59 protein-coding genes and 7 tRNA genes (2 of these 66 running past the window's edge) are annotated in these 57,671 nt (G+C 33.6%); 28 read left to right on the top strand and 38 right to left on the bottom strand.

Annotation, left to right across the window (positions count from 1 at the left end):
- The 3 genes from NQ499_RS05495 to NQ499_RS05485 all read left to right on the top strand — a co-directional run.
- Nucleotides 1-974 carry the 3' portion of an MATE family efflux transporter gene (locus tag NQ499_RS05495; protein WP_040389589.1) on the top strand. The gene continues 361 nt to the left of window position 1, outside the view, so only the last 974 of its 1,335 coding nucleotides appear in the window; its start codon lies off the left edge, out of view; it ends in the stop codon at nt 972-974.
- Complete coding sequence (locus NQ499_RS05490) at nt 971-1,411, top strand: TetR/AcrR family transcriptional regulator C-terminal domain-containing protein (RefSeq protein WP_006504603.1); 441 nt, start codon at nt 971-973, stop codon at nt 1,409-1,411. The genes NQ499_RS05495 and NQ499_RS05490 overlap by 4 nt, the downstream gene beginning before the upstream one ends.
- Nucleotides 1,412-1,646: 235 nt before the next feature.
- A complete protein-coding gene (locus tag NQ499_RS05485; protein WP_006504604.1) occupies nt 1,647-3,440 on the top strand; it encodes an oleate hydratase in 1,794 nt (597 codons plus the stop codon).
- 77 nt (nt 3,441-3,517) lie between these two features.
- On the opposite strand, the gene NQ499_RS05480 is transcribed toward NQ499_RS05485, so the two are convergent.
- The 5 genes from NQ499_RS05480 to pckA form a co-directional block, all read right to left on the bottom strand.
- Nucleotides 3,518-3,721: a hypothetical protein gene (locus NQ499_RS05480; protein ID WP_006504605.1), complete on the bottom strand. Its 204-nt coding sequence runs from the start codon at nt 3,719-3,721 to the stop codon at nt 3,518-3,520.
- 206 nt (nt 3,722-3,927) lie between these two features.
- Nucleotides 3,928-4,650, bottom strand: coding sequence for a Type 1 glutamine amidotransferase-like domain-containing protein (locus NQ499_RS05475; RefSeq protein WP_006504606.1), 723 nt, complete (start codon nt 4,648-4,650; stop codon nt 3,928-3,930).
- Between the two features lie 86 nt (nt 4,651-4,736).
- Complete coding sequence (locus NQ499_RS05470; RefSeq protein ID WP_006504607.1) at nt 4,737-5,216, bottom strand: S-ribosylhomocysteine lyase; 480 nt, start codon at nt 5,214-5,216, stop codon at nt 4,737-4,739.
- Nucleotides 5,217-5,366: 150 nt separating this feature from the next.
- A complete protein-coding gene (locus NQ499_RS05465; protein ID WP_006504608.1) occupies nt 5,367-6,005 on the bottom strand; it encodes a 3'-5' exonuclease in 639 nt (212 codons plus the stop codon).
- Nucleotides 6,006-6,037: 32 nt separating this feature from the next.
- Nucleotides 6,038-7,630, bottom strand: coding sequence for a phosphoenolpyruvate carboxykinase (ATP) (gene pckA, locus NQ499_RS05460; RefSeq protein ID WP_040389590.1), 1,593 nt, complete (start codon nt 7,628-7,630; stop codon nt 6,038-6,040).
- Nucleotides 7,631-7,880: 250 nt separating this feature from the next.
- Between pckA and NQ499_RS05455 the strand changes: the two genes are divergently transcribed.
- Together NQ499_RS05455 and NQ499_RS05450 are read left to right on the top strand one after the other, a co-directional pair.
- Nucleotides 7,881-8,663 (top strand): zinc dependent phospholipase C family protein, encoded by a 783-nt coding sequence (locus tag NQ499_RS05455; protein WP_006504610.1) that lies wholly within the window; start codon nt 7,881-7,883, stop codon nt 8,661-8,663.
- The gene (locus NQ499_RS05450; protein ID WP_006504611.1) at nt 8,635-9,882 is read left to right on the top strand and encodes an MFS transporter; all 1,248 of its coding nucleotides are present in this window, start codon (nt 8,635-8,637) and stop codon (nt 9,880-9,882) included. The genes NQ499_RS05455 and NQ499_RS05450 overlap by 29 nt, the downstream gene beginning before the upstream one ends.
- A gap of 16 nt (nt 9,883-9,898) precedes the next feature.
- Here the strand turns inward: NQ499_RS05450 and NQ499_RS05445 are convergent, their stop codons facing one another.
- A complete protein-coding gene (locus NQ499_RS05445) occupies nt 9,899-10,948 on the bottom strand; it encodes an AraC family transcriptional regulator (protein WP_006504612.1) in 1,050 nt (349 codons plus the stop codon).
- 138 nt (nt 10,949-11,086) lie between these two features.
- Between NQ499_RS05445 and NQ499_RS05440 the strand changes: the two genes are divergently transcribed.
- A complete protein-coding gene (locus NQ499_RS05440; RefSeq protein ID WP_006504613.1) occupies nt 11,087-12,940 on the top strand; it encodes a beta-glucoside-specific PTS transporter subunit IIABC in 1,854 nt (617 codons plus the stop codon).
- 2 nt (nt 12,941-12,942) lie between these two features.
- Nucleotides 12,943-14,355, top strand: coding sequence for a DUF1593 domain-containing protein (locus NQ499_RS05435; RefSeq protein ID WP_006504614.1), 1,413 nt, complete (start codon nt 12,943-12,945; stop codon nt 14,353-14,355).
- Between the two features lie 36 nt (nt 14,356-14,391).
- Here NQ499_RS05435 and NQ499_RS05430 read toward each other — a convergent pair whose 3' ends face one another.
- From NQ499_RS05430 to NQ499_RS05420, 3 genes are all read right to left on the bottom strand, one after another.
- On the bottom strand, nt 14,392-14,646 hold the full coding sequence (locus NQ499_RS05430; protein ID WP_006504615.1) for a DUF4177 domain-containing protein: 255 nt from the start codon (nt 14,644-14,646) through the stop codon (nt 14,392-14,394).
- A 76-nt stretch (nt 14,647-14,722) separates the two neighbouring features.
- Nucleotides 14,723-15,247, bottom strand: coding sequence for a hypothetical protein (locus NQ499_RS05425; protein WP_006504616.1), 525 nt, complete (start codon nt 15,245-15,247; stop codon nt 14,723-14,725).
- Nucleotides 15,248-15,339: 92 nt separating this feature from the next.
- Complete coding sequence (locus NQ499_RS05420) at nt 15,340-16,443, bottom strand: 5-methyltetrahydropteroyltriglutamate--homocysteine S-methyltransferase (RefSeq protein WP_040389591.1); 1,104 nt, start codon at nt 16,441-16,443, stop codon at nt 15,340-15,342.
- 565 nt (nt 16,444-17,008) lie between these two features.
- Between NQ499_RS05420 and NQ499_RS05415 the strand changes: the two genes are divergently transcribed.
- From NQ499_RS05415 to NQ499_RS05385, 7 genes are all read left to right on the top strand, one after another.
- Nucleotides 17,009-17,083 (top strand) — tRNA-Cys (locus NQ499_RS05415).
- A gap of 7 nt (nt 17,084-17,090) precedes the next feature.
- A tRNA-Leu gene (locus NQ499_RS05410) sits at nt 17,091-17,179 on the top strand.
- 10 nt (nt 17,180-17,189) lie between these two features.
- Nucleotides 17,190-17,266, top strand: a tRNA-Pro gene (locus NQ499_RS05405).
- A gap of 6 nt (nt 17,267-17,272) precedes the next feature.
- Nucleotides 17,273-17,348, top strand: a tRNA-Ala gene (locus NQ499_RS05400).
- Between the two features lie 8 nt (nt 17,349-17,356).
- Nucleotides 17,357-17,434: transfer RNA gene (locus tag NQ499_RS05395), tRNA-Asp, on the top strand.
- Between the two features lie 3 nt (nt 17,435-17,437).
- A tRNA-Phe gene (locus NQ499_RS05390) sits at nt 17,438-17,513 on the top strand.
- Between the two features lie 13 nt (nt 17,514-17,526).
- Nucleotides 17,527-17,619 (top strand) — tRNA-Ser (locus tag NQ499_RS05385).
- A 177-nt stretch (nt 17,620-17,796) separates the two neighbouring features.
- On the opposite strand, the gene NQ499_RS05380 is transcribed toward NQ499_RS05385, so the two are convergent.
- On the bottom strand, nt 17,797-18,528 hold the full coding sequence (locus tag NQ499_RS05380) for an MIP/aquaporin family protein (protein ID WP_006504618.1): 732 nt from the start codon (nt 18,526-18,528) through the stop codon (nt 17,797-17,799).
- A 168-nt stretch (nt 18,529-18,696) separates the two neighbouring features.
- Between NQ499_RS05380 and NQ499_RS05375 the strand changes: the two genes are divergently transcribed.
- The 8 genes from NQ499_RS05375 to NQ499_RS05340 all read left to right on the top strand — a co-directional run bounded on the left by NQ499_RS05375 (nt 18,697) and on the right by NQ499_RS05340 (nt 25,084).
- A complete protein-coding gene (locus NQ499_RS05375; RefSeq protein WP_040389593.1) occupies nt 18,697-19,152 on the top strand; it encodes a peroxiredoxin in 456 nt (151 codons plus the stop codon).
- Nucleotides 19,149-19,883 (top strand): peroxide stress protein YaaA, encoded by a 735-nt coding sequence (yaaA, locus tag NQ499_RS05370; protein WP_006504620.1) that lies wholly within the window; start codon nt 19,149-19,151, stop codon nt 19,881-19,883. Before NQ499_RS05375 ends, yaaA begins: the two co-directional genes overlap by 4 nt.
- Nucleotides 19,876-20,889, top strand: a complete 1,014-nt coding sequence (locus NQ499_RS05365) for a CapA family protein (RefSeq protein ID WP_040389594.1) — start codon at nt 19,876-19,878, stop codon at nt 20,887-20,889. The genes yaaA and NQ499_RS05365 overlap by 8 nt, the downstream gene beginning before the upstream one ends.
- 18 nt (nt 20,890-20,907) lie before the next feature.
- Nucleotides 20,908-21,780: a MurR/RpiR family transcriptional regulator gene (locus tag NQ499_RS05360; protein WP_006504622.1), complete on the top strand. Its 873-nt coding sequence runs from the start codon at nt 20,908-20,910 to the stop codon at nt 21,778-21,780.
- Between the two features lie 123 nt (nt 21,781-21,903).
- Nucleotides 21,904-23,310 carry a glycoside hydrolase family 1 protein gene (locus NQ499_RS05355; protein ID WP_006504623.1) on the top strand — a complete coding sequence of 469 codons (1,407 nt, stop codon included), beginning with the start codon at nt 21,904-21,906 and terminating at the stop codon, nt 23,308-23,310.
- A 4-nt stretch (nt 23,311-23,314) separates the two neighbouring features.
- Nucleotides 23,315-23,959, top strand: a complete 645-nt coding sequence (locus tag NQ499_RS05350; protein ID WP_006504624.1) for a cytidylate kinase-like family protein — start codon at nt 23,315-23,317, stop codon at nt 23,957-23,959.
- A gap of 13 nt (nt 23,960-23,972) precedes the next feature.
- Complete coding sequence (locus tag NQ499_RS05345; protein ID WP_006504625.1) at nt 23,973-24,527, top strand: chromate transporter; 555 nt, start codon at nt 23,973-23,975, stop codon at nt 24,525-24,527.
- Nucleotides 24,524-25,084, top strand: a complete 561-nt coding sequence (locus NQ499_RS05340; protein ID WP_006504626.1) for a chromate transporter — start codon at nt 24,524-24,526, stop codon at nt 25,082-25,084. The genes NQ499_RS05345 and NQ499_RS05340 overlap by 4 nt, the downstream gene beginning before the upstream one ends.
- A 24-nt stretch (nt 25,085-25,108) precedes the next feature.
- Here the strand turns inward: NQ499_RS05340 and NQ499_RS05335 are convergent, their stop codons facing one another.
- Complete coding sequence (locus NQ499_RS05335) at nt 25,109-25,975, bottom strand: SPL family radical SAM protein (protein ID WP_040389595.1); 867 nt, start codon at nt 25,973-25,975, stop codon at nt 25,109-25,111.
- Between the two features lie 257 nt (nt 25,976-26,232).
- Nucleotides 26,233-27,168 (bottom strand): CobW family GTP-binding protein, encoded by a 936-nt coding sequence (locus NQ499_RS05330; RefSeq protein ID WP_006504628.1) that lies wholly within the window; start codon nt 27,166-27,168, stop codon nt 26,233-26,235.
- A gap of 176 nt (nt 27,169-27,344) precedes the next feature.
- Between NQ499_RS05330 and bsh the strand changes: the two genes are divergently transcribed.
- Nucleotides 27,345-28,319 carry a choloylglycine hydrolase gene (bsh, locus tag NQ499_RS05325; protein ID WP_006504629.1) on the top strand — a complete coding sequence of 325 codons (975 nt, stop codon included), beginning with the start codon at nt 27,345-27,347 and terminating at the stop codon, nt 28,317-28,319.
- An 18-nt stretch (nt 28,320-28,337) separates the two neighbouring features.
- Here bsh and NQ499_RS05320 read toward each other — a convergent pair whose 3' ends face one another.
- A complete protein-coding gene (locus NQ499_RS05320) occupies nt 28,338-29,183 on the bottom strand; it encodes a helix-turn-helix domain-containing protein (protein ID WP_006504630.1) in 846 nt (281 codons plus the stop codon).
- A gap of 173 nt (nt 29,184-29,356) precedes the next feature.
- Between NQ499_RS05320 and NQ499_RS05315 the strand changes: the two genes are divergently transcribed.
- Nucleotides 29,357-29,569 (top strand): TetR/AcrR family transcriptional regulator, encoded by a 213-nt coding sequence (locus NQ499_RS05315; protein WP_006504631.1) that lies wholly within the window; start codon nt 29,357-29,359, stop codon nt 29,567-29,569.
- An 81-nt stretch (nt 29,570-29,650) separates the two neighbouring features.
- Nucleotides 29,651-30,244, top strand: coding sequence for a TetR/AcrR family transcriptional regulator (locus NQ499_RS05310; RefSeq protein ID WP_006504632.1), 594 nt, complete (start codon nt 29,651-29,653; stop codon nt 30,242-30,244).
- Nucleotides 30,245-30,372: 128 nt separating this feature from the next.
- On the opposite strand, the gene NQ499_RS05305 is transcribed toward NQ499_RS05310, so the two are convergent.
- From NQ499_RS05305 to NQ499_RS05220, 18 genes are all read right to left on the bottom strand, one after another.
- The gene (locus NQ499_RS05305) at nt 30,373-31,743 is read right to left on the bottom strand and encodes a sodium-dependent transporter (RefSeq protein WP_006504633.1); all 1,371 of its coding nucleotides are present in this window, start codon (nt 31,741-31,743) and stop codon (nt 30,373-30,375) included.
- A 126-nt stretch (nt 31,744-31,869) separates the two neighbouring features.
- Entirely contained in the window at nt 31,870-33,087 is a 1,218-nt protein-coding gene (locus tag NQ499_RS05300; RefSeq protein ID WP_006504634.1) for an ElyC/SanA/YdcF family protein, read from the bottom strand.
- Between the two features lie 177 nt (nt 33,088-33,264).
- Nucleotides 33,265-33,510 carry a hypothetical protein gene (locus NQ499_RS05295; RefSeq protein ID WP_040389596.1) on the bottom strand — a complete coding sequence of 82 codons (246 nt, stop codon included), beginning with the start codon at nt 33,508-33,510 and terminating at the stop codon, nt 33,265-33,267.
- Nucleotides 33,511-33,896: 386 nt separating this feature from the next.
- Entirely contained in the window at nt 33,897-34,046 is a 150-nt protein-coding gene (locus NQ499_RS05290; protein ID WP_259848670.1) for a hypothetical protein, read from the bottom strand.
- A gap of 149 nt (nt 34,047-34,195) precedes the next feature.
- Nucleotides 34,196-35,026, bottom strand: a complete 831-nt coding sequence (locus tag NQ499_RS05285) for an ADP-ribosylglycohydrolase family protein (protein ID WP_055235031.1) — start codon at nt 35,024-35,026, stop codon at nt 34,196-34,198.
- A gap of 200 nt (nt 35,027-35,226) precedes the next feature.
- Nucleotides 35,227-35,433, bottom strand: a complete 207-nt coding sequence (locus NQ499_RS05280; protein WP_006506307.1) for a hypothetical protein — start codon at nt 35,431-35,433, stop codon at nt 35,227-35,229.
- A gap of 45 nt (nt 35,434-35,478) precedes the next feature.
- On the bottom strand, nt 35,479-35,976 hold the full coding sequence (gene bilS / locus NQ499_RS05275) for a flavodoxin family protein BilS (protein ID WP_006506308.1): 498 nt from the start codon (nt 35,974-35,976) through the stop codon (nt 35,479-35,481).
- Nucleotides 35,977-36,027: 51 nt separating this feature from the next.
- The gene (locus tag NQ499_RS05270) at nt 36,028-36,708 is read right to left on the bottom strand and encodes a hypothetical protein (protein WP_040390050.1); all 681 of its coding nucleotides are present in this window, start codon (nt 36,706-36,708) and stop codon (nt 36,028-36,030) included.
- A gap of 5 nt (nt 36,709-36,713) precedes the next feature.
- Nucleotides 36,714-37,145: a MarR family winged helix-turn-helix transcriptional regulator gene (locus NQ499_RS05265; protein ID WP_006506310.1), complete on the bottom strand. Its 432-nt coding sequence runs from the start codon at nt 37,143-37,145 to the stop codon at nt 36,714-36,716.
- A 366-nt stretch (nt 37,146-37,511) separates the two neighbouring features.
- Nucleotides 37,512-37,679 carry a DUF6219 family protein gene (locus NQ499_RS05260; RefSeq protein ID WP_006506311.1) on the bottom strand — a complete coding sequence of 56 codons (168 nt, stop codon included), beginning with the start codon at nt 37,677-37,679 and terminating at the stop codon, nt 37,512-37,514.
- Nucleotides 37,680-37,743: 64 nt separating this feature from the next.
- Nucleotides 37,744-38,727: a galactose ABC transporter substrate-binding protein gene (locus NQ499_RS05255; RefSeq protein WP_006506312.1), complete on the bottom strand. Its 984-nt coding sequence runs from the start codon at nt 38,725-38,727 to the stop codon at nt 37,744-37,746.
- A gap of 9 nt (nt 38,728-38,736) precedes the next feature.
- A complete protein-coding gene (locus NQ499_RS05250) occupies nt 38,737-39,372 on the bottom strand; it encodes a hypothetical protein (protein ID WP_006506313.1) in 636 nt (211 codons plus the stop codon).
- A complete protein-coding gene (locus NQ499_RS05245) occupies nt 39,359-41,077 on the bottom strand; it encodes a sensor histidine kinase (RefSeq protein ID WP_006506314.1) in 1,719 nt (572 codons plus the stop codon). Before NQ499_RS05245 ends, NQ499_RS05250 begins: the two co-directional genes overlap by 14 nt.
- Nucleotides 41,067-42,656 carry a response regulator gene (locus NQ499_RS05240; RefSeq protein ID WP_006506315.1) on the bottom strand — a complete coding sequence of 530 codons (1,590 nt, stop codon included), beginning with the start codon at nt 42,654-42,656 and terminating at the stop codon, nt 41,067-41,069. The genes NQ499_RS05245 and NQ499_RS05240 overlap by 11 nt, the downstream gene beginning before the upstream one ends.
- A 102-nt stretch (nt 42,657-42,758) precedes the next feature.
- Nucleotides 42,759-44,129 carry a melibiose:sodium transporter MelB gene (gene melB, locus NQ499_RS05235; protein WP_006506316.1) on the bottom strand — a complete coding sequence of 457 codons (1,371 nt, stop codon included), beginning with the start codon at nt 44,127-44,129 and terminating at the stop codon, nt 42,759-42,761.
- 299 nt (nt 44,130-44,428) lie between these two features.
- The gene (locus tag NQ499_RS05230) at nt 44,429-44,827 is read right to left on the bottom strand and encodes a hypothetical protein (RefSeq protein WP_238319883.1); all 399 of its coding nucleotides are present in this window, start codon (nt 44,825-44,827) and stop codon (nt 44,429-44,431) included.
- Between the two features lie 66 nt (nt 44,828-44,893).
- Nucleotides 44,894-45,472: an RQC-minor-1 family DNA-binding protein gene (locus tag NQ499_RS05225; RefSeq protein ID WP_006506318.1), complete on the bottom strand. Its 579-nt coding sequence runs from the start codon at nt 45,470-45,472 to the stop codon at nt 44,894-44,896.
- A 198-nt stretch (nt 45,473-45,670) separates the two neighbouring features.
- Nucleotides 45,671-48,679 (bottom strand): DUF4268 domain-containing protein, encoded by a 3,009-nt coding sequence (locus tag NQ499_RS05220; RefSeq protein ID WP_006506319.1) that lies wholly within the window; start codon nt 48,677-48,679, stop codon nt 45,671-45,673.
- A 415-nt stretch (nt 48,680-49,094) separates the two neighbouring features.
- Between NQ499_RS05220 and NQ499_RS05215 the strand changes: the two genes are divergently transcribed.
- The 3 genes from NQ499_RS05215 (at nt 49,095) to NQ499_RS05205 (ending at nt 51,662) form a co-directional block, all read left to right on the top strand.
- Complete coding sequence (locus NQ499_RS05215; protein ID WP_259848576.1) at nt 49,095-50,369, top strand: IS30 family transposase; 1,275 nt, start codon at nt 49,095-49,097, stop codon at nt 50,367-50,369.
- Between the two features lie 506 nt (nt 50,370-50,875).
- Entirely contained in the window at nt 50,876-51,061 is a 186-nt protein-coding gene (locus NQ499_RS05210) for a cupredoxin domain-containing protein (RefSeq protein WP_006506598.1), read from the top strand.
- The gene (locus NQ499_RS05205; RefSeq protein WP_006506599.1) at nt 51,054-51,662 is read left to right on the top strand and encodes a hypothetical protein; all 609 of its coding nucleotides are present in this window, start codon (nt 51,054-51,056) and stop codon (nt 51,660-51,662) included. The genes NQ499_RS05210 and NQ499_RS05205 overlap by 8 nt, the downstream gene beginning before the upstream one ends.
- Before the next feature lie 183 nt (nt 51,663-51,845).
- Here the strand turns inward: NQ499_RS05205 and NQ499_RS05200 are convergent, their stop codons facing one another.
- The 7 genes in view from NQ499_RS05200 to NQ499_RS05170 are tightly spaced (at most 54 nt apart) and all read right to left on the bottom strand, a layout consistent with a single transcriptional unit that may run on beyond the window.
- The gene (locus tag NQ499_RS05200) at nt 51,846-52,088 is read right to left on the bottom strand and encodes a hypothetical protein (RefSeq protein ID WP_215656724.1); all 243 of its coding nucleotides are present in this window, start codon (nt 52,086-52,088) and stop codon (nt 51,846-51,848) included.
- A 1-nt stretch (nt 52,089) separates the two neighbouring features.
- Nucleotides 52,090-53,436 carry a 23S rRNA (uracil(1939)-C(5))-methyltransferase RlmD gene (gene rlmD / locus NQ499_RS05195; RefSeq protein ID WP_006506601.1) on the bottom strand — a complete coding sequence of 449 codons (1,347 nt, stop codon included), beginning with the start codon at nt 53,434-53,436 and terminating at the stop codon, nt 52,090-52,092.
- Between the two features lie 47 nt (nt 53,437-53,483).
- The gene (locus NQ499_RS05190; protein ID WP_050772187.1) at nt 53,484-54,140 is read right to left on the bottom strand and encodes a hypothetical protein; all 657 of its coding nucleotides are present in this window, start codon (nt 54,138-54,140) and stop codon (nt 53,484-53,486) included.
- Between the two features lie 54 nt (nt 54,141-54,194).
- On the bottom strand, nt 54,195-55,628 hold the full coding sequence (gene gatB, locus NQ499_RS05185) for an Asp-tRNA(Asn)/Glu-tRNA(Gln) amidotransferase subunit GatB (RefSeq protein ID WP_006506603.1): 1,434 nt from the start codon (nt 55,626-55,628) through the stop codon (nt 54,195-54,197).
- A 2-nt stretch (nt 55,629-55,630) separates the two neighbouring features.
- Nucleotides 55,631-57,073: an Asp-tRNA(Asn)/Glu-tRNA(Gln) amidotransferase subunit GatA gene (gatA, locus tag NQ499_RS05180; protein ID WP_006506604.1), complete on the bottom strand. Its 1,443-nt coding sequence runs from the start codon at nt 57,071-57,073 to the stop codon at nt 55,631-55,633.
- On the bottom strand, nt 57,073-57,363 hold the full coding sequence (gene gatC / locus NQ499_RS05175) for an Asp-tRNA(Asn)/Glu-tRNA(Gln) amidotransferase subunit GatC (RefSeq protein WP_006506605.1): 291 nt from the start codon (nt 57,361-57,363) through the stop codon (nt 57,073-57,075). The genes gatA and gatC overlap by 1 nt, the downstream gene beginning before the upstream one ends.
- A gap of 10 nt (nt 57,364-57,373) precedes the next feature.
- Nucleotides 57,374-57,671, bottom strand: the final stretch of a protein-coding gene (locus NQ499_RS05170; protein ID WP_006506606.1) for a CamS family sex pheromone protein. The gene runs 812 nt beyond the window's last position; only the last 298 of its 1,110 coding nucleotides appear in the window; the start codon falls outside the window, past its right edge — the gene reads right to left on this strand; the stop codon is at nt 57,374-57,376.

Below are 57,671 nucleotides of genomic sequence, written 5' to 3'. Positions count from 1 at the left end.
TTACAAATGATCCTGTTGTATTAAAGGATGGGATATTATATGGACGTATTGCCTTCTCATTCTCTTTTGTGATTCAGGTAGGTATTGCCTTTGAAAAGATTTATCAGTCTTTAGGACGTATGGCTCTCACTATGAAGATTATGATTATAGGATGCGTAACAAATATTATTCTTGATCCTATTTTAATATTTGGTTTAGGCCCTATTCCTGCAATGGGTATTGCGGGAGCTGCGATTGCGACTGGTATTGGTCAGACAGTTCCTTTTATTCTATATCTATATTATTATAAGGTTGATTTACCACTACGTATTCATAAGGAAGCTTTAGAAAGTACTCAATATTATAAGAAGTTATATGGTATTGGTATTCCTGCCACTCTTAATATTGCCTTACCTTCTGTTCTTATTTCTGTCTTAAATGCGATTCTAGTAAGCTATTCAGCTATCTATGTCGTAGTACTAGGTATCTATTATAAGCTTCAGACATTTGTCTTTATGCCATCTAATGGAATCATCCAGGGTATTAGACCACTTGTTGGATATAACTATGGGGCTAAAGAATATAATCGTGTCAATAAGATCTATAAGCTCACTCTTGGTTTAAGTTTAATTATTATGATTGCAGGAACTCTTCTTTGTTTTGTATTCCCAAAAGAAATCATGGGACTCTTTACTACAAATGAAGAAACACTTAACGCAGGTGTGACCGCCTTACGTATTATTAGTATTTCCTTTGTCTTCTCTTCACTCTCGCTTACTTCAGGAGGAGTACTCGAAGGACTTGGTATGGGTATTCCATCTTTAATTATCTCTTTATGTCGTTATGTAGTCATTATTCTTCCATGCGCTTATATTCTTTCTTCACTACTTGGACCAACTGGCGTATGGCATGCTTTCTGGATTACAGAAGTGTTCACTGCAGTTATTTCTCTACTTATATATAAGAAGAAAAAGAAGGATTCATTTAACTTATGAGTGAAATCACAAAACATGCATTAGAGGATTCATTGAAGGTATTACTCTTAAGAAAACCTTTTAATAAGATTACGATTGGTGATCTCACAAAGGAATGTGGTATTAACCGTATGACATTCTATTATCACTTTACTGATATGCATCATCTTCTTTCATGGATCATCTTAGATGAAATACATCAATTACTCTTAAATACAAATATCTACCCTGAAGGATGTATTCGTCTTCTCTATAAGATGAAAGAAGACCAGATCTATATTATGAATGTATATCATTCCTTACATCAAGAAGAGTTTCAAAGCTATTTATCTCCAATGATTCAAGGAATACTTAAAATCAAGATAGAGGAAGAAGGCAGTATGATTATTCAAGAATCAGATAAAGAATTTATTGCCCACTTCTATTCTTATTGTATTGTAGGATTGTTGATAGATTGATTGAATGATGATATGAGAGAAAATCCTGAAAGATTATTTGATAAGATGGATGAGATTATGCATGGATGTATTACAAGGGCGTTGAAAAGATTTGAAATTCATCAAAACTAGTATTTTGATTAAAATTTTTACACTCATTAAGTCATGATAAGACATTTATCATGATTTTTTGTTTGTCTAAACAAATGTCTTCAAACTTGATTTATACTAGAGTCATATCAAGGAGGTAACTATTATGTATTATTCATCAGGAACTTATGAAGCATTTGCACACCCAGAAAAACCAGAGGGTGTAGAAAAGAAATCAGCTTATATTATTGGAACAGGCTTAGCAGGTTTAACTGCTGCCTTCTATCTTGTAAGAGATGGGCAGATGCCTGGAAATCATATTCATTTATTAGAAAAGCTAGAACTTGCAGGTGGAAGCTGTGATGGTTATAAAGATGTTCATAAAGGCTTCTATATGCGTGGAGGACGTGAAATGGATAACCACTTTGAAATCATGTGGGATGTATTCCGTGATGTGCCTTCTATTGAAACACCTAACGTATCTGTATTAGATGAATACTATTGGCTCAATAAGCATGACCCTAACTATTCTTTATGTCGTGCAACAGTGAATAAAGCGGAAGATGCGCATACTGATAAGCTATTTAAATTAGATAAAGATAGCGCAATGGCATTGTCCCAGCTCTTTATTACACCTGAAGTTAATCTAGAAGATAAGAAGATTTCAGATGTATTACCAGAATCATTCTGGGAGACTAATTTCTGGCTATATTGGCAGACTATGTTCGCCTTCCAGAAATGGTCTAGTGCATTAGAAATGAAGCGTTATTTATGTCGTTATGTGCATCATATTGATGGTTTACCAGACTTCAGTGCTTTAAGATTTACTAAGTATAATCAGTATGAAAGTATGATCTTACCTTTAATTGAATATCTAAAGAAGCATGATGTAGATGTTCAGTTTGGTATGGATGTTAAGAATGTGGTTATTGAAGAAGTTGATGGCAAGAAGACAGCTAAACAACTTATTTATATAAAAGATAATGAAGAACATTCTATTCCTTTAACTGCAGATGATTTAGTCTTTATTACTAATGGATGTTGTACTGATACATCAAGTTACGGTGATCAGACTCATGCCCCTGATTTATCTCATATTGTGAATGGTCAGGGTGAATCATGGGATTTATGGAAGAATATTGCGAAACAGGCAAATCATGATGAATATGGACATCCTGATGTGTTCTGCAGTGATACAGAAGCGACTAACTGGATGAGTGCCACTGTAGAAACATCTAATGAAGATATTATTCAGCATATTATGAATATCTGTAAACGTGATCCTCGTGCTGGTAAAGTGACTACTGGTGGTATTGTGACTGTTAAGGATAGTGTAAACAATTGGTTCTTATCATGGACTATTAACCGTCAGCCACAGTTTAGATCTCAGAATAAAGATACAGTACTTGTATGGCTCTATGCTCTTCATACTGATACAGAAGGTAACTATATTAAGAAAGCTATGAGAGATTGTACAGGTGAAGAAATCTGTCAGGAATGGCTTTACCATATTGGTATGGATGAAAGCAAGATCAAAGACTATTCAGAAAATGCATGTAATACAACAACATGCTTTATGCCTTATATCAATGCCTTCTTCCAGCCTAGAAAGAACGTAGACCGTCCTAAAGTTGTACCAGAAGGTGCAGTGAACTTCGCATTTATTGGACAGTTCGCAGAAACACCAAGAGATACTATCTTTACGACTGAATATTCTATGCGTACAGGTATGGAAAGTGTCTATACATTACTGAATGTCGATCGTGGTGTACCTGAAGTATGGGGTTCTCAATATGATATCAGAGAATTATTACGAGCAGCTTATTATGCAGTAGATAAAAAGAAGATTAATGAGTTGCCATTAAACTTCAAGGAAAAGATGCTTTTAAAGACTGTATTGAAGAATGTAAAAGGTACAGATCTAGAACTCTTATTAAGAGATACAGGATTAATAGATTAACGAGCAAGCTGGTTATCCAGCTTGTTTTCTTTTACAAAAAAACAGTCAATCATAAACGAAAGACTGATTACTATTTTTTATGTGTTCAACTGATAATCCTTACGAATATTGTCGAAAGCTGTTTTTGCATCTTTTGTACGTCCAGCCTGTACATCAGCATATCCATTTTCTAATTCTTCATTCAACTCTTCTTCTAAGAATACACTCATATCAACTATTCTCTTAGAAGACTTTACTTTAGATTCAATTCTTGCATATAGATGAGTGGACATTGCAGTCATATAGAACACCCTCTTTTATATTTTCATCACTTATATTATATACATTCAATCGCAAATATATGCAAAAAAGACGCTTCGCATTGAAACGTCCTTCTTGTTTACAATTATGTTTTAAGGGGAGAGTTAAAAACAATTTTCTTTTGCTCTTGTGTATTAAGATATTTTTTTAAGGGAGTTTCTTAATACATTTATAATATAGCCCCTCTTTATGAATCCAATGTGAACATACAATCTTTTTCTTGTATAAGTGATTGTTTTCCTTTTTCTATTTTATAAGATAACCCATAAATGACTTCTTTTCCCTCATGTATATGAATAAAACTACCATCCACCAGTACTATAAATGTTCTTTTGGTACTATCAGGATAGGCAATATCCTTGAATATATGAACACCATCCAAACAATCATCATGTATTTCATTATAGTGAGGAATGATCATTGTTTGGGTGAGTTCTAATCCTGGAAGATATCTTTGATACTTCTTATCAAGATATTCTCCTGGAAGTTCAGGCATGGCGTATACAGTCTTTGCACAGTTCATAGAACCTGCACTGACACCTACTATCACACCTTCATACTCCTTTAAATACTTCTTTAAGTGGATTTCTCTAAAAAACTTGTTTTGAGTAGGCACATGCCCTCCTCCAAGTATGATAAGATCTGATTCTTTCACGAGTTCTTCTGTCTTCTCTTTGTTTCGATCATCCAGAATAGTAAATGTATCTACTAAGAAATGACTATTCATCAAGGCTTTCTTTTGGTAGTTTCCCCATTCATCATTATGAATCGTATTGCTTGGATCAGAGGCAATATAAAGACAACGAATATGATGTGGAAGGACATCAAAAAGAAGAGAACGGAAACCATTCTCTTCATTAATATATTGACCATTTAATGTTAAGTTTGAGCTTGTCAGAAATAAATGCATAATAATACCTCTCTTTACTAGTATACATACAAGTAAGTAATTAATCAATATATGTACGTACAGGTAAAAAGACTTCCAAGGAAGTCTTAGTCTGGATATACTAAATGTTCTTCTGTGATATTCTTAAGAGTGTTATCTAAGAATCTTTTAGCAACAATCTTAGTAAGAGGTAAGTTCATATCTAAATAGTTACCACAATCTCTTGCTGCAGCACCTGGAACATCACCTTCAAATTCAGCCATGAAAGTAAACATTTCAGTCACTAATCCTACAACATCCTTAGATTCTAGATCTCCTGCAAGAATCATATAGAATCCTGTACGACATCCCATAGGACCAAAGTAAATAACTTTTTCAGCCCATTCCTTATGATTTCTTAAAAATGTAGCACCTAAATGTTCCATTGTATGGATTTCAGCTGTATTAATAACAGGTTCTCTGTTAGGTGCTGTCATACGAATATCAAAAGTAGTAATAACTTCTTCTCCTACCTTATCTTTTCTAGATACATAAATACCTGGTAATAAAGTTAAATGATTCACTGTAAAGCTTGCGATTTTGTTCATGTTAGTTCTTTTCCTTTCTATCTATATATATAACAATTATATACAATATTAACAGTTGAAGTCACTTTTTCAAGCCTTTTAATCTCAATATATCAATTCTCTTATCAAGTGCAATTCTTGCTTCAGAAATACTCATTGTAGGTTGTCCACTTAATCTTTCTTATTCTTTCTTTTCTTACGATAATTCTCTATTGTCCCAAAGTTATTAAAGATATCTTCCATCATCATTTCATATACATCATGCGTGATTTCACAATCATTCACTGCACGATGTGCATGAGAATAATCAATATGATAATGATCTGCAAGATCCTTGAGTCTATAGCGTTTCAAATCTTCATGTAACAGTTTTCTTGCAATCTTCAATGTATCAATATAATCATTTTGAAAGAGGACTCCATAATCTCTTAGAAGTGCATCATAGATGAAACGAATATCAAAGCGGACATTATGACCAATGATCACATCATTTCCTATGAACTTAATATACTCTCTAAGGACATCTTTTTCTCCTCTTGCATCATGTAACATACGATTCGAAATGCCAGTGAGATTCTCAATGAAATCACTTATATAGATAGTCTTATCCTTATCTAGTAAGTCTACAGGTAATTGATCCCTTAAAGGGTTAATGAGTTCACTAAAGCGCGCCACTTCTTTATGATTGATATACTTAATAGCTGCGACTTCTATAAGTCTTTCTGTTTCAGGATTTAATCCTGTTGCTTCTATGTCTACCACAATATAAGTATCTGGATATTCTATTTTACTTCTACCTATTTCTCTCATAAAACCTCCAAAAAAGCCACATGTTGTGGCTTTTATTTCTTAGGATGTGGTCCTGCATTTTTAATATTTTCTGGCATATGTGGATACTTAGTATTGAAGTTTGCTTCAAACATCATAGCAAGTTCATTAGCCATATCTTCATAAGCTTCCTTATTAGCCCATGTATCCTTAGGGTTTAATACATATTCTGGGACTCCAGGACATGATTGAGGGACATGAAGATTAAAGCGTGAATCATAATAATAGATGACATTATCTAATGATCCATTGACTGCTGCAGTGACCATAGCACGTGTATATGATAGTTTCATACGTGAACCAATACCATAAGGTCCACCATTCCATCCAGTGTTCACTAAATAAACCTTAGTACCATAGGCTTCTAGACGTGAACCAAGTAACTGTGCATAGATACCTGGATCTAAAGGCATGAATGGTTCTCCAAATAGTGTAGAGAATGTAGGCAGTGGTTCGCTGATACCTCTTTCTGTACCTGCGACTTTAGATGTAAATCCAGTAACGAATTGATACATAGCCGCATCATGATCAAGTCTAGAGATTGGTGGTAATACACCAAAGGCATCTGCAGTTAAGAAAATAACGACTTTAGGTACTCCACCTACTCCTGGAATCTGGGCATTTTGAATATATTCAATAGGATAACCGACACGTGTATTTTCTGTAAGTGTACCATCATCATAATCTGGCTGTCTAGTCTTTGCATCTACAACTACGTTTTCTAGTTCTGAACCAAAACGGATGGCACGATAGATATCAGGTTCTCCTGTAGGAGATAAGTTAATTGTCTTTGCATAACATCCACCTTCAAAGTTGAAGATACCTTCTTCACTCCAGCCATGTTCATCATCACCAATCAACATTCTATTAGGGTCTGTAGAAAGTGTTGTTTTACCTGTACCTGATAAACCAAAGAAGATGGCTGTTTCTCCAGTACGAGGATCCATATTAGCCGAACAATGCATAGGGAGAATGTTTTCCTGCAAAGGCATGCAATAGTTCATGATTGTGAAGACTGATTTCTTGATTTCTCCTGAATATTGTGAACCTACAATAATAACTGTATGTTCTGTAAAGTTAATAATAATAGCTGCTTCCGAGTTAGTATGATCTACTTCAGAAACGCAATGGAATCCTGGAGCAACAAGGATAGTATAATCAGTCAGACCAAAATTATCTAATTCTTCTTTTGTAGGCCTAATCAATAATTGATGGATAAATAGGTTCTGACATGCAAGTTCATTGATGACTGTGAATTTACGACGATATTTCTTATCAGCTCCAGCAAAGCCTTTAAATACGAATAATTCTTTGTCACTCATATAGTTAAGTACTTTTTCCTTTAATGCATTGTAGTGTTCTACACTCATGGCTACATTGACATCACCCCAGGCAATCTGTTCATGTACCTCTGGTGTATCTACAATAAATTTATCATGTGGTGAACGACCAGTATATTTTCCTGTTTTTACAACTAACGCACCCTGGTCAGTTAATAATCCTTCTTTACGCTTTAAAGCGTATTCTACTAATTTAGCAGGACATAAATTATAATGTGCTTTTCCTGTATAGTTTTTAATTCCTGCATATTCGAGTGTCTTTTCCATAAAGTAACCCCTTTCATTTTGTCTGTATAACACATTATAGCATAAAATTAATTTTTTTAACATACTCTATTTCCTAACAGTTATTGTCATTTGCATAAATTCTATATTTATTTTTTTGAAATGTTTGAAACTTTTTCCAAAATTAGGGGTTTAATGTATAATAAAGATACACAATCTTAACACAAACGTAATCTTTTTTTGCTTTATGTTAAGAAATGATTGCTTATAATAAATTTCAGGAGGTTTTTTTATGCCAGCAGGTTATACACATTATATTTTTGGTGAACAGGTTTTAGATCAACTTGATGAAAACATCAAGAAAAGAATCATGCCATACATTGATTTGTATCATATTGGGATTCATGGTCCAGATATTCTTTTTTATTATGATGTCTATAAAAAGAATCCCGTTAAATCATTAGGGTTTGGAATGCATCAGCTTCCTGCCAACTCTTTCTTTAAACATGCAAAAGAGCTTATTAAACAGGATGCCACAGATGCAACGCTCGCTTATACTATTGGATTTATTACTCACTTTACACTGGATAGTTCTTTACATCCTGAAATTGGTGTATTAGAGAATACATTATCTATGACTCATAGCTTACTAGAATCTGAACTAGATAGAGAATTACTTGTAAGAGTTGGAAGAGATCCTTTGACTGCCAATTTAACAACACATATTCATCCTGATTATACTATTGCGTTGGTCATTGCACCTTTCTTTGATTTAAAGGCTGAAGAAGTAGATAAAGCATTACATGACCTACTATTTATCTTAAAATGGCTTGTAGCTCCTACTCATCTAAAGAGAAACTTTGTCTTAAGTGTAATGAAGTTAGGTGGTATGTATGAAGAATATAAAGGATTACTTATTAACTATGAAAAAGATGAACATGCTGCCAGCGATATCAATCATTTAATAGAAATGAAGGATGAAGCAGTGCCTTTAGCCGTATCACTCATTAATGAGTATGTTGACCATCTTGATGATGATTACTTAAATGAAAGGTTTAATAGAAACTATGAATAAACTAACTAAACTAGAAAAATACTGGATCTTGTATGATGTCGGTAATAGCGCCTTTATCCTACTTGTTGCTACTATCATCCCGATTTACTTTAACTATCTTGCGTCTCTCGCAAAGATCAGTGAAGTCAACTATTTAGCTTATTGGGGATATGCATCTTCTTTCACAACTCTTATTGTTGCTATTATCGGACCAGTGCTTGGTTCTATTGTGGATACAAAGGGGTATAAGAAACCAATCTTTACGATTAGTATGATCATAGGTGTAATGGGCTTAGCCTGTTTTTCAGTTCCTAAGTCTTGGATTATATTCTTAGGAGTATTCGTTATTGCGAAGATTGGTTATAATGCAAGTCTTATTTTCTATGATTCCATGCTTCTAGATATTACAGATGACAAGCGTATGGACTATGTTTCATCTCAAGGATATGCATGGGGTTATATTGGAAGCTGTATCCCTTTTGTAGTCAGCTTAGTGTTTGTCTTATTCTATGAAAAGATGGGTATTCCATTTAACGGTGCTATGACAATCGCCTTCTTAATCAATGCATTATGGTGGTTGGGCATGACATTACCACTCTTAAAGAACTATAAACAGGTAAATTTCGTAGAGAAACAAGAACATCCTATTCGTGATAGTTTTAAACGTTTAGGACATACTCTTTCTACTTTAAATGAAGATAAGAAAGTATTCTTCTATTTGATTTCTTTCTTCTTCTATATCGATGGTGTTTATACAATCATTGAAATGGCCACTGCCTATGGCAGTGCCCTTGGACTTAATACAAATGGATTATTAATTGCCTTATTAGTGACTCAGATTGTTGCTTTCCCATTTGCGCTCATCTTTGGACGTTTATCTAAAAAATACTCAACAGATAAACTTATTAAAGTATGTATTATTGCCTATACCGGTATTGCCTTATTTGCGATTCAGTTAGATAAACAATGGGAATTCTGGATCTTAGCTATTTTTGTAGGCATGTTCCAGGGCGCTATCCAGGCTTTATCCCGTTCTTATTTTGCGAAGATTATTCCACCTCAGAAATCAGGTGAATACTTTGGTTTGTTTGATATCTGTGGTAAGGGTGCATCCTTCATGGGTACAACTCTTGTAGGGCTCATTTCACAGCTTACAGGACATATAAACTATGGCGTGGCAATGATTTCTGTCATGTTTGTGATTGGATTCTACTTCTTCCAGAAAGCGGCAAAATTATAAGAGGCATCCGCCTCTTTTATTTTGCCTGGAATTGTTTTCTATAGTCTGCAGGAAAACCACCAAAATAAGCATTAAACTTCTTATAGAAGTAGTTTAAATTAGAAAAACCATTTTCCTGTGCTATAAGGTAAATAGGTTTTTCAGTATTGATAAGTTCCTTTCCTACTTCTTCCATACGATAGTAGTTCACTAGTTTCTTGAAGGTATAGCCTGTTGCTTTTTGAATGGCACGTGAGAGATAATCAGGATTATAGCCGAACTTCTCTGCTGTTTCCATAAGAGTACAATCTCGATAATGTTGTTCTATGTATTGAATGATTTCTGTCATGTAGCTCTTATTATTTTCTTTAAATTGTTGTTCCATATTCATCTGATATCTTTGAGCCATTTTTATAAAAAGAAGTGAAAAATAGGAATCAAGAATAGAAATTGCAAATAAAGAAGGATCTAAATACTCGCACAAAATCATTTCTATAAGCCACACTACATAATCATGATCATCTTCTCTATTATTAAAAATAATATAATCATTGTGCTGTGCTTTTTGATCTATAATATTTGTCAGGAAAGTCACAATCGGGTTTACCGAAGAAAATTTACTAATAAATGAGTCACTAAAATAAGAGCGATCCATTTGAAAGTTGAAGATAATATCATTTTCTGTAGGCATTAAGACTGTATGCTTTGAATTAACATCTAAAAGAATCATATCCCCTGCATGAAGTATCACTTCTTTATCATTTACAATTGCATAACAATGTCCAGAATAGACATATTTCATTTCTACATAGCTTCTTGTATGTAGTGGCACAAATGAATATCTTGTCTGTTTTGAACAATAAATCGGAAAAGCAAGAACTTCATCTGTAATTATCTGCTCATCATAAAATAAAGTATGTTTTTCTTTTGTGGTTTGATATCTATCAATTGTGAATTGAACTATTTTTTCATCGTCTTTATTAATATGCTTTTCAATGTAGTCATCTGAATGATTCGGGTGACTTTTATAATATTGTTCTTTTTTGGTTAGTGGAGTAATCCTACTTCTTAATTCTTCTATTTTCATTATTATCACCTATTCTAACTATAACATCGGTTTTTGACAGTCTGCAAGTGTGTTTATGATATTTTAATCGCTTTCATAAAACATTATGATAAGCATGTAAGTTAACTTAACAAATATCAATTTTGGAGGAAAATACAAATGGCAAAGGATTATACTTCTTTAGCTAAAAAGATTGTAGAAAATGTCGGTGGAGAAAATAATGTGATCTCACTTGTACATTGTGCAACAAGATTAAGATTTAAGCTTATTGATGAAAACAAAGTTAATATGGATGTTTTAAAACAGACTGAAGGTGTTATTACTGTAATGAAAGCAGGAGGACAGGTTCAGGTTGTTATTGGAAATAAGGTAGATACTGTCTATGATGCAGTACTTAGCTGTACAAATATTAATGCTGGTAACAGCAAAGAAATGGAAGATACAGGAAACAAAAACCTTCTTAATACTCTATTAGAGACAATTTCTGGTATCTTCTCACCAATGCTTGGTGTTATGTGTGGTGCCGGTATGTTGAAGGCATTACTTATTCTATGCACAACATTAAATATATTAACTACAGAAATGGGAACATATAAAATCCTTTATGCAGCTGCAGATAGTGTATTTAATTTTATGCCAATCATCTTAGGTTATACAGCTGCAAAAAAGTTTAAATGTAATCCATTTATTGCAATGTCTATTGCGATGTCACTTCTTTATCCAACTATGACTGCCGCATACTCAGAAGGTACGAAATTGACATTCCTTACAATACCAGTGACTCTTGTAAGCTATGCTTCTTCTGTCATGCCAATCATTATTTCTGTATATGTTCAAAGCAAATTAGAAAAACTATTAAAGAAGATTATTCCAGAAGTATGTAAGTTATTCTTAACACCATTATTAGAACTTTCCATTATGGTACCAGCTACATTCTTAGTCATTGGTCCAATCATGGATAAGTTTGGTAAATTACTTGCATCAGGTTATACAGCTATTATGGGATTCAACCCTATTATTGCTGGGGGATTTGTCGGTTTGATCTGGCCTGCAGCCGTTATCTTTGGACTTCATTGGGGCTTTGTACCTATCGTTATGAATAATATCGCAACTTACGGTAGAGATACATTATTTGTTATTACTGGACCTAACAACATGGCTCAGGCTGGTGCAGCACTTGGCGTATTCTTAAAAACTAAAGATAAGAAATTAAAAGAATTATCAGGTTCTGCGGCATTCTCTGCAGTTCTTGCAGGTATTACAGAACCAGCCATTTATGGTGTTACACTCCCTTATAAGAGACCATTCGCAATTGGTGCTGTATTCTCTGGAATTGCAGGTATGATTGTAGCATCTGCTGGTACTAGCTGCCCTACTTTACTTGGTACTTCTATTTTAAGTCTTCCAGGCTATATCGGTCCTGGTTTTGTAGGTTTTGTGATTGCCTGCACAATTGCTTATTTTGGTTCAGCTATTTGTACTTATTTATTTGGTTTTAATGATTCTATGCTTCCACAAAATAAAGTTGAAATAAAAGAAAAAAACACTTTAAAAGATGAAACAATCAGTTCTCCTGCCACTGGTGAGATGATTGCCTTAGAAGATGTGAATGATCCTATCTTCTCTTCAAAAGCGCTGGGTGAAGGTGTTGCCTTCAAATTAACCGATGGTCATATCTATTCTCCTGTTGATGGTGAAGTCATTATGGCTGCCAAGACTGGACATGCAATTGGATTAAAGTCTAATAATGGCGCTGAAGTACTTATTCATATTGGTATGGATACTGTTAATATGAATGGTAAAGGTTTTAATGTCTTAGTCAAAGAAGGGCAGAAAGTGAGTATTGGTGATTTACTTGTTGAAGCTGATCTAGAAGCTATCGAAAAAGCTGGTTATGATAATGTAACTCCTGTCATTATTACTAATACTACTGAATATAAAGAAATTGTTCCTGTATCTTATGGTGCTAAGACTGCAAAAGAAGAAATCATTGAAGTAAGGGCGGGTAAATAATTATGTTAAACCCTATTAGAACAATCATCACTCAGGATGCTGAAGTAGATGATCAGAACTCATTAAGACATATTCTCCTTTATACCAATGATATAGAAATACAGGGTATCGTACAGACATCATCCATCTTTCATTGGAAAGGACAACCAGGAAAAACTGGACCAAGCGATAAGGCTGATTATGATCAGCCTTATCGCTGGACTGGTGTAAAATGGATGCAGGACGTAATGGATGATTATGCTGTAGACTATAAACATCTTGTGACTCATGATGCCAACTACCCTTCTCCTGATCATTTAAGAAGTCTTATTAAAATTGGGAATATTGGATACCCAGGAGAAATGGATGCTTCTACACCAGGCTCAGAATTAATTAGAGAAAAAATATTAGATGATGATCCTAGACCACTTTATATTCAAGTTTGGGGTGGTACTAATACAATTGCCCGTGCTCTTCATGATATTGAGCAGGATTATAAAAATAATGAGAACTGGTTATCAATCAAAGAAAAAATAGAAAAGAAAGTTATTTTAACTGCCTGTGGTGAACAGGATAATACGTATCAGAACTATATTTCAGAAGTTTATCCAAACATTCAGTTTGTGAAATGTGTGATGATGAATAGTTATGGATACGGCTGGAATAATATGCCTGAAGGAAGCAGCAAAGAGACTCTTAGAGCTGATTTCATGAAAAAACATATTCTTAATAAAGGTGCTTTAATGAGTGGTTACGCTACCTGGGCTGATGATAAGTATTATGAAGGTGAAGAAAATAGATCACAATTTGGTTCAAACAAGAGTCTTCTTGTTGACTGGTGGGGAAAAAAATATGGTATGGGTACACATATTCCTTATGATTTCTTATCTGAAGGTGATTCCCCTACTTTCTTCTGTTTACTGCCATGGGGGTTAAGATGTCTTGAAGATTTCTCATATGGAGGATTGTCTGGAAGATATATAAAAGATGATACTAAGAAGAATTCTAAGGGAATTACTTTAAATTATTGGAATCCCGTAGAAGACCTCTATATTGATAAATATACAGAATCTATGTGGTATTATGTTTCTTCTATTCAAAGAGATCTTGCAGCAAGAGCTTCTTGGTGTATCACCGATGATAAAGAAGAAGCGCCTGTACTATCTATCCAGGAATCTCTTGACATGAAAGCTGATAAAGGTACAACTGTAGAACTTCATATAAATAAAGAAGAACATGTACTCTATAAAATAAAGTATTATAAAGATGCTTCTAGTTATAAAGGAAATGTTTCTGTTAGTTTAGATAATTCTATCAAGATTGAAATTCCTGATGATGTAAAAACAAATGATATCCTTCATATCATTATAGAAGCAACGAACGATTATAAGCACAAGATTTCACGATTCACACAAATTATTATCAAAATCAATTAAAAAATGAGCTGTAACATATGCGTTACAGCTCATTTTTTAGTCTATTCTTTCAAATACCATTGTTGCCTGAATCTTATCTCCTCCAAGGAATCCTTTTGATCCAGAAGATGAAGTAGAAATAGTATGTAACCTATATCCTTTTTCAGCCTGCTTATTGATTTCAGCCTGTAGATTCGTTAAGCTCTTTGTACCAGAGCCAGTACCTAAAAACTTTTCAGTAAGTATCACCTGCAATACAACATACTTATCTCTATTATCATGTGAAGCTTTACCTGCAACATCATCCCACATAAGAATACCTCCCTTCTATATCTCTATTATAGTAGAAATGATTCTTAAATGCGTTGAGTAAGCCTTTGACAGTGCCTTATTTAAGGTGTTTCTTTGATATTTTTACATTTTGTAACTGTAATAGATTCAATAAATGATCATAATTATCCGATAAAGCATCTATCTTAATCAATTTCTTTCCCATCTTATCATACAAGATCATTGCATCCTTCTTATCAATGATTATTTGTCCAATATCAGTGATACATAATACCTTCTTAACATGAAATATTCTATGTATCTCTAATTGAGAATCATCTACTTGTACACCCCATATAGATGCCCAGATCACACCATATAAGCCAATAGCCCCAAAGATAGAAGAAACATACAGATGTCCCATTTCTACTGTTTCATTGCCTTTCAGATAAAAATAACTAAATACAAGAAACATAATCAACTGTGACATACAGGTATACTTCAACACTGCTTGTGCTTTGACTCTATAATATGTAGTACTTATGTTCTCATCAATCGTTTTACTAGATAAATGAGATATCACTTCACCGATAACACCTAACACAATTGCAATAATTATGTATCTAATTATAGTTTCTATCATATCTGTTCACCTCTTATACATAAATTACATTGTATCAATTAATATACTACAAGACACAAAAGAATCCCCTAGGATTTCCTAGAGGACACTTATTAACCCCAGACTTCTTCTGCGATTTCTTTTACAAGTTTTAATTTAGCCCATTGTTCTTCTTCTGTCAGTTTATTACCAATCTCACATGATGCAAAACCACATTGTGGGCTCAAAGATAAACGTTCAAGAGGAATATACTTGCTTGCTTCCTTAATTCTCTGAATGATTTTTTCTTTATCTTCTAATTCTGGACGTTTAGTAGTAATTAATCCTAAGACAACTTTCTTATCACCTGATACTTTTGCAAGAGGCTTGAAACCTCCTGAACGTTCATCATCATATTCTAAGTAGTATGCATTCACATTTTCTTCACCAAATAATAAATCAGCCACACCATCATAAGCACCTGAACTAAAGAATGTAGAATGATAATTACCACGACATACATGTGTATTGATTTCTAAGTCCTTTGGACTTGCTGCAACAACTTCATTGTTAAGTTCTAATAATCTCTTTTTATAATCTTCTAATGCATCACCAGTACGTCCTGTAAGGCCACATGCAAGCTGTGGATTGACCATACCGCCCCATACACAATCATCAAACTGCAATACACGACATCCTGCATCATAAATTTCATGAACAAACTCAATATAAGCCTTGACTACATCAGAAGCAAAAGCCTCTTCACTTTCATAAATACTTAATGTATTTCTAAGTAACTGTGTTCCCGTAAAGTAAGCATAGAACTGTCCTGGTGAAGGAATAGTCTGTTTAGCAACTGTTTTTCCATCTTCAAACTGTTTTACAAATTTGAAATGATCTACGAAAGGATGATGATCACAGCTGATCTTTCCTGTGACATAAGTATCATCAATCATTGCTGCTTCACCATCAAATGTTGTATTACCTTCTATTGTCTTTTTATGTTCGACGCCATTAAGTCCCCACATAAAATCTAAATGCCATGTAGAACGTCTAAATTCTCCATCAGTGATTGTATGATAACCTAATTCTTTAATCTTAGTAATAAGTTCTGTAATACACTCATCTTCTACTTTTTTTAATTCTTCTGCATTAATTGTATTATTTTCAAAATCTCTTCTTGCCTTCTTAAGTCTCTCAGGTCTTAAGAAACTACCTACATAGTCATATCTATTCATTTTAATTGTCTCCTTTTTGCGTGAGTTCATTTTATCAAAGATAATCTGCAAGTAGAAATACATATAAATGTGTGTTCTTTATAGATTGAGGCTATGGATGCGATACATCAGCAATGTACTTGTATTCAAAAATAGAAAACATATTATAAGTGTTATAATTCCTTTTATACCTAGAGTATGCATAGAACTAACTAAAGGCATCATACGAACAATTGAATAAGCGACATTAAATTCTATTAATATGCATGTAGATTGTTTTCTAAATATATACTGTAATATAAGCAAAACAATCATTAATGGTAGTGAAGTTTTAATAACAGATAAAATTATTTCTTTATACATAGTAACCACTCCTTGTTTTCTATTATGACTACTAATTTTAAGAGAATTATGTGATTTATATTAGAAATGTAAATTGTATTGATTATTCCATCATAAAACCGATTATTAGGTTTTCTCATAGAAGAAATGAATTATATTTTATACACTTTTTTAAACTTTTTTCTTAAAAACCCTTGCAATTATCTAAAATCCATAGTATATTATACGAGCGCCACGAAGCAACGGTTCCATAGCCAAGTTGGTAAGGCAGAAGACTGCAACTCTTCGACCATCGGTTCAAGTCCGGTTGGAACCTCCACATATGTGCCCTGGTGGCGAAACTGGTAGACGCACAGGACTTAAAATCCTGCGGACTTCAAACTCCGTGCCGGTTCGATTCCGGCCCAGGGCACCATCTTTATAAACGGGAAGTAGCACAGCTTGGTAGTGCACCTGGTTTGGGACCAGGGGGTCGCAGGTTCAAATCCTGTCTTCCCGACCATTTATCGGGGCCTTAGCTCAGCTGGGAGAGCGCCTGCTTTGCACGCAGGAGGTCAGGAGTTCGATCCTCCTAGGCTCCACCATTTTTATTGGTCTGGTAGTTCAGTTGGTTTAGAATGCCGCCCTGTCACGGCGGAGGTCGCGGGTTCGAGCCCCGTTCAGACCGCCAATTGGTTCCGTAGCTCAGTCGGTAGAGCAGAGGACTGAAAATCCTCGTGTCGCTGGTTCGATTCCGGCCGGAACCACCATTTTATTTATGATGCAGGTTTACCCAAGTCCGGCTGAAGGGATCGGTCTTGAAAACCGACAGAGGATTAACGTCCTGCGGGGGTTCGAATCCCTCAACCTGCGCCATTTATAAATATAACTCAGGATTCGTTCCTGAGTTTTTTTGTGCTTTATAAGTTATATTATATTTTAGTGGTTCTTATTTGATAAGCATTTCAGTTACCAATTCCTCGATGCTTATCCTTTTTTTATTACTCCCCTATTCTTTTAGGCAAAGAAAAAAAGCTATCGATTGATAGCTTCTTAGAAAATGTTGAAATATAATAGACAAGCACAGATACTTGCACAAATTGGAGCAAGTACTGGAACCCATGCATAATCCCACTGAGAAGTTCCCTTGTTCTTAATTGGTAAGATTGCATGTAAGATTCTTGGACCTAAGTCACGAGCTGGGTTTAAAGCTGGACCTGTAGGACCACCAAATGAAGCAACTAATGCCATAACTAATAAACCAACACCAATGAAACCAGCACCCTGGTTACCATGTTCGAAGATTGGTGAATGTGTAATAGATAATGCACAGAAGAATAAGATGAATGATCCGAAGAATTCGTTTACGAAACCATTGAACTTATTGTTTGTTGCATCAGTAGTTGAGAATGTACCTAAGATTGCATCAGGATTTTCTGTTGCATCATAATGTGGTTTGAAGCAAATATAAAGAATAAACTGACCTACGATAGCACCAGCAAACTGTACTAAGATGTAAGGTAATACTTCAGCTAATGGAACATCACCTGCAACAGCAAGACCAATAGTGAACGCTGGGTTGATATGGTTACCAGAAATTTTACCAATCATAAGAGCTGGAATCATAACGGCCATACCATAACCGATTGCAATGATGACCCATCCACTGTGGCTTCCCTTTGTTCCCTTTAATTCCACGTTTGCTACTGAGCCGTTACCAATCATAACCATGATTGCAGTACCAAGGAACTCAGCAATGAGACGAGTAGTTAATGAAAATGTCATAATTGTCCCCCTATTTAATATTTAATTGTATTTAATGACAAATGGATTATAAAACCTGTATTTCAATGTGTCAACATGTTTATAAAATGTTAATGCTTACATCTGTTTTTTATTGGAAGGTGGCGCTTTATTTTTATTTTTGGTATGATTAAACAAGGAGGGTTTGTTATGTTAGAGATTAATACAAAAGCACCTTCTTTTAATCTACCAGATGAAGAAGGCAATATGCATACTTTAGAAGAATATAGAGGACATCGTGTGATTCTCTATTTCTATCCTAGAGATAATACACCTGGATGTTCTAAACAGGCATGCGGGTTTCGAGATTTGTATCCTGAATTTTTAGAAAAAGATGCAGTGGTCATTGGAATCAGTAAAGATTCTGTAGCAAGTCACAAGAAGTTCAAAGAGAAATATGAACTACCTTTTACTTTGCTTTCTGATACAGAAAAGAAAACAATCATGGACTATGATGTATGGAAAGAGAAGAAGAATTATGGAAAGGTCAGCATGGGTGTTGTAAGAACAACATACTTAATTGATGAAGCAGGAATGATTATTAAAGCCAAGGAGCGTGTAAAGACTGCCGATAATCCTAAAGAGATGCTTGAGGCTTTATCATGAAGATTATCATGAGTCCTGCTAAGAAGATGAGAAGCGACGAGGATGCATCTATTACTCCTACTACACCTTGTTTTCTTAATGAGTCTTATATATTAGAAGAGAAACTTAAGAGTATGTCCTATGAGGAGTTAAGAAAGCTTTGGAAGACCAATGAAACATTAACAAATCAATGTTTTGAGGAGTTACAAGTTCGTCAGTTTAAACCACTGACATGTGCGATTCATGCATATGATGGAATTGCTTTTAAGTACCTTCATCCCTTTTCTATGAGCGATGATGAAAGAGATTATCTGCATAGCCATTTACGTATTTTGTCAGGTCTATATGGAGTTTTAACACCTACCGACGGAATTGCACCCTATCGTTTAGAAATGGGCGTAAAATTGCTTAATTTGTATCAATTCTGGGGTAGTAAAATATATAACTCTTTGGATGATCATGTCATCATTAATCTAGCATCTAAAGAGTATTCAAAATGTATTACTGATTACTTAACGGAAGAAGACCAATGTATTGAGATACAGTTTCTAAGAAATATCAAAGGAAAACTTAAGCAGCAGTCAACCTATGCGAAGATGGCTAGAGGCGCAATGATCTCTTATATGGCTAAAGAAAAGATAGAAAATATAGAGGACTTAAAGAAGTTTAACGATTTAGATTTTGTATTTGATGAAAATCTATCTAATGATCATTGTTTTGTATTTGTACAAGGGAGAAATGAAAATGAATAAGTTTTTAAAAGGTTTTGTATGTGCACTTCTTGTATTAAGTACTGGTTGTGCTCAAGAAGAGAAGAAAGAAACACCAAAGAAGACCAAGAAAAAGACAGAAGAAACAGCTCAGGTCACTCATACTGATATTACTATGTCTTTTGTAGGTGATATGACTTTAGGAAATTATGCAGGGCAGGCATATGATGGATCTTTTGATCAGGAATATGTGAAACAGGGTAATAATCCTGATTATTTCTTAAAGAATGTCAAGAGTGTTTTTGAACAGGACGATTTAACTATTGCGAACTTAGAAGGTCCTTTGACTGATGAAGAGAGTCATGTTATTAAGTCATTCCCATTTAAGGGTAAAAAGGAATATGCAAAGATTTTAACTAATAGTAGTGTTGAAGCTGTGACAGTCGCAAACAACCATTCTATGGACCGTTATCAGAAAGGGATGGATGATACTAAAGCCACTCTCGATGAGTATGGTGTAGGCTATTTTGGATATTCAAAGAGCTATATTAAGGAAGTAAAGGGTATTAAGTTTGGTTTTCTGGGTTATGCATTTCCTAATGCTGTATCTGATGACATGAAGAATGCGATTACTGAATTAAAGAAGAAAACTGATTTTGTGATTGTTTATTATCATTGGGGTATTGAAAGAAACTATAGTCCTACTCAGGGACAGAGAGATTTAGCACATGCCACTATTGATGCAGGGGCTAATATGGTCGTAGGTAGTCATCCTCATGTATTAGAAGGGATTGAAACATATAAGGATTCCCCTATTGTATATAGTTTAAGTAACTTCTGTTTTGGTGGTAATAGAAATCCAAGTGATAAAGATTCTATGATCTACCAGCAGACATTCCACTTTACTAATAAGAAGATTACGAGTATGGAACATAAAATTATTCCATGTATGATTTCTTCTGTGAAATATCGTAATAACTATCAGCCTATTATTGCAACTGGACAGGATGCAGAGCGTATACTTAAAAAAGTAAATACAATTGAGTAAAAGAAAGGTGTTGACTATATGATTGAAGATATCTTAAAAGAAAAAAAGAATATGACAAGCAGCGAAGAGAGAATTGCAGACTATATGTTAGAGAAAAAGACTTTACTTCGCAAGCAAAGCAGTCGTTCTATTGCATCTCAATTGTTTATCAACCCTTCTATGATCACTCGTTTTTGTCAGAAATTAGGATTTCATGGATATACTGATTTCCTAGAAGAATATTTAAAAGAAATTGAATATACAGAATCCCATTTTCAGAATCTTGATCCTAATCATCCTTTTGATAATCAAGATAAAAATACTGTAATTGCGAACAAGATTGGACAACTCTATCATGAAATTGTAGATGATACATTAAAGCTTATTAGCCATGATGCTTTGCAGAATGCGATTAATTGTTTAAATAAAAGTGATATTATTTATGTTTACTCTGCAGGTGTACAAGGTGATGTGGCCGAGACTTTTAAAGATAAGATGTTGAAGATTGGGAAGAATGTGGTTCTTGAAACAAAGATGAATGAACTCTATTATCGTGCTTCTTATTGTCCTCTTAATTGTACATTTATTATTATTTCTTACTCTGGAGAAATAGAAACAGAATTAAGAGGTGTTAAGAAGCTTAAAGAAAGACATATTCCTCTTCTCGCAATTACATCTTATGGAGACAATACATTATCTCAATATGCAGATTATATTTTGAATGTTTCTACAAGAGAAAAATTAAAAGATAATTTAGGTGACTTTGCGATGAATATATCTACAATGTTGATATTAGATATATTATATGTGAGTATCTTCAATACGGATTATTCTACACATGTGGAAAGAAGAATATCTAGTTTACAAGGATTCGACTTATTTAGAACATCTCAGAATCCTAAAATCAAATAAGCAACATCATTGCCTAAAAAATGTTATAAGTATATATCTTTAGGCAACACCATTGAAAGAAGCCGTTCATTAATTGAGCGACTTCTTTTTTTATTTATAATCTTAGTTGTAGAAAGAAAGGTGATGAAGATGTTTCCAAAAGATTTTCTCTGGGGTGGTGCAACGGCAGCCAACCAGATAGAAGGTGCTTATTTAGAGAATGGTAAAGGATTAAGTACCGCAGATATGATGACTATAGGGTCTCATGAAAAGAAAAGACGTATTACAAATAGTATTAAAGAGAATGAGTATTATCCTAGTCATAATGCGATTGATTTTTATCATCATTATAAAGAAGATATCGCATTATTTGCAGAAATGGGATTCAAGGTCTATCGTATGTCTATTAACTGGACACGTATTTTCCCTAATGGTGATGAATTAATTCCTAATGAAGAAGGACTTAAATTCTATGATGCAATATTAGACGAATTAGAGAAGTATCATATTATACCTCTCGTAACTATTTCTCATTTTGAGACACCTTTAGGGCTTCAGAAGTATGGTTCATGGGAAAATAGAGATGTAGTGGATTGTTATGTACGTTTTGCGTTAGTTTTACTAAAAAGATACAATAATAGAATAAAATATTGGCTTACATTTAATGAAATTAATTGTATGTCTACTCAGCCTTGGGTCGCAGCTGGTATTAATAGTGATGATGAGAGAGTAAGAATGACCGCAGCATATCATCAATTTGTTGCAAGCGCAAAAGTTGTAAAGCTAGCGCATTCTATTAATCCTGATAATAAAGTAGGAATGATGTATTGTGGTCATTTCTCTTATGCATATAGTGCTAATCCTGATGATGTGATTGGAACGATGAATTTTATGCATAGTATGATGTTTTATTGTGATGTACAGTGTCGTGGATATTATCCTCAATATAAATTAAAAGAACTAGAGAGACTACATATTACATTACCTATTCAAGAAGGAGATTTAGAAATACTTAAAGAAGGTAAAGTAGATTTCTTATCACTCAGCTATTATTGTACTCATGTGACTGGTAAAAAGACAAAAGGTATTCTTAAAGGAATGAATGGTTTAGATACAGGTTATAAGAATACATTCTTGCCTAAGAGTGATTGGGGATGGACTATTGATCCCCAAGGGTTAAGATATGCATTAAATTATTTATATGATCGTTATCAGTTGCCTTTGATGATTGTAGAGAATGGTTTAGGAGCTATAGATCAGTTAGAAGATAATAAGGTTCATGATACATATCGTATTGAGTATCTAAAAGCTCACTTAAAGGAATTGTCTAAAGCAATTGAAATAGATGGTATTCCAGTCATGGGTTATACAATGTGGGGGCCTATTGATTTAATTGCGGCATCTACTGGTGAAATGAAAAAGAGATATGGTTTTATTTATGTAGATGTAGATGATTTAGGAAATGGCTCTATGAAGAGATATAAAAAAGATTCTTTTTATTGGTATAAGAAGGTTATTGAAACAAATGGACAAATCTTAGAGGAGGATTAGTAGTATGAAGAAATATATTTTAATGGATAGTGAATATTGTAGTATGGGTAGATGGATTTCTGTTATTGTAGGCAAAAAGTTAGGAATGAAATTATATGAAGGTAAGGATCTTGTAAAACTAGCTGATGAAGAGTGGTTGACTGAAGATTATTTAAAGGATTTTGATAATAGAATTGCGGATATGTCTTTAGAAGAAGTGAAAGAAAGTGATGAAATTAAAAAGGTACATCAGGCTTTATCTAAAGCCATTTTAAAAGCAGTAGAAAATGGTCCATGTATTATTCATGAAAGAGCTGCAGGTGATGTACTTGAAGGACATGCAGATTGTTTAAAGGTACTTTTATATAATACTTCAATGGATCATCGCATTCCTCGTGCAATTGCGGATAAGACATATGATTTAGAAGGATTAGAACATGATGAATTAGTCAATTTTATTCATCGTGAAGATCATAAGCGTAAGGTTTATCGAGATGCTGTTTCTCATCATTTATGGGGTGAAAAGGAAAGCTATGATATATGTTTAGATAGTGATGTTTTATCTAGAGAGAAGTGTGCAGAAATATTAATTGAAGCTGCTTCAGACTGCAACCTTGATTTAGAGGAGTGTGCTCAAATTATTAGAAGTTCTTTTAATTGGACAAAGTAAGAGGTGACAAGAGATGATCAAAAAACTTTGGAAATTATTTTATTCAATGATCTATCTCAGCACATTTACTTTCGGTGGTGGCTATGTCATCGTTACATTGATGCAAAAGAAGTTTGTAGATGAGTATCATTGGATTAATCGAGATGAAATGTTGGATTTAGTCGCTATTGCCCAATCAGCACCAGGTGCTATAGCCGTCAATGGTGCTATTGTAGTGGGATATAAGATTGCTGGTGTATTAGGTATTATTGTGAGTGTTATTGCGACTATTCTTCCTCCGTTTATTATTATTTCTGTAGTATCTGTATTCTATTCTATTTTTAAAGAGAATTTGATTGTTCATTATATGCTTGATGGAATGCAGTCAGGTGTAGGTGCAGTGATTGCTGTTGTCGTTGTAGAGATGGCATTAGGTATCTTTAAGGAAAAGAAAATCAGTTATTATTTGATTATGTTTGGTTCTTTTATTGCGAATTACTTCTTTAAGGTAAATGTTGTATTGATTATTTTGACATGTATTGTGATTGGTATTATTTATTCTTTCTATGAAAGGAGATTCCAGCAATGATCTATATACAGTTATTTTTAAGTTTTCTGCAGATTGGTGCTTTTAGCTTTGGTGGTGGTTATGCTGCAATGCCTTTGATTCAAAGTCAGATTGTTAATTTACATCATTGGCTGGATTTTAAAGAATTTACAGATCTAATCACTATATCACAAATGACACCTGGTCCTATCGCAATTAATTCAGCCACATTTGTAGGAACTAAGATTGCTGGTATTCCTGGTGCTATTGCCGCGACTTTAGGATGCATTCTCCCTTCTTGTATACTAGTAACCATTATTGCATATTTTTATCTTAAATATCGTCATTTGCGTTTCTTACAGAATATCTTGAACTACTTAAGACCTGCTGTTGTTGCATTGATTGCAACTGCTGGTGTTACCATAATGATTTCTGCATTATTTGGTAGTGAAGCAACAATTATACTAAATAACTTCCGTATTCATCAATTGATTATATTTCTATTTTGCGTATTTATGCTCTGGTATAAGAAATCTAATCCAATATTTGTAATGATTCTTTCAGGGATACTCAATGTTATTTACCAAACCATTATTTAAAAAAGACTTCTGCTGAAGTCTTTTTTAAATAAAATCCAATAAGTTAAGTCTATGATCTTCATATGTACGAAGATAGTCGAATATTTCTTCATGATCATGCATGATACCATTTTCTTCACATATTTGATGAAATATACGCATCAAATGTTTGTTCTGTGGACTAGAGAGAATATAACTATTACCATACTTGTTGATATATGTCTCTTTCAGTCCAGGAAAATGTTGCTCTAATTTAGAATAGAAGTACTCTCTATTGCCTTCTCTTAATGTAACGCCCATATCAAAACAGATAATTCCTTTGACATGAGCATTGATGCAATAATCAAGTATCCCCCTTAAGTTTTCTTCATTATCATTAATAAAAGGAAGAATAGGTGTCAACCATACAATAGTATGTATACCTTCTTTATAAAGCGTTAACAATGTTTCAAAGCGTTCTTTTGTAGTTGAAACGTTGGGCTCTAGTATTTTACATAGATCTTCATCATAAGTAGTCAAAGTCATCTGTATCACACATTTTGAATGTGTCTGGATAGATTTCAATACATCTAAATCTCTTAATACACGTGATGATTTGGTAATCAAGGTAACTCCAAAACCATTTCTATCAATGATTTCTAATGCACCTCTTGTATACAACAATTGATCTTCTAAGGGAATATAAGGATCTGTCATAGCCCCCATACCAATCATGCAGGGTTTTCTTTTCTTTCTTAATGAAATATCTAATAATTCTAATGCATTCTCTTTGACTTCTATATCTTCAAACAAATGATTCATATGATAACAGGCACTTCTAGAATCACAATAAATACATCCATGCAGACATCCTCTATAGAGGTTCATCGCATTATTAGAGGATAAAATACCCTTGACCTTTTTATAATGCATATTACTCCTTTTCTAAGCAAATACGACAATTTGTATAATGAAATCTTTTTAAAATGTTCATATAATAATGTTGGAAAGAGATTTCCCACTCTTTTCTACCCTTCGAGGTCAGCAACCATTCCCTTCTAAAAGCTGACCTTTTTTATTTATTCTTTACATAGAATTGGTTTATTCATTACCTTGTATCAATATAATACAGGTGATGAAGATATGTGATCCCCACCATATTCTACAAATATTACTTCATCAATGGCCAGCTATGCTGGTTTTTTTATGTATTCTTCTATCTTTTCTTTATTTAATGATTCACCAATGACAATAATGATTTCCTGCCCTTTCGCAATTGTTTCAGTAGTAATCTGATCTTTTGTTGCATTAAGTTCTATCCATTGATCGTTTTCTGGTATAAAGCCTTTGATTCTAAATACCTTACCACATAGAGGATCATTAAAGATAGAATGAGTGGCTTTTGTTAGCTCTTCTTTAGTAATAGACTGGTTCATAAAGAACATAGTAGAGAACGCTTCTTCTTTCTTAAAGAACATCTTAATAAAGCCTTCCAATTCATAACCAGAATGAAGAATAGAATCAAAGTCTTGATTATTGAGCCTTTCTAAATCTAAACAGTCTTCTTTATTAAATCTTCTTTTACATTTAATAAGAGCCATTGTGTTATTTAAGTGTGTGATTGTGTTATTGATTTCTTCTTCTGTGGCTTCACTAGAGCGACTGAGAATGATTTTACCAGCATCTGAAACCTGACAGCCTAGTAAGTAATCTGATTGCTTAGAAAGGTTATTTTCTAGCTTAGAATTCACTAAAGCAATCACATTACCAATCTCATACCATTTATCTAATGGTTCTTCATGAAGTACATCAAAGAACTCATCGACATCATAAATACCTGATGGTTCGACTAATATTCTGTCAAAACCTCTCATACCCATAGAAATGAGTTTTGTCTTAAAACGACGTCTATGACAGTCTAAATCTCCTCCACCAACAACCATTTCTAGTTCACATTGATCACCTAATTCTTCTTCTAATACCATCATATCTACATTAATCGCGCCAAAATCATTTTCCAATATTGCGATATGCAGTCCTTGATCAATTAAATATTTCGCATACTTCTTAATAAATGTTGTTTTACCTGATCCTAAAAAACCTGTAATTAAATCTACTTGTACCATAAATTCACCTCTTGATTTTATTATATGTTGATATAATGTTTTGTCAAACAGTTCACATTAGTGACATATAAGGGACATAGAATATTCTTTGGAAAGTATGTGTGAATTATGTCAAACTATGGACTTAACACACCTATATGTTTATGTTAGGATTCAGTTGAAAGGGGGCAGTGAATATGTGTACTGCTGCATGTTTTAAAGATAAGGATTGTTATTTTGGAAGAAATCTTGATTATGAGTTTTCTTATGGTGAACAGATTGTTGTCACACCTAGATATTTTAAGTATGGTTTTAGATTTGCATTGGAACCAGATAATAAGTATGCGCTTATTGGGATGGCTCATGTGAGTGATGGATATCCATTATATTATGATGCCATGAATGAAAAAGGATTAGGTATGGCAGGACTTAACTTTGTAGGTAATGCTTATTTTAATCCTGTTGTAAAAGGAAAGACAAATGTTTGTTCCTTTGAATTTATTCCTTGGATCTTATGTCAGTGTGAAACTGTTGATGAAGCAATAAAGCTTATTAATGAAATGAATTTATGTGATACACCTTTTAGTGCATCATTCCCACCTGCTTCACTTCATTATATGATCAGTGATTCAAATAAGACTATTACTGTAGAAGTAATGAAGGATGGTGTACATATTTATGATAATCCTGTAGGTGTACTGACTAATAACCCACCTTTTGATAAACAGATGTTTAATTTAAATAATTATATGTATCTTTCTACTAAACAGCCTGAGAATACATTCTCTCAAGATGTAAACTTATCTACTTATAGTAGAGGTATGGGTGGTTTAGGATTACCTGGTGATTTATCTTCAGCATCACGTTTTGTCCGTGTCGCATTTACTAATATGAATGTCACTAAAGGATTAAATGAAAAAGAGAATGTGAGTCAGTTCTTCCATATTCTTGGTTCAGTAGAACAGCAGAAAGGACTCTGTGAAGTATCTGAAGGTAAGTATGAATATACTATTTATACATCTTGTTGTAATTTAAACAAGGGTATTTACTACTATTCAACTTATCATGGACATACTATTAAAGCAGTGGATATGCATAAGACAGATCTTGATAATAAAGATTTGACATGTTATCCAATGATTGATGAAGAAGTATTCTTCCAGCAGAACTAATATAGAAACGGGATGCCATTAAGACATCCCTTTTTTAATAGTTAATTCACTCATCATACCATTGAGTTCTATTTGATTATCTGAGTCTTCATCTATATCCCCTTCATAGATGATTTTTGTTTTAATACCTTTTGTAATTGTATTGAATAGACATGATGATGTGATAATAAGTCGTGATGCACTACGTATTGCATTGAGATCAAGTTTACCATCAATTGCATCTGTTTTAATAACCATATCAATATTGCAATCTATTTCTATATGTCCATGAATGTCTAAAAGATCAAGTGATGATGTTTTAATATCCAGTTCTATAGAATCCGAAGTGATATGAAAAAGGGACATAGATAAAGGTAGTACATTACATTCTATCTTATGAATATATTGACTTGGCAGCATCACATACATGTTAATATCTCTTCTTTGTATCTTTGTGACATGTTCTTTACTTATCAAGTTTATATCGAGTCTTTCTTTATTGTCATCAAACTTTATCTTAAAATCCTTCTGCAAGTCCTGATAAGTAGAAGAAGAAAGCTGAATGATTAATTTCTCCCCTTCATATCCTTCTATAGTCACTTCACCAAGAGTTCCTAGATTAATGTCAAAGTCCTTCAACATATCAATATCATATTCTATTTTACTTTCATGTAATGATTGAACATGATGATCTGATGATAAAAGTGTATCTATAGAGATATGAAATAATTTAGCAAGAGACTTGATATTATTAATATCCGGCATACCTGTATCTGTTTCCCATTTTGTAACTGCCTGTCTAGAAACGCCTATTTGATCCCCTAGTTCACTCTGAGATAAGTTGAACTTCGTACGATAGTACTTAATTGTTTGTCCTAATGTCATATAGTTGTCCTCCTATCTCAAAGTATAGTCATCTAGTATTCGTTTCACAAGAAAGTATCCGTATCATTCTTATTAATAGATGCTACGTAGCGTAGCATTTACCATATAATCCGATTATCCTTTTCATATATGAATGAATAGCTCATATTATAATAGTTAAGAAAGGTGATCATATGAAATCAGTAAACAAAGAAGTAGTTAATAAAGTAAGAGTCAATCAAATATGCGGACATTGCGATATCACAAAACCTACATTCTATAAATATGTTGATTCTAAGGATGATTTGATTCTTAATCTCTATGATCAGACTATTTCAAATATTTTAGGTGATACATTGACAGGAAACGAAAGCACCGTTGTGGTGCTAATGTTTGATTATTTTTGAGACATTATCAATTTCGGTTGACACGCTTTCATAAAGACTTTTAATTAAATCTATGTTACTATAGTTAAGAAAGGTGATCATATGAAATCAGTAAACAAAGAAACAATTACAGAAGTCGCATTAGACCTTTTTCTCAAAGAAGGATTCAATAATGTAACAGTCAATCAAATATGCGAACATTGTGATATCACAAAACCTACATTCTACAAATATGTTAATTCTAAGGATGATTTGATTCTTAATCTCTATGATCAGACTATTTCAAATATTTTAGGAGATACATACCACCTTTTACAGGCAGATAGTCATTTCGAACAGCTATTAATGATTTTCAATGCATTAATTCAAGAAACAAAGAGATTTGGAAGTGATTTATTCTCTCATATGCTTATCGCAAATTTAAACGAAAATAAGCATAGTTTTGATATGAGAAATTCCTTAACAGACCTTTGTGTGATGATTATAAAGAAGTCTCAGGAAAAGAATGAAATTAAAAACCATACAGATCCACACATCCTATATGAGACTCTTGCTCATTTGTTTACAGGTTATGAAACTGTATGGTGTATTGAAGATGGAAAGACACAATGGAATAAGTCATTCTATCAGAGCTTAATCGCATTATTACAAGTAGAAGATCAATTTGTAGATATCTATAAGAAGTATATTGACTAGGAAGGATTTTATCCTTCTTTTTTTATCTTATCTTGAAAATAATAACTATTGTCACGATAAAAGTAATGATCAAGTTCGTTGCTGCATAAGAGTACTATCTAACGAAAAAAAACAGGCCGAAGCCTGTTTTACATCTTGATGATTCCAAACGCATTTGCAACTGAACTTAACAAGATAATAGCTGCAAAGATTGGACAAACATATTTAATCATGAAATTGAAGATCTTTTCACGTTTGAATGGATTGTTGTGAGACTTGATTTCTTCCGCAATCTTGTCTACACCAATCACTCTAGATACAAGTAAACAAATGCATATTGCAGAGATTGGCATCATGACTGAGTTCGTTAAGAAATCAAAGAAGTCTAAGAACTGCATACCAATGATCTGGATAGAGGCTAGTGGTCCATAACCAAGTGATGATAATGAACCTAATGCAAGCATGACAATCCCAAGAACACATACAGATTTATGTCTACTCCATCCAAGTTCATCCTGGAAAGTAGATACTGCACATTCAGTTAGGGCAATTGAACTAGTAAGTGCTGCAAATAATACTAATACGAAGAATAGAATACCAATAAGTGTACCAAGTCCCATACTATCAAATACTTTAGGAATAGTAATGAACATCAATGATGGTCCTGCATTAAGGTTATCCATATTCCCATTAGAGAAAGCAAATACTGCTGGGATAATCATTAATCCAGCCATAATCGCAATAGCTGTATCAAATACTTCTACGTTTTCTGTAGAGTTTTCAATAGACACTTCTTTTTCTGTATAAGAACCAAAAGTGATTAAGATACCCATGGCGATAGATAATGAATAGAACATCTGTCCCATTGCAGTCACAACTGTCATCCATGAGAAATTCTTAAAGTTAGGTACAAGGAAGTATTTAACACCTTCTAGTGCACCTGGGCGAGTCACTGAATAAACAGTAATGACACATGATAACACAACTAAGATAGGCATCATGATCTTAGAGACACGTTCAATACCATTTTTAACACCTGCAAATACAATAACAAGTGTTAAAAGTGAAAAGGCGATAAAGCATAATTCTGTTGAAACACCATTAGAGATAAATGTAGAGAAATAGCCATCAGTAGATAAAGCATGACCATTACCCTTAATATACTCAATAAGGTATTTCACTACCCATCCACCAATGACTGAATAATAAGGTACGATTAAGATAGGAATGATGGCATTGATCCATCCTCCAAACCTATTTAAGATAGAGTTTCCAAATTTTCTAAAAGCCCCTACTGGACTCTTTCTAGTCATTCTACCAAGTGTTGTTTCCGCAACAATCATTGTATAACCAAATGTAAGTGCGAGAATGATATAGATTAATAAGAAGATTCCTCCTCCATATTTAGCTGCAAGGTAAGGAAAACGCCAAATATTTCCTAAACCTACAGAGGCTCCTGCAGCAGAGAGGACTAATCCTAGTTTTCCCGAGAAAGTGCTTCTCTTTTCATTGTTTTTCATAAAATCCCTCTTCCTTTTGTCTTTTTTTTAGAACAATCAACATTATATCACAAAAAAGAGATAAGGGAATAGAAAAGTTTAGAAGGTAAAAAAACAGAATCTCATTACTGAGATTCTGTTATGGGGTTAACTCTTTTTCAATCTTAATAATAGATAAATTCCAGATACTAAGAGCAATGCTGCAAATACAACCAGCTGTGTATTATCTCCTGTTTTAGCAGGTGTCTTATCTTTTTCATTTTTCTTTGTATCTTGTTTTTTATCTGGTACAACTTCTGCTTTTTTCGCAATCAACTTAAAGTCTTCACTGATTGTATGATTATTTTCAGAATGTGTGATTGTAAATGTCTGATTTTCTTCTTTGTTTTTATCAAAACCTGTTAATACAGCTTCTTTTGTGACATCACGACTAAATCCATTGTCATAATAAGCAGTAATTGTAAGATCTGCTTCTTCACCTTTAACATGTTCTTTATTCTGCTTTATTTCAAGCTTTGTGAGTACTGATAACTTCTGTTTTCTAGGAACACTTTGAACATTAATACCTGCCATCTGACAAATACCTCTTGCTTGTAATTCTACTGATTCATAACCGAGTGATCCTGTTTTATAGCCAGAATTAGAGATAATAGAGAGAGGTTCACTATTATTCTCAAGTCCTTCTAAGACAAACTTAGTGTAGTATAAGATACAGCCACGAGTTACATGGTAATCACTTGTTACAAGAACAACATTCTTAACACTTGGATACTTTGTTTTTAATACTTCATAAGTATTTTTCGCATTTCCTACTGTATCCTGTGCTCTATTTTCTACAATCAAGCGAGATGGTTCTAAGCCCTGTTTTAAGAGCCATTCACCCATTAATCCACCTTCAGTCACATTTGGATTATTCTTTGCAGTCCCACCACCTGTAACGACGACATATGATTTAGGATATTCTTTCGCAATTGCCAGACCTGTTTGAAGTCTACCTACAAGTTCTTCCTTCATCGTACCATCATCATTGAGTGCAAATCCAAGAATAACAACTGACATACTATTATCTTTCGGTAAATCTTGAGGTACTTCACTTACATGAGTGAAATCAGGACCATTGACTTCTAGCCAATAATGCATGATTTGATCCCAAGCTTCTCCCTTTTTCTTATCTACAGATTTAAGTTCTACTAAGACACGTTCAATATCAGTGACTGAGTCTTCCATATAATCTGTATAATAACCAATTAACTGTGAAATGAGGACATCCGCATCATTTTCTGCGTATACTGGTATCACTAGAAATGCACTGAAAATCAATGAGAAAGCAGTGAATAATGCGAACAATTTCTTATATCGTTTCATAACTTCTGCCTCCTTTTTTGTCCTTATTTCCTCCTTTTATATACATTCTCTTCTCACTATCATCATACCTATAATAAGCATTAATCTCAATTAATACTGATAAAATAAACTGTTTCTAGACATTAATAATTATCTTTTCTTTAATATTATGATATATAAAAAGAGTACCGAAGTACTCTATTTGCGATCCAGTATTGATTTGATTGCCATAAATAATGAGAATACAAAAATAACAATATATAGTCCGAAATACGGCATGCGTACACCATGTTCTAAATAATCAGATAAAGCAATAAGTGCCCAGATGACCCCCATCATAAGATATTGTGCAGCAACATAGCGATAGTCATCTTTATGTTTATTACGTTGTCTCATCACTAGTGCAAAGCCAATAACAGCCGCAAACATTAAATATGTTAACATGTTATATTTTCCTCCTTAATTAAAAGAATAGCACAAATAAGAGTGCTATTCTAGGCTGACTACTCCCACGGGCAAGCCCGTGGGGTTCTTACTGTCAAGTTTAGCTTGTAATCGTACATCATTTTCAGACTTTGGAATACAAGTGTAAATCTATTTAAGTAAGAACTTTTATTACCAAGCAGTCCAACGACCACATTAACGGTAAATTTCTATCTTACGATATGGAAGTATAATCAATCTCCCTAATGTTTATTTTATACTATTTTGATTCCACTATTCAATACTTTGATTCTATTAGTCTCAATTCTTTTAATCAAGGCTTCTTCCTTACTGTAACACTTTTCAAATTCTGAAATACATCTGTCTCTACCTATATCCTTAGTCCTCTAATCATAGCAGTACAACAGAAATAATGAATACCAATCTTGTTGTACTAGAGTCCCATCTGCTAAATGATACATCCTATCAGATAATTTCTTCTTTATGTAATCATCTGCGGTATGGTCATATTGTGATGCTCTATAATCATTAGACATATCTATATATGTATCACCTGTGGTCTTGAATTTTTTCTTCTACAGCAGCTTAAAACCCAGAAGGGCATCTATTCTTTATAGACTTGCCAAAACGTTTTTTCTTATTAAACTTACCCTTATGCTTAACTCAAGTAAAAATTATGTGCCTTTCATCCCATAGGCAAGCCTATGGGTTTTTCGCCACTAATTATAACAGGCGGATATGCTTCTTCAAATTGTTTCAAACAAAGTGTCAATGTGTCATCTAAATAGCTTAAAGCCTGATTTCTGATATTTACAGGAATACCATAATACGCTTCCGCAATACTACCGCATATAGCCCCTATTGTGTCACTATCTCCGCCAATAGAAATCGCATTTCTAATTGCATCCTCATAGTCCATTGATTCAAAGAAAGCCTCTAATGCCTGAGGAACTGTTCGTTGACATATTTCATTAAACTCATAAGTATCTCTTATTTCATCAAGAGTAAAATCTATCTTATAGAAATTCTGATTAATATAGTCTTTAATTTCTTCTTTTGTTGAACCTGTCTTAGCTAAATATATGGCGGCAGCTGTTGCCTGTGCTCCTTTGATACCTTCAGGATGATTATGGCTGATAGCAGTCACTCTTTTTGAGAGTGCTAACGCTTCTTCCAAAGAAGAAGCCACAGTACCTGCCGCACTTACTCTCATCGAGGCACCATTACCATAACTATTATAAGGCTTTGGATCATCTCCAAAGATCCAAAAATAGAAGTTAACTCCATAACCACAATAAGGATATTGTCTACCTAGTGACTGCATGCAATCTATTGTATTCTTTTCTAGATTTTCATAGTCAGGTTGACTTTTAAGTAATCCTGCTCCTATTGCAAGACTCATAATACTATCATCCGTAGGCATACATTCCTTTGTAAATAGTTCAAAGTCTTTCCCTTTATAGTTTTCCCATTCAAATCTAGAACCAACAATATCTCCAATAATTGCACCTAACATCCAATCATCTCCTTTTTAACATACCATAAGCAAGAATTTTCCCCACCTTTAGGGTTTTGGTTGAAGCAGGAAGCCTAGACTTCTAAGCAAAGCGAAAGTCAGGGTAGTTCTTATTTAGGTTATTTTTCTCAGAGTAATTTCTGTAATACGTTTTTAAAAATATAGAGCAAACGCCTATAATATATCATAAGAAAATTTGATTACAAAGGCATAGCCTGACTCGCATAAATAAATACGCCCATTACTCCTAATAAGAATCCTACCACTGCAGCAATAATCAATACTTTCATACTTATTTGTTTATGGACAAACTTACAGATTAAAAATGTAATTAGAAATGCAATAAAAGCACATAGTAACGCAATACCAAGTAGCGTCCATAACCAGTTGAGTTCATGAAAAATCATAAAGTACTCCTTTCGTAAGAGAAAAGCATAAGAAGTTTATCCCCCTTATGCTTTAATTTTATTTTTTAAGTTATTTAAATCATTTTTATCAGGATGAGTTAAAGCTTGATCAAAGTTTTCAATGAGCATATCAATATTAGGCATATGATCAGGCTGTGCTTTCATCATCACATATCGATCACGTACAGATTGTGGCATCTTACCTTGACACATATACTTACCTACGATTGTATTACTTGCATCAATGCTTTTTTTCACATTATTTAGAATTCTCTGGAAATATTCTTCACTTACTCCAAATCCTGCTGTACCAAATAAGAAAATCTTCTTATTCTTTAAGGTTTCTAGTAGTTTAAGAGTTGCTGCATCCGCATTGCCTTTATCTGTCCAGAAACCAATATAAAGCATATCTGAATCTACTTCTTTACATGGTCCAAAATAATCACAGTCTTCCTTTGGTAATGCATCTTGAATAGCTTCAGCAAGCATCTTTGTATTACCTGTTGGAGAACTAAATAGTATTGAATATCTTTCTTTTTCCATTCTTTCTACCTCTCACTCAATAATTTATCACAGTTATATTATAACACTATTCTATTTAAATAATAGCTGTAATCCCATTACAATCACCCACATATAGGCACATGTTTTAGGAATCATTAATAAACCAATTTTAGGTTTTTTCTTACTTAATAATGTAACTGGTAAATAACAGCCAAATGAGATAATAATAGCTGCAACCATTCTAGTCATATGAAGGTTACCTGTATTACCACTCATTGCATATAGAATAATTATTCCAATACCAGTCACTGCAAATACGGCATTTCTGATAATAGATAGTTTTAAGTTACCTTCATCACCGCACCAGTCATTTTGTGGTAAGAAACATACGACAATTCTAATAATTGCTGAAATGTAGATCATTGCTTCTACAATAAATGGAGCTTTAAGTGTAGGGAATGTCAATTTCCAGATATAAAGTAAGATAATATAGAAAACAGTCATAGTAATAGAAGAAACCTGCAAACCTATGCCAAGCTGTCTCTTAATCTTTTCATTGCTTCCTTTGAATGCTCTTTTAATTCTAGGAACTAAGTGAAAGGCATCACCACCACATAAAGTAAGAGTTAAAATACCATATAAGGTAAATAGCATATTACCGTTGGCTTTTGCTAGAAAGATAAAGCCAGCAACTAAATCAAATAATAAATAGCAAGTATCAAAGATAGCTTCCATGATATCTGGCATTTTAGGTACATATTTTTCTTTCATATTGATCATCCTTTCTTTTGAATGCATTCTTCTGCATTTCTACAAATTTTCTCAAATACTTTTTTACATACTTTTATCTCATCTTGTGTGAGACCCTGAAGCATATCATGCGCAAATTGATTTTGAACATTGAGCCCTTCTTTCACGATTTCATTGGCTGAATCCTCTAAGAATAGTTCTACACGCTTCTTATTATTTTCATTTGTCTTTTTAGTAATATATCCTCTGTCTTCTAATACCTTTAAGGCAGTTGAGACATGGGATTTAGTCGACTTTCTTATTCTGACAATATCTGCAGCAGTATTGTATTCAGGATTATGATACAAAAACATCAATATGTCATATTCCATCTTTTTAAGATTGTATTTATCACAGGTAGATGCGGTTAACATCTCATAATAGAGAGTAATTGTCTTATGTTGATCCCAGAAATACATATTAAGCCTCCTTGCATCGTTCTATTTAGAACTTTTAATTGTTCTATATAGAACATTATACCTAATAAGTATTAATGTCAATAAAAACGATTAATGATTTTTTATAAATACGTGAAATTGGATTCTTACAAGTATCAATGTATATGTAATTTCCATATTGTACACTAGACCATATATAGTTCTGATTACGATTGCTTTTCTTCAGCCATTACCTTAAAAGAAGAATACCATCAATCTCTCTCGCACCTCTATCTAAAATGAGATACTCAAAGAACTGCAGTTAATGCATGCTTAAAAACTTATTACACATTTCCATACCATTTGTAACATATAAAAAGCCAGCAACCATTATGTTGCTGACTTAATCTAGTTCTTTCTTGAAGTCATCTTATGACCTGAATAGACTGACATAATCATACAAATGAGTGCAATCAAACCAAATCCTGCATGAATCATCTTGTTCATATGTCCTGTTAAGAAAGTACAAATCATGGTGATCAGTGCACCAATAGACCAATATTTATGTGCTTTCATGTAATTCTCCTTAGTTAGTTTATGCTAATCATACTAACATAAATGAATTATATAAGCAAATAATTTATTCTCTTGTGACTGCATAAGGTGTACTATACCAGACTTTCTTATATTTTTTAGTATTTCCATTTAATACAGATTCCATACATTTAACGATTCTTAATACTTGGTTATCCATATTGTTATCTACACTACCATATATTTCACCAGACATGATTTTCTCATTCATTTCCTGGCTGTTGTTGATACCTAAAATAATAGGTAGAGCTAGATTCTTTTCTTTGCAATAATCATAAACTCCTAATGCCATATCATCATTATTACATATAACAGCTTCAGTACTAGAAATCGCATTGTTATCTAATTGAGAAAACTTCTTATAAGCAAGTTGTCTATTCCATGAAGCAGATAAAGTACCTAGTGTATTTAAAGGGAGGTCTTTACTGTTTTCTAAGAACCCTTTTGTTCTACGAATGGCATCATAGTGATCTTCTTCACCTTCTATAAGAACATAATCTATTTTTCCATTCTTATTTTTATCTACTCTATTTCTTTGTTCATTCCAGATTTTATGAAGCATCTCTCCCTGTATTTGTCCATCCTGAGAGGCATTTGTTCCCACATACCAGACATTATCTGTAATCTTTAAATCCTTTTCAGCAATATCTCGATTAAATAATATAACAGGGATATCTAATTCCTTTGCATTATTCAAGACACTTGCTGCAGAAGAAGGATCAACAAGATTAATAAGCATCATATCATAGTTCTGAGTATACATATACTGAAGCTGTTTATTTTGACGTCTTGAATTTCCTTTCGCATTACATATCTCATAAGAGATTTTCTTTTTCATATGCGCTTCATCAATTCTATTTTCTAGTGCTGTAATCATGCTATTCATAAATGTATCATCAAGATCATAAACCGCAATACCTACATGAATATATTGATTTTCTTTAGGACGTGAACCTCCTAGTGCTATAAGTGTTAAACATATAATCAGCACTATAAATAATAACCATTTATGTTTTCTTATCTTTTTCATAGCAACCCTCTAATATGTAAATAGCGAGGCTTTACTGCCTTTTTCTACTACTTTCTGATCAACTTTTTCTGGTTTTAAAGAAATAGTTGATAATCGTCTTTTTCCTTCACAATGACTAATCAGTTCTATACTCTTATAACCTAGTTTATAAGTATCTTCTATATAAATAGCATCTCTTTTTCCTGTAGATATCTCTTTTAGGAGATTAAAGTCCACAGGTAATCTCATTGTTTCATGAGAAGTTTGACTAAAAGAAGCAGTGTAGGTGAATGAGTCCTGCATTGTATCTGTAAGAGCTAATACATTCCCATATTCATACTGTGTTTTCCTCATATACTTTTCTGGATATACAAGTAATAAGCCCATGGCCTGATTTTTATATTCCTGTGAAATAAGATTATCGAGTTCATTTTGGGACAAATCATCCTTATACCAAACATCAAGCTTCACCTGATGATCATATGCGCAATCCTGTATTCCTTCCTGTATTTCTTGAATAAGCGATTGTGAATGCTTAGGATAAATAATCGCAATTCTTTTATTTTTCTGTGCATAATCCCTATCTCTTACATATAAAGTAGAAACAAATGCCATACTCAGTAATATCACAATGAGGATCATGTGTTTTCTTTTATTCTGTTTCATCTGCTTCCTCCATTTTAGGGATAGTAATAGTGGCAGTTGTTCCTTCGTCTAATTCACTTGTAATAGTAATACCATATTGTTTACCATAAATAAGCTGAATTCTTTCATGAACGTTTCGCACACCTATACCTGATCCACGTTTACTAGAAACAACCTGATGATGCATAATATACTCAAGTTTATCTTCTGTCATACCAAGACCATTATCTGCCACATCAATCTTGATAGTATCCTCTTCCTCATAAACACTGATAATAATCTCCCCATCCTCATACATGCCTTCCATTCCATGATAAATCGCATTCTCTAATAAGGGCTGAATAGAAAGCTTAGGAATGAGATATTTCATTAGTTTAGGATCTGCTTCTACCTTAAAGTCAAATTTATCTTTAAAACGGATATTCTGAATCTTTAAATAACTTGTTGCGTGTTCAAGTTCTTTACCTAAGGGTATCATATCCTTTCCCTGACTTAAGGAGATACGGAAGAACTTAGCAAGAGATGAAACCATTTCACCTGCTCCTTCATATTCTTCACTTCTAATCATCCATATTATAGAATCAAGCGTGTTATATAAGAAATGAGGGTTGATCTGTGATTGAAGTAGTTTCTTCTCCATTTTCTGTTTTTCACGTTCATTTTGACGGATTTCTTCCATCTGCTTCTGTAATTTATCTGCCATAATATTAAAATTGGCACTTAAACTCTTTAATTCTCCAATTCCTTCTTCTTTTGCACGAGAATTATAGTTACCTTTACCAAAATCTTCCATTGTAGCAAGTAATTGATAAACAGGGTCGGTAAAGTTTCTAAACACCTGAACATCAAACAATATCAAAATAGCTCCTACTAAAAGCAGAATAAACCAGATAATATAATGAAAACGACGGTTTTCTACTAATAGATTTGACATTGAATTCACTACCACAATATTCCATCCCGTATAGCCAATCTGTTTTCTTTCTACAAGCCAGTCTCCATTATGAATACTACGGTTGTTCTTAAATGCAGTGGATACTGTTTTTTCTTTATATAAACCAGAGGCGATACGTTTTTCAAAGGGATGATATAAAAAATCATTAGATTCATCCAATAAATAACAATAAGCTGATTTCTGGTTCTGATAACGATCTAGAATACCTTCTATAGGCTCTGTATAATACTGCATCAATAAAATACCTGATCTTATATTGCCAGCATTAATATATTCTACATAACGGCTAATATCCATGACATAACCTGATAGATTGGATTTCACCAAGTGTCGATGACCATATTGAATGGTTTCAGTATTCTTTTTCGCATTTTTAAACCAGGATTGTTGAATATCGAAACCACCGGACGATTCTCCAAAACTCCAGACCCTATTCCCATTCATATCATAAAGAGATATACTATAAATCCTATTTGATTCATTGGAGATTTTCTGAGTCATAACTGTTTTAAACTGAACATTTTCACAATCATATTTCTTAATGTTCTGATAATAAACATCATTCACAAGACTATTGATTTCACTTACTTCATTTTCTAGACTTTGTGCTAATGAGATTGTCTGTCGATCCATCTTCTCGACTGCATCTTTTTTAAAATAAGAAGAGAATAGATAAGAAAATAACATCATACTGCTGATAATACAAGCAGCAATGGAAACAGACATAACAACAGGTAATATAACACGTACACTTAATTTCTTATTTTTCATTTTCTAGTTTCCTATATTTAGCGGGAGAGACACCGCAGTTTTTCTTAAATACATAGCTAAAATAATTAGGTTCTGGATATCCTACCATTTCACCAATCACAAGACTCTTATAATTTGTCTGAAGTAAAAGTTTTTTTGCTTCTCCTATACGTAATCCTGTCATAAAATTCATAAAAGTCCCACCTGTTTCCTGTTTAAATATCTTGGAGAAATGAGAGGTACTGACATGTAATGCCTCACAAACACTTTCTACACTTAAATCTGGATCAGAGAAGTTTTCCTGAACTATCTTCTTAGCATTATCTACAAGTATCACATTATTATCTATACGTTTTTTCTGTACAAGAAGGCGAATCAATTGACAATAATCAAGTAGCCAGTGATCTAATTCCTCTCCTGTAGTGAGTGCAAGAATAGTAACGGCCATCTTTTTTGATCCAGCAAATTCTCCACTAGAAGAAATATGATATTTCTTATATAATCTTGCGAAAGAAAATGATATCTCCATAATCACCATCTGATATTCATTAAGATTATAATGAGCTTTATGAAGTAAATTAATCAATTCTTCAACCTGTTTCTTAAGTTCTTCTTCTTTACAATAGGTAATTGTTTTTCCAATCTGTTCTACATAAGCATTCCAATCTGTTTCGACTTCTTCTTGAAGCATTAAGTCATTATAGTATGTATAGCTTTCATCAGGAAGTACCAGATTATATTCTAAAGCATCTTTAGCCTGTGTATAAAGTGAAGGTATATCTTCTCTTTTATTTCCCGTACCACTTATTCCGCATGAAATATGAACACCAAAAATACGTGTAATCATAATTGATGCTTCTTGCAGAGTACGTGTTATTTTTCCTATTTCATGCTTTTTATTCGCACTTAAGAGGAATATTTCTTTGTCCCCTATTCCAAACTCATATCCCTTAGAAATCTTATCCAATGCTTCTTTAAGTGTTTCTTTAATAGAAAGTTCACTAAAAACATCCTGATGATTTTCTTTTTGTATTTTAACTGCAACAATACAATATTCCTGTTCATCAAGTTCTAGTCCAAGATTCTTGATCTGCTGTGCACATTCTTCTTGATCCATCGTACCTAGAACCATCTGTGTAAAAAACTGCTGTCTTAAGAGTGGAAGACTTTTATAATAAGCATTTTCTAAACGAGTCCAGTTGATTTTTTCATTATATTCGTCCTCTAAACTTTGATGCATCTTTTCTAGGAGTTTTTTCATCTCATCATAGTCAATAGGTTTCATCAAATATTCTGATACACCGTAGCTGATAGCAAGTCTGGCATATTCAAAATCATCCCATCCAGAAAAAAGAATAACCTTAGTATTCATATAATTATCATGAATAGTCTTAGCAAGCTCTAATCCATCCATAAAGGGCATCTTAATATCACTAATAACAAGATCTGGATGTAAGTCATCCATCATTTCTAATACTTCTTTCCCATTTTGTGCTGTTCCTGCCACTATGAATCCCAGTTTCTCCCAATTAATTCCCTTCTGCATACCATAGAGGATATTCTGTTCATCATCAGCAAGAATAATACTAAATGTTCTCATATGCACACTCCCTTACTTTTTTATTATCATAACACTTTTTATTATATACGCGAAATAAGAACAAGCCGATTTCAGTTTATAAAATCAGCCTGTTCTTTAGAATTAACTATTAATTTTTTCTACAACTTTTTTCATGAATTCATCATCTAACTTATATTTCTTCTTAAATACGATATAAGCTAAGATAACACCAATAGTTGGTACAACACACATTAATACACGAATTGAGTTCTGTGTCGCAAGTGACTGCACTGCATTTGGAACATAACCAGTAAGTTCTAGTACGAAACCAATTGCGAGTGAAGTGAAGGCGGCTGTTAATTTAACGATTAATGTCTGTAATGAGAAGACAACACCCTCATTTCTGTCACCTAATACATATTCACCATAGTCTACAACATCAGCTAAGAATACAGTTGCACATCCAAGTTCTAGACCAGTACCAGTCTTAACAATAATACCTGCAATAGCAGTTAACAAGATATTTGTAGGACAAACAAAACCAACAACAAGTAATAAGATTAAACCAATTGGAGGTAATGCACATGCGAATAAGAATGCTTTCTTTCTTGATAATGCTTTAGTAACCTTAGGGAAGATAAGAAGACCAACAACTTCAGCAACTGAAGCACTGATCATGAAAGCTGATAACATACCAGCGTTATTACATACATAACTAAAATAATAAGTGGCAACACCCATGATTGCCTGAATAGCAACGTTATATAATAGAATTAATAATACTGCCCATCTTAACTGGTCATTTTTCTTAATAACTGTGAAGATGTCTCTGAATTTCATCTTTTCCTTTTTTTCATCATTTGTCTGAACTTTAGGAAGGTTTAAGACACATACTGCCATAGTGAAAATGAATGTAGCTGCGATGATTAATGCGAATCTATGATAACCAATATAATTTCCACCAAGACCCTTGATAATCTGAACACCAAAACCAGCAATAATTAATGACTGACCAATACTTGCGAAGATTCTTGGAAGTACTGATACTTTTTCACGTTCTTCTGGATCAGAAGTTAAGTTTGGAATAACTGACCAATAAGGAATATCCATGATTGTATAAGTCATACCCCATAATACATAGATAACTGAAGCGAAGATACAAAGATTTACACCTGTAAGATGGAAATCTGTGAATACAATAACGAATACAAATGCGTTAATTAATGTTCCTACTACTAACCAAGGAATGAATTTACCATAACGGCTTCTTGTATTATCTACAAGCATACCCATAAATAAATCATTGAAGGCATCCCAGATCTTTGCAACGAAGAACATTGTCCCGATGAATGCTGGTGCAACCTTAATGATATCTGTGAAATAGATCATTGAGAATGTGGCAATCATACCATAAATCAAGTCTTTACCTAATGCACCAAATGCGAATGAATATTTTACTCTACCAGGAATCTTCCCCTGATAAACGACACTACTTTTACTGTTGTTTTCCATATTTTCTCCTTCTTTTTTTGCTTTGTGTGTACATCACTCTTACTGCTCCTAAATGATACCGCTTTTATTCATGAATGAACATCTGATATTCTATTCATAAAATATGAATTTCTATTTTGTTACATGTTGTTAAGGATATTTTCAGACAGTCTAGATAAATAATATGTATATCACAAAACTAAGAAGGAGGATTCTTCCAAAATAACTATATGAATTTGCATAGAAGAAAGGAGATAGCTTTGCTATCTCCTAGTCCCCTCTACTATTGAAACGTAGCAGAAATATTTCAATAATATATACTACTTACTCAACAACAAGATATTTTCATTTTGTGTATCGTTTTCCAAACTTAGTGTAAACTTTTTTATAATCAGCAACTTAAATTCTATGGTTTTCAGCCACGGACCACTCTCTTTGCGTTCTTCGTAAATCTGTACATTATCTACTAACTGTGACAGAAACTCTCGTTTCTCAGCTTCGTTCATTTTGACATACAGCTTATCAAAAAATGAGTGCCTTGTAGATATTGTCGCCAGTAATCTTGTCTGCCAGCAGAGTGCGTTTCTTGGTTTTTGCAGATATAAACAATTCCTCTGTAGAATAAAATGGTTCTCATCATTCTTATATCCAGTAATTGTAAAATCAACAATACTGCTATTTTCATAGATTTCATCACTAGTTATTTCTTGTTCTTGCATTTTAATCTTGCACACATTACATAATGTATTCTTATATAAGAAAAAAGCCACCATTTATGATGACTCCTACACTTTATCTTTAATTGTCTTCTCTACTTCAATAATACGTCTACCAATTCTCTTTGTTTCTATTTTTTTATAAGCTTCTAAACAAGGAATAAATTCCTTATTGCCTTCTTCCTCAATAATATCAAGTATACGTAAAATAACCTTTCTATTTACTTTGATCAGTTTATGAATGACACGAGGATTATTTTCTTTTACATCTAAACAGAACTGCTGATACAATTCCTGAGCATATGTTTCTTTCTCTATCTCCCAGCCTTGATCAGAAAATACCAATAATGGAAGACGCCCTTCATATTTAATTTGAAGATAATTTTCATCAATCATCCAATCAATATAATGCATGATATCAGCTAATTTCATATCATGATAATAGCCATAAGCAGGACATTCATTTAGTTTAAGTTCTAGTACCTTCTTATCCTTAGAACCTTTTAATATCTTAGCAAGCATATTTCTTCCTGCTTTCATAATACACATATCAGCAGCTCTTAAGATCATCTTGATATCTTCTTGAGATAGTTCTTTTACATTACCTGTGTCAAGAACGACAGGTATTCTATTAGCTCTTCTACTCATTGGTTATCTCCTCGCTTTCATATATAAATTTTAATACTACTCTGTTTATCATTCAATATTAAAAATATTAAAAACCCTGTAAAGAGGAACATGATACAGTAACCTATCCTTAATACAGGGTCTATTCATTGTTATAAGGATGAGATTTTTAGTCGCAGCTTTAGATAAAGAGTGTCATTTCAATCTTAATTCTTATACTTATTGACTAAGTTTATTTGCCAAGTCTGCTTCAAACACAAGAATCTCCTGCATACAAGCATTAAGCTTAGCAAAAATAACATCCTTATCTAATTCTTCATCAAGTTCAATGGTTGAAGTCTTAAATGGAAGTCTCCACTGCCAATCTTCCTTGCCCCTTTTAGCTGGATAGTATTTGTTTATATTATCGCAGATAGCTCTGAAATCATCAGAAATATTCTTTGAACTGATGGACAACTGAATATATGTTGTCTTACCATTTCTATTTATGATTTCATAGAAGTAGTGATTATCTGTATTCCATCCACTAGGTGCATCTGGTATATCTGGAAGAATCGCAGTCATTCCGTCTGTTGTAAAACGAGTATACGTTTTGTTGCATTTGACGGCATCAAGATGTGTATTTTCCTTTGTCTGTACCCATTCTTTGAGAATCGATGCGATTGCATAATGTCTCTTTTCTTCATCACTGAGTAAATATTCAAGCATAACACCACAAATCTTATCACTCCACTCAGCGTGGAACTTAGCCATCCTTGGCCAGTCAGCTTCATTGGTGATACTCACACCACCAAGATGATAACTCATCACAGACGCTGTACTATTGTCTGATCTATCCCAATCAAGTGAAATTCCTAGCCTGCTTTCGATTTCATTCTTATGCTGATAAAACATATCGAAAGTGTCTTTATTCTTCTTGATATCTCCATTACCCAAATAGAAATCAACTCTTGCATTATCGTAATTCGCAACGCAGCTGATGCAGAAACCACTGATACCAAAATATCCAGACTCAGTATTAGATGCTGTCGGATTACATCCACTGAAAGTTCCACGAAGGAAGTGTTGTTTTTGAATGATTGGAAGCGCATATTCCCAATAACGCCTTCTGATTTCGCATCTACCTACATCTGAAGATTTTTTAGTTTCTAAGTCTTTAAGATAGAAAACTAAGTCCATTGGGTCTGCATCATACAACGCAAAAATTCTACGAAGAATAGACATCTTAAGTGTTGTGCTTGTATTCTTCTCAATATATAAATTATCATCAATCTTCATTGCACTACGCAAATCAGATTCATGATTAGCAACATATACAGCAAGGTCTGTGTTTTCCTTATTGCTGTATGCAAGCGACATAAGAACAGACTTATCCTTATGATGAAGAAACTTTACTACATGCTCAAACATATCAGTCCAGCTTGTTACAGGCTGTTCAATTGTTAAATAACTGTACTTAACAATATCTCTACCAGTTAGATCAAAGTTCTCATCATCTAAAGTGCATGAATCAAACTCTTTCTCTGATGGAACAAAGTCTGTCTCTGGATAAGCCCATATTTTCATTGCTAATTCCATCATTTCTTTATTACGTTCTTCAAGTTCTGCTAATCCCCATGTGTCCTTCATCGCAATCTTCTGGTTCATCTTTAATCCGCTCGCTTTATATCCACCTTCTTTGGCATCACGCTTTTCAATGAAAGTATTATTGCTCAAACTAGGATTATATCCAGTTAAAGTAAGATTAGCTAAGCGATGAAGCCAAGTTGCATGAATTTCTGCAGCATTCGCACCTAAGATTTCATTCCAAGCTGGAGTTAAATGCTGAGGCATAATATGCTCAATAGTATAAACATTATTATCAAAATGTGTGTAAACATCCTTTGTTTCAATGGTTCCGTAGTTTTCGAAACGCTCAAAAAGATAAGCTTTATACTTACCACGCATCTGATAGACCTGCTTTTTTGAAAGAGCTAATCCAAATTCCTCATCATCCGGGAATCGACCACTTTCCTTCTTAGAAAGCAAAGCATAAATGAATTTAGAAACATAATTATCTGCTGTATTATCGTAACGAATGATTTCTTTATTCAAATTCAAGAAAATCTTATTCAATGCATTAGTTGGCACTTCACAAATATTTCTTCTAAACAAATAATTCTCTGTAATCAAGAAAATTCTTAACATATCATTGTTAGTTAATTTACCATCTTGATACAGTCTCAATACTTCCATCAAGAACGGACGAGTCACAACAATCTCTAAACGCTTCAAACGATACAAACAGTCATCTAATTTTTGCTCTTTTAATCCACTCTTACATATAAGAAGCTTCTCAAAGAATCTTGCATAACGAAGTAGATCAGCAAGTAGTGTATCAATTGGAAGTGATACAGATTCCGCATAGTTCTTGAATGCTCTGTATATATTGCTGATAGTAGGTGTAACTTGCTGCTTAATGCTTAAGTAGTCTCTTACAAATCCACTCACATCATTAGCTGTGCACTTTTCAATCTTAGACCAATATGTATCATAGTACTTTGTCTGATCCTGAGTCGGAAGACCCATCAATACATAATTTCTGATCTTATCACCCTCAGTAAGTGCTAGGCCAGTAGAGTTTAAGCTTTCAAAAATAAGCTGAGCATTATCTCCCTGATCCAATGTAATGCTAATGATTTCAAGCTTACCAATAGCTGTATATAAATCAGCAACCGGAACCTCTTCTTTCATCACCCTATCATAAAAGTACTGATAATTTATTGTAAGGTTAGAACTATAATCATAATCCTCTTCATCACCAAATAATTTCACAAGTGCTTCCCTGTCGCTCTTAACAGGACGTATCTTAATCTTGTCATCTTCACTAGCCCAGGGCGAAATTAGGAAACGCTCTCTTATCTGCTCATCAAGTCTGCCTTCATCTGTCTTAACTTTTCCCTGAGCTATAAGATTACTAATTGCTAAAAGTAATAATGTGATTGTTGTTAATCTCTGCTGTCCATCGATAATATGATATTCTATTTTACTGCCATTAGGTACAACAGCAGAAACGATACTACCAAAAAAATGACTGTCTCTCCCATCAATTACTATTTTCTTTAAATCATCATATAACTGTTGGCAGTTTTCATATTTCCAATTATATTTTCTCTGATATACCGGAATCACGTAACGCTTGTCAGCACCTTCCATGAATCCAAGCATTTTTGCTTCTGAACCTTTCATAAGCCCTCCTTTTTAAGTTCTGTCTATCAATCGCCACCAAAATTGCTAAAGGGTTCATAACTACAAAACTCCAACATTTCGTTTATTACATAATCGCTAATTTCAGTGCATGTACTCAGCAGACATCTGTAATTGACATTTTGTTGTGTTGTCAGTGTAATATTGTAATCTGAACCTTATTTATATTATACACTTTTTTAAAACAACTTTTCACTTCGTATATCCATATTGTCTAAAGTGAAAAGTTAAATTCCACTTTAGGCGGGTCAAAGTTGCGTTTAGTCTTTCACATCTTTCCAGTTGATTTTACTCTTACAGTTGAATTTACTTTTACACCTTCAATAGTTGAATTTTCTCCTTCAGGTATATAATTACCGTGATGTCTGTTTCTCTATTTCATGAAAGGCTGATTATCATGGCTAAATCAAATAAGAATTTACATCTTACTCTTTCAGAAAGACAAATCATTGAGAGAGGGATAGAAAATGGTGCTACCAAGGCTTCTATCGCTGCAACTCTTGGGAAGGATAAATCAACTATAGGCAAAGAAATAAAGGCACATAGAAAACATTCACATTACTGCAGTTTTGATCCTGCATGTGCCAACAAGGACAGATGCAAGCATCATCATGTATGTAAGGATTGTGCTGATTTGGTAGTTTTTAAATGCAAGCGAAGAGACAGATCTCCTGGTGCCTGCAACGGGTGTCCTAAATTCCAGCACTGTAGATTTGACAAGTTCACATATTCTGCAGATCTCGCCAATAAGGAATATATGGCTGATCTCATTGAATCAAGAGAAGGAATAAACATGACATACAGCGAACTTAAGGCTTTAGCTGATGTCATTGTCCCTCTTGTTAAGAAGGGTCATTCACCATATCAGATCATCACTTCTCATCCTGAACTGAATATTTCTGAAAAGACATTATACAATTACATAGAATCTGGCGTATTTAGACAGTTCGGCCTGCTTGATATTGACTTAAGAGTCAAGACAAGAAGAATATCAAAGAAGGATTCTGTCAAATATAAAAAAAGAGAAGACAGAAAGTTCCTGATAGGCCGCACCTATAAGGATTTCATCTCATATACTGACGATCATGACAACGTTAGTATTGTCGAGATGGATACCGTCTACAATGGGCAAAGCGGTCCCTTCATGCAGACTTTTAAGTTCCTGTCTTACTCTTTCATGTTCATTATATACCATGAAGAGAAGACTGCAAAGGCTATGGTTGAAGGCGTAGCCCTTCTTGAATCAATATTAGGAAAAAACCTTTTTGTAAAGGAAGTGGAGGTCATCAAGACAGATAGAGGTACTGAATTCTCAGATGCAGATGGACTAGAAAAGGACAATGATGGCAGCATGAGGACTCATGTCTTTTACTGTGATCCTATGCAATCATGCCAGAAAGGAAGTCTTGAGAACAACCACAAAGAGATACGTTACATATGCCCTAAAGAAGCAGATCTCAAGGATCTCGGTTTTGATTCACAGGAGAAGGCTAACCTCATGGCATCCCACATCAATTCCCAGCCAAAGGAGAACCTAAAAGGAAAGTCACCGCTGGAGATGATGGAGTTCCTAAGTCCAGATTTATATAAGAAATTCATAGAATTTGGAATCAAGAAAATAGAAAATGATGAAATAATTTTAAAACCATATTTATTAAAAGAAGATAACTAAAATCATTCGGAGAATGTATGAAACATGAGATGCAGACTGACAATAGCACATGCAGTTAAAGTGGAATTTAGTCTTACACCCGAAAAAAATGAACGAAATTCCATAGCTTTATTGTGCCTTAAAATACAATGATTTCTGTGATTAAAGTCACACTTCTTATATACGTATGACTAATTTCCATTTCTAAAACAAAAAGAATATCAGACTTAATATCCGATATTCTTATGAAAACATTATCCTGAACGAGTAAATTCCACATTTGTTTCGTTCTGTTTTAAAGTGGAATTTAACTTTTCACTTTAGCTATATCCATATTGACGCATTTCTCCATTAATCGTATAATTAAAACAGAAATACAACAGTTCCGTTATATAATAACGCCAACCATTGTTGACTTCTAAATAATTGGCTTATTTACAATTTTAAATTAATTTTTGTTCTCGAGATTATATTCTCATCTCACATTGCATAAACTATAAAAAGGCCAATTAAAAGGAGGTGTTAGTATGGCTAGTTCAAGTATTACTCATAATTTTGTTATATCTAATCCCGATAGCGTAAAGCGTTTTGTAGAAGCAATTGACGAAGCAGATCGTGACCGTACACCAAAGCAGACGCTCCCTGGACGTCAGTTAACAAACCCACAGGAAATCTTAGCTTTAATGGCAAAAAGGAAGAAAAAACATGTCTAGTAGATATTTAACCGTAAATATTCGAGCATATTTGGATAAAGATGAACTGACATATATCGGAGAGGAAAGTCTTTACGATTTGCTCTCCGATTTTTCTTGTCCAAATAATCCGGATGTAGAATACTTTTTGTCACATAATGCGATTGAATTTACCAAAAAAGATCAATCCGTTACTTATCTAGTGTTTGATGATGAAGATGCTTCATTAGTTGGATATTTTTCACTTACAGTAAAACCAATCTCAATCCGTGCTTCAAACATCAGCAAAACAATGGCAAAAAAGCTGTCACGTGTCAGTATTTTAAATGAAGAAACACAGTCCTATACCACAGCGGCTTACTTGATTGCACAGTTAGGAAAGAACTATTCTCTTCCGATGAACAAACAAATCTCAGGAAATATTCTATTGGGATTTGCACTAGAAACTATATCTAGTATCAAACATTCTGTAGGTGGCGTTATTGAGTTTCTTGAATGTGAAGATAATGAATTTCTTCTGAGTTTTTATACAAAGAATCATTTTAAGCCATTTGATACTCGTATTACTACTTCAAAAAACACTGAACCACACACTTTACATCAGCTTTTGAAGTTTATTTGATTATAAACACATAAAAAGCAACAGTCTGATTTGCTTTTAGCACTTCAGTAACTGTTGCTTTTTTCTCTTAATCCGGGAAAAACTTCATCGCTTCACTTATCAACTTAAGACAAAAATTCATTACAAGATCTAATTCTTCTTTTTTCTAAAGATTAACTTCCCTACATAAGAGGATTCATTACATTATTTCTTTTTATTAAAAAAACAACCACAAGGCATATCTGCTACTTCACCAATAGAAGGGTCTAATGCATAGACTTCTTCTAAAGATACAATCCTTGCATCATCCATAGAATGTTCTTTATCACATAAGAACTGCCACATACCATCTTCATCATGAGTTATATAAGTAATAGCTTCTTCTTTATTTAATACATGCCTACATACTATGCAGGCAGTATGTGGATCGTCATCAAATGGGAACATATTATTTACTCAACAATAAAATATTTTCGATGTGGGGCGTATGTGGGAACATATCTACCGGCTGTACGTTTAAAGGCTTATATCCCTTTTCTACTAAATAAGTTAAATCTCTTGCCTGAGTCGCTACATTACATGAAATATAGACAATACGTTCAGGAGAAAGTGTAGTCAATCTTTCTAGGAATTCAGTAGAACATCCTTTTCTAGGTGGATCCACCATAACACAATCCACCTTTTCATTTCTTTCTACAAATTCAGTCATGAAATGACCTGCATCATCGCATACAAATTCAGCATTTGTAATATGATTTCTTTCAGCATTCTCTTTTGCATCTACAATTGCCTGTGGAACGACTTCTACACCATAAACCTTCTTCACATGTTTCGCGAGAGTCAAAGAAATAGTACCTATACCACAATACGCATCAATAACGACATCCGTTGGTTTAAATTTTGCATATTCAATGGCCTTAGAATAAAGTACTTCTACCTGTCTTGGATTAATCTGATAGAAAGACTTCATAGAAATCTTATAAGTATTACCTAGAAGTGTATCTTCAATATACCCTTCACCATATAATACTTTTTCTTCTTCGCCTAATATCACATTGTCATGACGTGGATTGATATTCTGAATAATTGTACGTATTTCTGGATATTCATTCGTTAAAATATCAATGATTTCATGAATATGTGGAATCTTCTTTTTATAAGAGATAAATACAACCATCGCTTCATTCTTATGATAGCTTGTCTTAGTTAAGACATGCTTTATATTACCTGATTTAGTAATTTTATCATAAGGCTGGATATGATACTCTTCAAAGAGTTCTTTAATGCGTTTAATGACCTTATTAGAGAATTCATTCTGAATAAGACAGTAATCGTTATTAATGATATCGTTTGTACGTGCTTTATAGAATCCAGAGACTATATGACCATCCTTCTTACCAAAAGGAACCTGCACCTTATTACGATAATGATAAGGGTCCATGTCCATCAAACAGTCATTTACTTCCAGATCCTGATGAGCAATCTTTAAGAATGTTTCTTTTACTCTATTTGTCTTAAAAGACTGCTGTTCACAATCTGACATATGCATTAAAGAACAGCCACCACACTGCTTAAAACACTCACATTTTGGCTCTATTCGTTCACTAGAAGGTGTCTTTAATTCCACTACTCTTCCTACACAATAGCTCTTAAGCACCTTGATAACTTCTATTTCAGCCACTTCATGAAGTAATAGATTCTTTACAAAAATAGTTGTATTATCCTGCTTTACAACACCTAAACCATCATGTGTATAATCGATACATTCACCTATAAACTTATCTCTCTTATTCATATATATCCTCCTCGTCAAAAAAAAGCGATTAGAAATCGCTTTTCATTTTATTGCTCAGTTGCTTTCGCTTTATTTGTTGTTTCCTGATCCTTTACTGATGAAAGAGTAAATCCGATATCATCTTTACCAGCCTGCTTAGTACCATAGATTGGATAATCTGTATCATTACCACCAGTTAGATAAAAATTCACTTCATACTGCTTTACGCCATTATGCTTATTCAATAATTCTGAATAAGAAGATCCTTCATAAGCAGATTGACCACCTTTTGAATCAAGGATTTTCACAACTTCTTTTGAAACTTCTTCTGCAGTCTTTGCAGATGTGCCATTATTAAAGACAATATCTACCTTGAACTGCTTACATGCTGTTTCAATATCAATAGATGCAATAGAACTGTATTTAGACTTTGCTTCATTCATTGTGTCATCTAAAACACTTTTTTGAACTGTTACAAGTCCTTCACAGCGGTCACCGTATACAGGTCCTTCATCCTTTAAAGCACTATATAAATAGATTCCGAATGCAAGTACAAGTACTGCAACGATTCCAAGCACAATATATTTAGTTTGAATTTTCTTTTTTGGTTCTTTAGAAGGTTCAATACCCATTTCTTTAGGAGTTGGCTTCTTTTCAGCTTTCTTCTTAGGTGTCTGGATAACTACTTCTTCTTCATCATCAAAATGAAATCTTTCTTTGGACACATTAATCACCTACTTTACCCTTCTATTTTACCAAAGAAATAAAGTAAAGTATAGTTATTTAATTCTTTCTTTAAGAAGTTCAACAAGTAACTTGTTAACCATTCCAGGGTTAGCCTGACCTCTAGACTTCTTCATAACCTGTCCTACTAAGAATCCTACTGCACGGTCTTTACCATTTGCATAGTCTTCAATAGACTGTGGGTTTGCATCTAATACTTCATTCGCCATAGTTTTCAAAGCATTAGGGTCAGAAATCTGTTTCATACCCTTTTCTTCAATGATCTTTTCAGGATCTTTATTTTCTGTCATCATTGGTTCAAAAACTTTCTTAGCCTGTTTAGAAGAGATTGTACCATCTTCGATGAAATTGATTAGCTTAGCAAGGTATTCTGGATTTAATTCAATATCATCATAAGACTGATTGTTCTTATTTAAGAAAGCCAATACATCACCTAATAACCAGTTAGATGCATTCTTGTAATTCTTAGTATATTTAATAACTTCATTGAAGTAATCAGACATAGACTTAGTAGAAACAAGAATCTTAGCATCTACCTTAGGAATACCATATTCCTCTTCGTAATGCTTTTCTCTTTCTCCAGCCATCATAGGTAATTCATTCTTAATTCTTTCTACCCATGCATGATCGAGTCTAATTGGTAAGATATTTGGTTCAGTATAGTACTTATAGTCTACTGCATCCCCTTTAGAACGCATGACTGTAGTGATTTTTTCTACTTCATCATATCTTCTTGTTTCCTGAAGGACTTCTCCTCCAGATTCAATAACTTCCTGCTGACGTCCCGCTTCATAATCGATTGCCTTCTGAACGTTGCTGATAGAGTTTAAGTTTTTGATTTCTGTACGTGTACCAAATGCTTCCTGACCAAATGGACGAATGGAAACATTGACGTCACAACGCATAGAACCTTCTTCAAGCTTTGCATCAGATACTTCTGTATATAAGAATACCTGTCTTAATGCTTCAAGATAAGCACTTGCTTCTTTACCTGAACGGATACAAGGCTTAGTAACGATTTCGATAAGTGGAATACCTGCACGGTTGTAATCGATTAATGAATAATCAGTTAAATGAAGCTGTTTTGCAGTATCTTCTTCCATATGTAATCTTTCGATATCGATACGCTTTTCTTCTCCATCGACTTCAATCATTAAATAACCATTACGTCCAATCGGTCTTTTATCCTGAGTAATCTGGAAACCTTTAGGAAGGTCAGAATAGTAATAATTCTTACGGTCAAAGCAGAGTAATTCATCAATTTCCATATGTAATGCATGGCATACACGAATAGCGAATTCTACACCTCTTTTATTTAAGCATGGTAATGTTCCTGTCATCCCCATGTCTACTTCATTGATCATTGTATTTGGATCTTCACCAAATGTAACTGGCGAAGCAGAGAACATCTTTGAATTAGTCTTTAATTCGCAATGTACTTCTAGCCCGATGACTCTTTCGTAATCCATCTTTAGTCCTCCCTCTTATACTGGTTCTTGAATCCTAATGCTTCTTCTAATGCATAAGCAACATTCAAGACAGTCTGTTCTTCAAAAATACGTCCTGAGATATTAACAGCCACTGGCATATTATCTACAAATCCAGAAGGAATAGAGATAGATGGTGTACCTGCAAAGTTAGCAAGACATAACCAGTTTTCAAGAATAATATATTCATCGCTTAAGTAATCTTCAGCTGCTTCATCAATTAAAGGTGCAACACCTCCACCATTAGGTGCAATGATGATATCATAGTTTTCATAGATCTTATTTAATTCATCTACAACAAGTCTTCTTACTCTCTGTGCTTTTCTGAACATCTTTTCCTGATTTTCAGTGGCAAGAGCTAAGTTACCTAGAATAAATCTTCTCTTAATATGATCACCAAAACCATCAGTACGAGAATTGATCATAACGTCATCAGGAGTATCCCCCTGCTGTCTATCTCCATACTTGACTCCATCTAAGCATGAATGGTTACTTGTTGCTTCTGAGTTCGCAATAATTGTATATGTTGGAAGTAAAGTCTTCATAAGCTTCTTATCCATTTCAACATCTTCAACTGTTGCACCAAGAGACTTTAATGTTTCAACAACATTTTCAAAAGTCTTCTTTACTTCTTCATTTCTTACTTCATTAGATACAGTAGTTAAAACACCAATCTTTAAGTCAGAAATATCAGTTGTTAAGTTTTCTAAATAATGTGGTACTTCTCTATTTGATGAAGTCATATCGCGGTTATCTCTACCTGCTAATGCTTCAGTCACAATAGCCATATCACGCACATTTCTAGTAAATGCACCTACATGGTCTAATGAAGATGCATAAGGAATAACACCATAACGAGAGATTCTGCCCCAAGTTGGCTTGAAACCAACAATACCACAGAATCCAGCTGGCTTTCTGATTGAGTCACCTGTATCACTACCTAATGCGAATGGAATAAGACCACTTGCAACAAGTGCTGCAGATCCTCCTGATGAACCACCGGAAATACGTCTTGTATCCCAAGGGTTATGTACTGGACCAGTAAGTGCTGATTTGTTTGTACCACCCATAGCAAGTTCATCCATAGAAGCCTTACCTACCAAACCTACACCATGCTGATTTAATAAATCAACAACATGTGCATTGAATACTGGTACATAATCAGCAAGCATCTTACTTGATGCAGTTGTCTTAATACCTTTAGTGTTATAGTTATCTTTTAATACATATGGAATATGTGATAAAAGATCATCAGTCATAGGTGCTTCAATTGCTTTGTATGCTTCTTCTTCAGTAATAGTTACAAAAGCATTGAGTCTTTCCTGTTGTTTCTTTGCTTCTTCAAATAATTCTTTATAATATTCTTTTACATCTAACTCTCCGCTTTTGAAAAGTTCATGTAATTCTTCAATAGTATGTGTCACCATTATCCTACCACCTTTGGAACTCTAATCTGATTGCGCTGTACAGTCTTACAATTCTTTAATGCATCTTCTGTACTAATAACATGATTAGGTTCGTCCTCTCTTAAGAATGTTGTTTCAACCACATAAGGGAATGCGAGAGGTTCTACACCTTCAGTATCAATTTCATCAAGTGCCTGTACATGGCTCATGAATACTTCATACTGTTCTCTTAATGCTGGCATTTCTTCGTCAGTGATGTTGAACATGGTTTTTCTTCCTAGTTTTTTCAACATTAAATCTGTATCGTCCATAATTGACCTCCTACTGTTCTAATATAGATGTCTTTGCATCTTCGCCTTTTTTCTTAATAATCACAGCCATCAATTCATCCTGTGAATACACAAGAACCTTAATATTAAAGTCCTGTGTGAATTTACTATTAATGTTATCAGCAATCACTGAAGTCAGATATAGTAATTCTGTATATGTCTTGATATTCAAGTGTGCTGTGATTTTCATTGTCTGAATTGTATCATTGATGTAGTTGGCTTCACCAACTAAACCAGCCGCTTCTGTAGAAGCCTTCTTCAAGTTAGACTTGATTGTCGCAAAATCTGAA

This window comes from Catenibacterium mitsuokai, from assembly GCF_025148785.1.
GTDB lineage: Bacteria > Bacillota_I > Bacilli_A > Erysipelotrichales > Coprobacillaceae > Catenibacterium > Catenibacterium mitsuoka.
This window is presented reverse-complemented; position numbering and strand designations above follow the sequence as displayed.

What these genes read in the sequence shown, in the direction of transcription:
- NQ499_RS05490 (WP_006504603.1), top strand. Translation starts at nt 971, where the DNA reads ATGAGTGAAATCACAAAACATGCATTAGAGGATTCATTGAAGGTATTA.
- NQ499_RS05485 (WP_006504604.1), top strand. Translation starts at nt 1,647, where the DNA reads ATGTATTATTCATCAGGAACTTATGAAGCATTTGCACACCCAGAAAAA.
- NQ499_RS05480 (WP_006504605.1), bottom strand. Translation starts at nt 3,721, where the DNA reads ATGACTGCAATGTCCACTCATCTATATGCAAGAATTGAATCTAAAGTA.
- NQ499_RS05475 (WP_006504606.1), bottom strand. Translation starts at nt 4,650, where the DNA reads ATGCATTTATTTCTGACAAGCTCAAACTTAACATTAAATGGTCAATAT.
- NQ499_RS05470 (WP_006504607.1), bottom strand. Translation starts at nt 5,216, where the DNA reads ATGAACAAAATCGCAAGCTTTACAGTGAATCATTTAACTTTATTACCA.
- NQ499_RS05465 (WP_006504608.1), bottom strand. Translation starts at nt 6,005, where the DNA reads ATGAGAGAAATAGGTAGAAGTAAAATAGAATATCCAGATACTTATATT.
- pckA (WP_040389590.1), bottom strand. Translation starts at nt 7,630, where the DNA reads ATGGAAAAGACACTCGAATATGCAGGAATTAAAAACTATACAGGAAAA.
- NQ499_RS05455 (WP_006504610.1), top strand. Translation starts at nt 7,881, where the DNA reads ATGCCAGCAGGTTATACACATTATATTTTTGGTGAACAGGTTTTAGAT.
- NQ499_RS05450 (WP_006504611.1), top strand. Translation starts at nt 8,635, where the DNA reads ATGAAAGGTTTAATAGAAACTATGAATAAACTAACTAAACTAGAAAAA.
- NQ499_RS05445 (WP_006504612.1), bottom strand. Translation starts at nt 10,948, where the DNA reads ATGAAAATAGAAGAATTAAGAAGTAGGATTACTCCACTAACCAAAAAA.
- NQ499_RS05440 (WP_006504613.1), top strand. Translation starts at nt 11,087, where the DNA reads ATGGCAAAGGATTATACTTCTTTAGCTAAAAAGATTGTAGAAAATGTC.
- NQ499_RS05435 (WP_006504614.1), top strand. Translation starts at nt 12,943, where the DNA reads ATGTTAAACCCTATTAGAACAATCATCACTCAGGATGCTGAAGTAGAT.
- NQ499_RS05430 (WP_006504615.1), bottom strand. Translation starts at nt 14,646, where the DNA reads ATGTGGGATGATGTTGCAGGTAAAGCTTCACATGATAATAGAGATAAG.
- NQ499_RS05425 (WP_006504616.1), bottom strand. Translation starts at nt 15,247, where the DNA reads ATGATAGAAACTATAATTAGATACATAATTATTGCAATTGTGTTAGGT.
- NQ499_RS05420 (WP_040389591.1), bottom strand. Translation starts at nt 16,443, where the DNA reads ATGAATAGATATGACTATGTAGGTAGTTTCTTAAGACCTGAGAGACTT.
- NQ499_RS05380 (WP_006504618.1), bottom strand. Translation starts at nt 18,528, where the DNA reads ATGACATTTTCATTAACTACTCGTCTCATTGCTGAGTTCCTTGGTACT.
- NQ499_RS05375 (WP_040389593.1), top strand. Translation starts at nt 18,697, where the DNA reads ATGTTAGAGATTAATACAAAAGCACCTTCTTTTAATCTACCAGATGAA.
- yaaA (WP_006504620.1), top strand. Translation starts at nt 19,149, where the DNA reads ATGAAGATTATCATGAGTCCTGCTAAGAAGATGAGAAGCGACGAGGAT.
- NQ499_RS05365 (WP_040389594.1), top strand. Translation starts at nt 19,876, where the DNA reads ATGAATAAGTTTTTAAAAGGTTTTGTATGTGCACTTCTTGTATTAAGT.
- NQ499_RS05360 (WP_006504622.1), top strand. Translation starts at nt 20,908, where the DNA reads ATGATTGAAGATATCTTAAAAGAAAAAAAGAATATGACAAGCAGCGAA.
- NQ499_RS05355 (WP_006504623.1), top strand. Translation starts at nt 21,904, where the DNA reads ATGAAGATGTTTCCAAAAGATTTTCTCTGGGGTGGTGCAACGGCAGCC.
- NQ499_RS05350 (WP_006504624.1), top strand. Translation starts at nt 23,315, where the DNA reads ATGAAGAAATATATTTTAATGGATAGTGAATATTGTAGTATGGGTAGA.
- NQ499_RS05345 (WP_006504625.1), top strand. Translation starts at nt 23,973, where the DNA reads ATGATCAAAAAACTTTGGAAATTATTTTATTCAATGATCTATCTCAGC.
- NQ499_RS05340 (WP_006504626.1), top strand. Translation starts at nt 24,524, where the DNA reads ATGATCTATATACAGTTATTTTTAAGTTTTCTGCAGATTGGTGCTTTT.
- NQ499_RS05335 (WP_040389595.1), bottom strand. Translation starts at nt 25,975, where the DNA reads ATGCATTATAAAAAGGTCAAGGGTATTTTATCCTCTAATAATGCGATG.
- NQ499_RS05330 (WP_006504628.1), bottom strand. Translation starts at nt 27,168, where the DNA reads ATGGTACAAGTAGATTTAATTACAGGTTTTTTAGGATCAGGTAAAACA.
- bsh (WP_006504629.1), top strand. Translation starts at nt 27,345, where the DNA reads ATGTGTACTGCTGCATGTTTTAAAGATAAGGATTGTTATTTTGGAAGA.
- NQ499_RS05320 (WP_006504630.1), bottom strand. Translation starts at nt 29,183, where the DNA reads ATGACATTAGGACAAACAATTAAGTACTATCGTACGAAGTTCAACTTA.
- NQ499_RS05315 (WP_006504631.1), top strand. Translation starts at nt 29,357, where the DNA reads ATGAAATCAGTAAACAAAGAAGTAGTTAATAAAGTAAGAGTCAATCAA.
- NQ499_RS05310 (WP_006504632.1), top strand. Translation starts at nt 29,651, where the DNA reads ATGAAATCAGTAAACAAAGAAACAATTACAGAAGTCGCATTAGACCTT.
- NQ499_RS05305 (WP_006504633.1), bottom strand. Translation starts at nt 31,743, where the DNA reads ATGAAAAACAATGAAAAGAGAAGCACTTTCTCGGGAAAACTAGGATTA.
- NQ499_RS05300 (WP_006504634.1), bottom strand. Translation starts at nt 33,087, where the DNA reads ATGAAACGATATAAGAAATTGTTCGCATTATTCACTGCTTTCTCATTG.
- NQ499_RS05295 (WP_040389596.1), bottom strand. Translation starts at nt 33,510, where the DNA reads ATGTTAACATATTTAATGTTTGCGGCTGTTATTGGCTTTGCACTAGTG.
- NQ499_RS05290 (WP_259848670.1), bottom strand. Translation starts at nt 34,046, where the DNA reads ATGTCTAATGATTATAGAGCATCACAATATGACCATACCGCAGATGAT.
- NQ499_RS05285 (WP_055235031.1), bottom strand. Translation starts at nt 35,026, where the DNA reads ATGTTAGGTGCAATTATTGGAGATATTGTTGGTTCTAGATTTGAATGG.
- NQ499_RS05280 (WP_006506307.1), bottom strand. Translation starts at nt 35,433, where the DNA reads ATGATTTTTCATGAACTCAACTGGTTATGGACGCTACTTGGTATTGCG.
- bilS (WP_006506308.1), bottom strand. Translation starts at nt 35,976, where the DNA reads ATGGAAAAAGAAAGATATTCAATACTATTTAGTTCTCCAACAGGTAAT.
- NQ499_RS05270 (WP_040390050.1), bottom strand. Translation starts at nt 36,708, where the DNA reads ATGAAAGAAAAATATGTACCTAAAATGCCAGATATCATGGAAGCTATC.
- NQ499_RS05265 (WP_006506310.1), bottom strand. Translation starts at nt 37,145, where the DNA reads ATGTATTTCTGGGATCAACATAAGACAATTACTCTCTATTATGAGATG.
- NQ499_RS05260 (WP_006506311.1), bottom strand. Translation starts at nt 37,679, where the DNA reads ATGAAAGCACATAAATATTGGTCTATTGGTGCACTGATCACCATGATT.
- NQ499_RS05255 (WP_006506312.1), bottom strand. Translation starts at nt 38,727, where the DNA reads ATGAAAAAGATAAGAAAACATAAATGGTTATTATTTATAGTGCTGATT.
- NQ499_RS05250 (WP_006506313.1), bottom strand. Translation starts at nt 39,372, where the DNA reads ATGAAACAGAATAAAAGAAAACACATGATCCTCATTGTGATATTACTG.
- NQ499_RS05245 (WP_006506314.1), bottom strand. Translation starts at nt 41,077, where the DNA reads ATGAAAAATAAGAAATTAAGTGTACGTGTTATATTACCTGTTGTTATG.
- NQ499_RS05240 (WP_006506315.1), bottom strand. Translation starts at nt 42,656, where the DNA reads ATGAGAACATTTAGTATTATTCTTGCTGATGATGAACAGAATATCCTC.
- melB (WP_006506316.1), bottom strand. Translation starts at nt 44,129, where the DNA reads ATGGAAAACAACAGTAAAAGTAGTGTCGTTTATCAGGGGAAGATTCCT.
- NQ499_RS05230 (WP_238319883.1), bottom strand. Translation starts at nt 44,827, where the DNA reads ATGCAAGAACAAGAAATAACTAGTGATGAAATCTATGAAAATAGCAGT.
- NQ499_RS05225 (WP_006506318.1), bottom strand. Translation starts at nt 45,472, where the DNA reads ATGAGTAGAAGAGCTAATAGAATACCTGTCGTTCTTGACACAGGTAAT.
- NQ499_RS05220 (WP_006506319.1), bottom strand. Translation starts at nt 48,679, where the DNA reads ATGAAAGGTTCAGAAGCAAAAATGCTTGGATTCATGGAAGGTGCTGAC.
- NQ499_RS05215 (WP_259848576.1), top strand. Translation starts at nt 49,095, where the DNA reads ATGGCTAAATCAAATAAGAATTTACATCTTACTCTTTCAGAAAGACAA.
- NQ499_RS05210 (WP_006506598.1), top strand. Translation starts at nt 50,876, where the DNA reads ATGGCTAGTTCAAGTATTACTCATAATTTTGTTATATCTAATCCCGAT.
- NQ499_RS05205 (WP_006506599.1), top strand. Translation starts at nt 51,054, where the DNA reads ATGTCTAGTAGATATTTAACCGTAAATATTCGAGCATATTTGGATAAA.
- NQ499_RS05200 (WP_215656724.1), bottom strand. Translation starts at nt 52,088, where the DNA reads ATGTTCCCATTTGATGACGATCCACATACTGCCTGCATAGTATGTAGG.
- rlmD (WP_006506601.1), bottom strand. Translation starts at nt 53,436, where the DNA reads ATGAATAAGAGAGATAAGTTTATAGGTGAATGTATCGATTATACACAT.
- gatB (WP_006506603.1), bottom strand. Translation starts at nt 55,628, where the DNA reads ATGGATTACGAAAGAGTCATCGGGCTAGAAGTACATTGCGAATTAAAG.
- gatA (WP_006506604.1), bottom strand. Translation starts at nt 57,073, where the DNA reads ATGGTGACACATACTATTGAAGAATTACATGAACTTTTCAAAAGCGGA.
- gatC (WP_006506605.1), bottom strand. Translation starts at nt 57,363, where the DNA reads ATGGACGATACAGATTTAATGTTGAAAAAACTAGGAAGAAAAACCATG.